The 57,671-nt window shown below is 63.9% G+C and carries 53 protein-coding genes and 2 pseudogenes (2 of these 55 cut by a window edge); 16 read left to right on the forward strand and 39 right to left on the reverse strand.

From position 1 onward, the window contains the following. A protein-coding gene (locus HV675_RS07855) for a hypothetical protein (protein WP_175110321.1) crosses the window boundary here: on the reverse strand, positions 1-482 show its 5' portion. The gene continues 181 nt to the left of window position 1, outside the view; only the first 482 of its 663 coding nucleotides appear in the window; its start codon is at positions 480-482; its stop codon lies off the left edge, out of view. Between the two features lie 251 nt (positions 483-733). Here HV675_RS07855 and HV675_RS07860 point away from each other — a divergent pair, with 251 nt between their 5' ends. Next, positions 734-949, forward strand: a complete 216-nt coding sequence (locus tag HV675_RS07860; protein ID WP_175110322.1) for a hypothetical protein — start codon at positions 734-736, stop codon at positions 947-949. On the opposite strand, the gene hutI is transcribed toward HV675_RS07860, so the two are convergent. From hutI to hutH, 5 genes and pseudogenes are all read right to left on the reverse strand, one after another. Beyond that, positions 922-2,139 (reverse strand): imidazolonepropionase, encoded by a 1,218-nt coding sequence (hutI, locus tag HV675_RS07865; RefSeq protein ID WP_175110323.1) that lies wholly within the window; start codon positions 2,137-2,139, stop codon positions 922-924. The two genes, HV675_RS07860 and hutI, sit on opposite strands and share 28 nt — an antisense overlap. A gap of 69 nt (positions 2,140-2,208) precedes the next feature. Beyond that, positions 2,209-2,840, reverse strand: a pseudogene (locus tag HV675_RS07870) (HutD/Ves family protein). A gap of 5 nt (positions 2,841-2,845) precedes the next feature. Then, positions 2,846-4,534 carry a urocanate hydratase gene (gene hutU, locus HV675_RS07875; protein WP_175110324.1) on the reverse strand — a complete coding sequence of 563 codons (1,689 nt, stop codon included), beginning with the start codon at positions 4,532-4,534 and terminating at the stop codon, positions 2,846-2,848. Between the two features lie 121 nt (positions 4,535-4,655). Continuing rightward, a complete protein-coding gene (gene hutC / locus HV675_RS07880; RefSeq protein WP_175110325.1) occupies positions 4,656-5,351 on the reverse strand; it encodes a histidine utilization transcriptional repressor HutC in 696 nt (231 codons plus the stop codon). Between the two features lies 1 nt (position 5,352). Beyond that, entirely contained in the window at positions 5,353-6,876 is a 1,524-nt protein-coding gene (hutH, locus tag HV675_RS07885) for a histidine ammonia-lyase (protein WP_175110326.1), read from the reverse strand. A gap of 258 nt (positions 6,877-7,134) precedes the next feature. Between hutH and HV675_RS07890 the strand changes: the two genes are divergently transcribed. The 7 genes from HV675_RS07890 (at position 7,135) to HV675_RS07920 (ending at position 12,061) form a co-directional block, all read left to right on the forward strand. Further along, entirely contained in the window at positions 7,135-9,525 is a 2,391-nt protein-coding gene (locus tag HV675_RS07890; protein ID WP_175110327.1) for a DUF6531 domain-containing protein, read from the forward strand. Further along, positions 9,497-9,988 carry a hypothetical protein gene (locus HV675_RS07895; protein WP_175110328.1) on the forward strand — a complete coding sequence of 164 codons (492 nt, stop codon included), beginning with the start codon at positions 9,497-9,499 and terminating at the stop codon, positions 9,986-9,988. Before HV675_RS07890 ends, HV675_RS07895 begins: the two co-directional genes overlap by 29 nt. Positions 9,989-10,174: 186 nt before the next feature. Further along, complete coding sequence (locus tag HV675_RS07900) at positions 10,175-10,696, forward strand: hypothetical protein (protein ID WP_175110329.1); 522 nt, start codon at positions 10,175-10,177, stop codon at positions 10,694-10,696. Positions 10,697-10,832: 136 nt separating this feature from the next. After that, the gene (locus tag HV675_RS07905; protein WP_175110330.1) at positions 10,833-11,093 is read left to right on the forward strand and encodes a hypothetical protein; all 261 of its coding nucleotides are present in this window, start codon (positions 10,833-10,835) and stop codon (positions 11,091-11,093) included. Positions 11,094-11,141: 48 nt separating this feature from the next. Next, positions 11,142-11,378, forward strand: a complete 237-nt coding sequence (locus tag HV675_RS07910; RefSeq protein WP_175110331.1) for a hypothetical protein — start codon at positions 11,142-11,144, stop codon at positions 11,376-11,378. A 7-nt stretch (positions 11,379-11,385) separates the two neighbouring features. Beyond that, positions 11,386-11,742, forward strand: coding sequence for a hypothetical protein (locus tag HV675_RS07915; protein WP_175110332.1), 357 nt, complete (start codon positions 11,386-11,388; stop codon positions 11,740-11,742). Next, on the forward strand, positions 11,726-12,061 hold the full coding sequence (locus tag HV675_RS07920) for a hypothetical protein (RefSeq protein WP_175110333.1): 336 nt from the start codon (positions 11,726-11,728) through the stop codon (positions 12,059-12,061). Before HV675_RS07915 ends, HV675_RS07920 begins: the two co-directional genes overlap by 17 nt. 3 nt (positions 12,062-12,064) lie before the next feature. Here HV675_RS07920 and HV675_RS07925 read toward each other — a convergent pair whose 3' ends face one another. Next, complete coding sequence (locus HV675_RS07925) at positions 12,065-12,952, reverse strand: LysR family transcriptional regulator (protein WP_175110334.1); 888 nt, start codon at positions 12,950-12,952, stop codon at positions 12,065-12,067. A gap of 100 nt (positions 12,953-13,052) precedes the next feature. On the opposite strand from HV675_RS07925, the gene HV675_RS07930 reads away from it, so the two are divergent. Both HV675_RS07930 and HV675_RS07935 read left to right on the forward strand, forming a co-directional pair. Further along, positions 13,053-13,967 (forward strand): NAD-dependent epimerase/dehydratase family protein, encoded by a 915-nt coding sequence (locus HV675_RS07930; protein WP_175110335.1) that lies wholly within the window; start codon positions 13,053-13,055, stop codon positions 13,965-13,967. 104 nt (positions 13,968-14,071) lie between these two features. Beyond that, positions 14,072-14,254, forward strand: coding sequence for a hypothetical protein (locus tag HV675_RS07935; protein ID WP_175110401.1), 183 nt, complete (start codon positions 14,072-14,074; stop codon positions 14,252-14,254). 39 nt (positions 14,255-14,293) lie between these two features. Here the strand turns inward: HV675_RS07935 and HV675_RS07940 are convergent, their stop codons facing one another. The 4 genes from HV675_RS07940 to HV675_RS07955 all read right to left on the reverse strand — a co-directional run bounded on the left by HV675_RS07940 (position 14,294) and on the right by HV675_RS07955 (position 17,594). Further along, positions 14,294-15,034, reverse strand: coding sequence for a DUF899 domain-containing protein (locus tag HV675_RS07940; RefSeq protein ID WP_377700634.1), 741 nt, complete (start codon positions 15,032-15,034; stop codon positions 14,294-14,296). 133 nt (positions 15,035-15,167) lie between these two features. Further along, positions 15,168-15,596: an SRPBCC family protein gene (locus HV675_RS07945; RefSeq protein ID WP_175110337.1), complete on the reverse strand. Its 429-nt coding sequence runs from the start codon at positions 15,594-15,596 to the stop codon at positions 15,168-15,170. Further along, complete coding sequence (locus tag HV675_RS07950) at positions 15,503-15,904, reverse strand: ArsR/SmtB family transcription factor (RefSeq protein WP_246270145.1); 402 nt, start codon at positions 15,902-15,904, stop codon at positions 15,503-15,505. Before HV675_RS07950 ends, HV675_RS07945 begins: the two co-directional genes overlap by 94 nt. 280 nt (positions 15,905-16,184) lie before the next feature. After that, complete coding sequence (locus HV675_RS07955; protein WP_175110339.1) at positions 16,185-17,594, reverse strand: NCS2 family permease; 1,410 nt, start codon at positions 17,592-17,594, stop codon at positions 16,185-16,187. A gap of 510 nt (positions 17,595-18,104) precedes the next feature. On the opposite strand from HV675_RS07955, the gene HV675_RS07960 reads away from it, so the two are divergent. Further along, positions 18,105-19,193, forward strand: a complete 1,089-nt coding sequence (locus HV675_RS07960; protein ID WP_175110340.1) for a PRC-barrel domain containing protein — start codon at positions 18,105-18,107, stop codon at positions 19,191-19,193. Next, positions 19,190-20,488, forward strand: a complete 1,299-nt coding sequence (locus HV675_RS07965) for an MFS transporter (RefSeq protein WP_175110341.1) — start codon at positions 19,190-19,192, stop codon at positions 20,486-20,488. Before HV675_RS07960 ends, HV675_RS07965 begins: the two co-directional genes overlap by 4 nt. 159 nt (positions 20,489-20,647) lie before the next feature. On the opposite strand, the gene HV675_RS07970 is transcribed toward HV675_RS07965, so the two are convergent. The 3 genes from HV675_RS07970 to HV675_RS07980 all read right to left on the reverse strand — a co-directional run bounded on the left by HV675_RS07970 (position 20,648) and on the right by HV675_RS07980 (position 23,356). Further along, positions 20,648-21,970: a type II toxin-antitoxin system HipA family toxin gene (locus HV675_RS07970; protein WP_175110342.1), complete on the reverse strand. Its 1,323-nt coding sequence runs from the start codon at positions 21,968-21,970 to the stop codon at positions 20,648-20,650. Then, a complete protein-coding gene (locus HV675_RS07975) occupies positions 21,954-22,295 on the reverse strand; it encodes a helix-turn-helix domain-containing protein (protein ID WP_175110343.1) in 342 nt (113 codons plus the stop codon). The genes HV675_RS07970 and HV675_RS07975 overlap by 17 nt, the downstream gene beginning before the upstream one ends. Before the next feature lie 167 nt (positions 22,296-22,462). Further along, positions 22,463-23,356 (reverse strand): LysR family transcriptional regulator ArgP, encoded by an 894-nt coding sequence (locus HV675_RS07980; RefSeq protein ID WP_175110344.1) that lies wholly within the window; start codon positions 23,354-23,356, stop codon positions 22,463-22,465. A 98-nt stretch (positions 23,357-23,454) separates the two neighbouring features. Between HV675_RS07980 and HV675_RS07985 the strand changes: the two genes are divergently transcribed. Then, positions 23,455-24,069: a LysE/ArgO family amino acid transporter gene (locus HV675_RS07985; protein ID WP_175110345.1), complete on the forward strand. Its 615-nt coding sequence runs from the start codon at positions 23,455-23,457 to the stop codon at positions 24,067-24,069. Between the two features lie 80 nt (positions 24,070-24,149). On the opposite strand, the gene HV675_RS07990 is transcribed toward HV675_RS07985, so the two are convergent. The 8 genes from HV675_RS07990 to HV675_RS08025 form a co-directional block, all read right to left on the reverse strand. Next, positions 24,150-25,133 carry an endo alpha-1,4 polygalactosaminidase gene (locus HV675_RS07990; RefSeq protein ID WP_246270146.1) on the reverse strand — a complete coding sequence of 328 codons (984 nt, stop codon included), beginning with the start codon at positions 25,131-25,133 and terminating at the stop codon, positions 24,150-24,152. A 2-nt stretch (positions 25,134-25,135) separates the two neighbouring features. Beyond that, positions 25,136-26,509, reverse strand: coding sequence for an exopolysaccharide Pel transporter PelG (gene pelG / locus HV675_RS07995; protein ID WP_175110346.1), 1,374 nt, complete (start codon positions 26,507-26,509; stop codon positions 25,136-25,138). After that, on the reverse strand, positions 26,509-28,176 hold the full coding sequence (gene pelF, locus HV675_RS08000) for a GT4 family glycosyltransferase PelF (RefSeq protein WP_175110347.1): 1,668 nt from the start codon (positions 28,174-28,176) through the stop codon (positions 26,509-26,511). Before pelF ends, pelG begins: the two co-directional genes overlap by 1 nt. Beyond that, positions 28,173-29,216 (reverse strand): tetratricopeptide repeat protein, encoded by a 1,044-nt coding sequence (locus tag HV675_RS08005; protein WP_175110348.1) that lies wholly within the window; start codon positions 29,214-29,216, stop codon positions 28,173-28,175. Before HV675_RS08005 ends, pelF begins: the two co-directional genes overlap by 4 nt. Next, positions 29,209-30,618, reverse strand: a complete 1,410-nt coding sequence (locus HV675_RS08010) for a PelD GGDEF domain-containing protein (RefSeq protein ID WP_175110349.1) — start codon at positions 30,616-30,618, stop codon at positions 29,209-29,211. The genes HV675_RS08005 and HV675_RS08010 overlap by 8 nt, the downstream gene beginning before the upstream one ends. 49 nt (positions 30,619-30,667) lie before the next feature. Then, positions 30,668-31,201: a penicillin-binding protein activator LpoB gene (locus HV675_RS08015; protein ID WP_175110403.1), complete on the reverse strand. Its 534-nt coding sequence runs from the start codon at positions 31,199-31,201 to the stop codon at positions 30,668-30,670. A 199-nt stretch (positions 31,202-31,400) separates the two neighbouring features. Then, the gene (locus HV675_RS08020; RefSeq protein ID WP_175110404.1) at positions 31,401-35,420 is read right to left on the reverse strand and encodes a tetratricopeptide repeat protein; all 4,020 of its coding nucleotides are present in this window, start codon (positions 35,418-35,420) and stop codon (positions 31,401-31,403) included. A 70-nt stretch (positions 35,421-35,490) separates the two neighbouring features. Further along, a complete protein-coding gene (locus HV675_RS08025; RefSeq protein ID WP_175110350.1) occupies positions 35,491-38,385 on the reverse strand; it encodes a bifunctional glycoside hydrolase/polysaccharide deacetylase family protein in 2,895 nt (964 codons plus the stop codon). A gap of 523 nt (positions 38,386-38,908) precedes the next feature. Between HV675_RS08025 and HV675_RS08030 the strand changes: the two genes are divergently transcribed. Then, complete coding sequence (locus tag HV675_RS08030; protein WP_133649474.1) at positions 38,909-39,070, forward strand: DUF1328 domain-containing protein; 162 nt, start codon at positions 38,909-38,911, stop codon at positions 39,068-39,070. Positions 39,071-39,247: 177 nt separating this feature from the next. Here the strand turns inward: HV675_RS08030 and HV675_RS08035 are convergent, their stop codons facing one another. After that, entirely contained in the window at positions 39,248-39,451 is a 204-nt protein-coding gene (locus tag HV675_RS08035; protein WP_175110351.1) for a hypothetical protein, read from the reverse strand. A gap of 253 nt (positions 39,452-39,704) precedes the next feature. After that, positions 39,705-40,349, reverse strand: a complete 645-nt coding sequence (locus tag HV675_RS08040; protein ID WP_175110352.1) for a TetR/AcrR family transcriptional regulator — start codon at positions 40,347-40,349, stop codon at positions 39,705-39,707. 555 nt (positions 40,350-40,904) lie between these two features. Here HV675_RS08040 and HV675_RS08045 point away from each other — a divergent pair. Further along, complete coding sequence (locus HV675_RS08045; RefSeq protein ID WP_175110353.1) at positions 40,905-41,579, forward strand: TetR/AcrR family transcriptional regulator; 675 nt, start codon at positions 40,905-40,907, stop codon at positions 41,577-41,579. Positions 41,580-41,904: 325 nt separating this feature from the next. Here the strand turns inward: HV675_RS08045 and HV675_RS08050 are convergent, their stop codons facing one another. From HV675_RS08050 to HV675_RS08060, 3 genes and pseudogenes are all read right to left on the reverse strand, one after another. Then, the gene (locus HV675_RS08050; RefSeq protein ID WP_075157521.1) at positions 41,905-42,399 is read right to left on the reverse strand and encodes an Lrp/AsnC family transcriptional regulator; all 495 of its coding nucleotides are present in this window, start codon (positions 42,397-42,399) and stop codon (positions 41,905-41,907) included. 194 nt (positions 42,400-42,593) lie between these two features. After that, entirely contained in the window at positions 42,594-44,282 is a 1,689-nt protein-coding gene (locus HV675_RS08055) for an acyl-CoA synthetase (protein ID WP_175110354.1), read from the reverse strand. Positions 44,283-44,498: 216 nt separating this feature from the next. Further along, positions 44,499-44,978: pseudogene (locus HV675_RS08060) on the reverse strand (MgtC/SapB family protein); the annotation flags it as partial. A gap of 81 nt (positions 44,979-45,059) precedes the next feature. On the opposite strand from HV675_RS08060, the gene HV675_RS32405 reads away from it, so the two are divergent. Continuing rightward, the gene (locus HV675_RS32405) at positions 45,060-45,500 is read left to right on the forward strand and encodes a hypothetical protein (RefSeq protein WP_246270147.1); all 441 of its coding nucleotides are present in this window, start codon (positions 45,060-45,062) and stop codon (positions 45,498-45,500) included. A gap of 108 nt (positions 45,501-45,608) precedes the next feature. On the opposite strand, the gene HV675_RS08070 is transcribed toward HV675_RS32405, so the two are convergent. The 12 genes from HV675_RS08070 to HV675_RS08125 all read right to left on the reverse strand — a co-directional run. Then, positions 45,609-46,166 (reverse strand): cupin domain-containing protein, encoded by a 558-nt coding sequence (locus tag HV675_RS08070; RefSeq protein ID WP_175110356.1) that lies wholly within the window; start codon positions 46,164-46,166, stop codon positions 45,609-45,611. Positions 46,167-46,185: 19 nt separating this feature from the next. Next, positions 46,186-46,500: a hypothetical protein gene (locus HV675_RS08075; RefSeq protein WP_175110406.1), complete on the reverse strand. Its 315-nt coding sequence runs from the start codon at positions 46,498-46,500 to the stop codon at positions 46,186-46,188. A 220-nt stretch (positions 46,501-46,720) separates the two neighbouring features. Then, a complete protein-coding gene (locus HV675_RS08080; protein ID WP_175110357.1) occupies positions 46,721-48,043 on the reverse strand; it encodes a chloride channel protein in 1,323 nt (440 codons plus the stop codon). A 277-nt stretch (positions 48,044-48,320) separates the two neighbouring features. Then, on the reverse strand, positions 48,321-48,953 hold the full coding sequence (locus HV675_RS08085) for a DAK2 domain-containing protein (protein WP_175110358.1): 633 nt from the start codon (positions 48,951-48,953) through the stop codon (positions 48,321-48,323). 34 nt (positions 48,954-48,987) lie between these two features. After that, positions 48,988-49,998 carry a dihydroxyacetone kinase subunit DhaK gene (locus HV675_RS08090; protein ID WP_175110359.1) on the reverse strand — a complete coding sequence of 337 codons (1,011 nt, stop codon included), beginning with the start codon at positions 49,996-49,998 and terminating at the stop codon, positions 48,988-48,990. 36 nt (positions 49,999-50,034) lie between these two features. Next, positions 50,035-51,036 carry an ABC transporter permease gene (locus tag HV675_RS08095; protein ID WP_175110360.1) on the reverse strand — a complete coding sequence of 334 codons (1,002 nt, stop codon included), beginning with the start codon at positions 51,034-51,036 and terminating at the stop codon, positions 50,035-50,037. Beyond that, a complete protein-coding gene (locus HV675_RS08100; protein WP_175110361.1) occupies positions 51,033-52,586 on the reverse strand; it encodes a sugar ABC transporter ATP-binding protein in 1,554 nt (517 codons plus the stop codon). Before HV675_RS08100 ends, HV675_RS08095 begins: the two co-directional genes overlap by 4 nt. 82 nt (positions 52,587-52,668) lie before the next feature. Next, positions 52,669-53,796, reverse strand: a complete 1,128-nt coding sequence (locus HV675_RS08105) for a sugar ABC transporter substrate-binding protein (RefSeq protein ID WP_175110362.1) — start codon at positions 53,794-53,796, stop codon at positions 52,669-52,671. Positions 53,797-53,949: 153 nt separating this feature from the next. Next, the gene (locus HV675_RS08110) at positions 53,950-54,666 is read right to left on the reverse strand and encodes a class II aldolase/adducin family protein (RefSeq protein ID WP_175110363.1); all 717 of its coding nucleotides are present in this window, start codon (positions 54,664-54,666) and stop codon (positions 53,950-53,952) included. Beyond that, complete coding sequence (gene mtnA / locus HV675_RS08115) at positions 54,663-55,733, reverse strand: S-methyl-5-thioribose-1-phosphate isomerase (RefSeq protein WP_175110364.1); 1,071 nt, start codon at positions 55,731-55,733, stop codon at positions 54,663-54,665. The genes HV675_RS08110 and mtnA overlap by 4 nt, the downstream gene beginning before the upstream one ends. A gap of 122 nt (positions 55,734-55,855) precedes the next feature. Continuing rightward, entirely contained in the window at positions 55,856-57,127 is a 1,272-nt protein-coding gene (gene mtnK, locus HV675_RS08120) for an S-methyl-5-thioribose kinase (RefSeq protein WP_175110365.1), read from the reverse strand. 75 nt (positions 57,128-57,202) lie between these two features. Then, a protein-coding gene (locus HV675_RS08125; protein WP_246270148.1) for a GntR family transcriptional regulator crosses the window boundary here: on the reverse strand, positions 57,203-57,671 show its 3' portion. Its footprint extends 227 nt past the window's final position; the window shows 469 of its 696 coding nt (coding positions 228-696); its start codon lies beyond the right edge, outside the window; its stop codon occupies positions 57,203-57,205.

A 57,671-nucleotide genomic window follows, 5' to 3' on the forward strand; every position in this document is an offset into this window, starting at 1 on the left:
GGCGGGTGCGTGAGGTTCCGCTCGAAGCGCCGCACCTCCTGCACCGCGAGATCGCGCACCTTGCGCAAATACGCGAGTTTGCGTAACGCGTCGAGGTCGTTCGCGTCTTCGTCGATCTTCTTCGCGGCGCTCTGCCCGAAGATCGGTTCAGGCGGCCGCAACACGGCCTTCTTGCGCACCGGGTGCGCGGTGCCGCGAAAACGCGCGAGCGGCGCTTCGTTGTCGATTGCAGCGCGCGCATTGTCGGGCACGTCGTGTGCTTCATGCGGCGCGTCCATCCACCCGGACGGCAGGCCCGTCACCGCTTCGACGCCGCGCACGAACTCCTCGCTGAAGTCACGCTGGCCCGTGAGCATCAGTTTCAGGTACGACGCGGAGAACGTCATCATCCGCGCGAGGCGCGTCGCCGCGCCGACCTCGTGCGTCAACACCAACAAATTGGCCCGCCAGACCGGCAGCAGGGTTTCGTCGGAATATTCCATCGCTGGGTCTTCCTTTCGCTGGTCCTTCGTCGGCAACACGGTGTGGCGCGTCCGACAGCGGCGCTGCCGCGCTCACCGGTTCCCGTCAGATTAGTCGCATCGTGACGCTGCGCGCAACCCGGCCCGCCCGGCTGACGCATTGCATCGGCCGCCTCCGTGCCGCGTTGCGCGGATTCAATGGGAATTGACTGCGGCAAGCGTGCCGCGTTCCGCAGCACGTCGCGTCGGCCCGTCGCCGCGCAGGACGGGCGATGCGTCGCGGGTCGACGGATTGCAAAAAGGAGCGTGCGCCGCACGGCCATCCGACGCCTGCCGCGTTGTTACCCGAGCAGCCCGGCGAGCGCGGCGCGGTACTGCGCGTAAGCGGTCTCTTCTTCGCGATGCGGACGGCGGTCGACTACCTGGGTTGCGCGGACATCGACGTCGCGCACCGTGTTCGTCAGGTGCGGCCCGCGTACACCGTCTGACCGGCCCGCACGACGCGCGCGCACAACGGCCGCCCGATCCAGTACGCCAGTTCCGCGAGCGATTCGACCGACCACACCGCAAAATCCGCATGGCGGCCGGTCTCGAGCACGCCGTGCACGTGCTGCTTGCCGAGTGCCGCAGCCGCATCACGCGTCACACCTTGCAGTATTTCAGGCACCGTCATGCGGAACAGCGTGGCCGCCATGTTCATCATCAGCAACAGCGATGTGGCGGGCGACGTGCCCGGATTGCTGTCGGTTGAAATCGCAATCGGCACTGCGTAGCGACGCAACAGATCGAGCGGCGGCAACTGCGTTTCGCGAATGAAGTAGTACGCCCCCGGCAGCAGCACCGCGACCGTGCCTGCTTCTTTCATCGCGGCGACGCCCGCTTCATCGAGAAATTCGAGGTGATCCGCGGACAACGCGCGGTAGCGTGCGGCGAGCGCCGCACCGCCGCTATTGGATAACTGCTCCGCGTGCATCTTGACCGGCAGATTGCGGCGCGCCGCGGCTTCGAATACGCGTTCGCTCTGCGCGATCGAAAAGCCGATGCGCTCGCAAAACACATCGACGGCATCGACCAGCCCTTCATCGGCGAGCGCCGGGAGCATCCGGTTGCACACCTCGTCGATATAGTCGTCCGCGCGGCCTGCGTAGTCGGGCGGCAACGCATGCGCACCGAGAAACGTCGTGTACACCGCGACCGGATAACGCTCGCCGAGCTGTCGCGCAACGCGCAGCATCTTGCGCTCGGTTTCGAGGTCGAGGCCGTAGCCGGATTTGATTTCGATCGCGGTGACGCCCTCGGCGATCAGCGGTTCGAGGCGCGCGGCGGCGGTGCGCAACAATGTGTTCTCGTCGGCCGCGCGCGTCGCGCGCACGGTCGACACGATACCGCCGCCGCGCCGCGCAATCTCCTCATAACTGACGCCCGCCAGACGCTGCGCGAATTCGTCGGCGCGCTGGCCGCCATAGACGAGATGCGTGTGGCACTCGACAAGCCCGGGCGTGACCCATGCACCAGCGAGGTCCTCGCGCGGCCAGCCGCGATACGCGGCGGGCAGTTCTTGCGCGGCGCCGAGCCATTCGATGCGGCCATCCTGCACGGCGATTGCGGCGTCGGCAATCGTGTCGTGCGGGTCGCCGTGCGCACAAAGCTGCAGGTGATGCCAGACGGTTTGCTTCATCGTAAGCTCGCTGATCGGGATGCGGGTTGCTGGGGTTTGCCTGGCTTTGCCCGGTTTTTTTCAGGTCGTTCAAGCACGCGTCATACGGTGCGCGTCACCGATCGCCAGAGCTACGGTCAGCACCGTCCCCGCGCCGCGCAGCGCGCATTGCAATGCTTGCGCACCGTCGATCCGCAACGTGTCGTTCGTTGCAAGCGCAACGGGTGTGCCGGCGCCGGGCATGACTTCCACCGGACCGGCCACGCAGAACAGCAACACCGTATCGCCGGACAACGTGCGCGCAGGCTCGCCGCCACGCCAGACGTCGACGTCGCCGGTCGCGGCGCCGCGCCGGACCATCAGGTTGAAATCGCGCGTCGCGCCGTCGATGAGTCGCGCGTCGATCGCGGTTTCGCCTGCAAAGCGCGCGATGTCGAACGGCTGTTTCAACGCATGCGCCCTTGCGTCTCATCGAGCAGCATGCCCGCGCCGGACAGCAGCACCAGCGTGCGGTCGACGCCCGCGAAGCGCGAAAACGGCCCGGCCTGTTCGACGTCGGCGAGACTCACGCGCCAGATGAACGTGTCGTATCCCGCTGCGTGCGGATACGCGGCAATTTCCCGCGTGACGCCGCCGCCATTCTTCCATGGCGCGGCCAGCAGATCGGCGGCGCGAATCAGCGTGATTCTCAGCTCAGCGGATGTCGATGCAGTGTCCGTCATCGCGGTCAACGGCCCAGCATCGGCAGCTTGAGACCCGCTTCGGCCGCGGTCTTGCGCGCGAGGTCATAGCCGGCATCCGCGTGACGCATCACGCCGCTTGCCGGGTCGTTGAACAGCACGCGGCCGAGGCGCACATGCGCGGCATCCGTACCGTCCGCGACGATCACAACACCCGCATGCTGGCTGAACCCCATGCCGACGCCGCCGCCATGATGCAGCGACACCCACGTCGCACCGCCCGCGGTGTTCAGCATCGCATTGAGCAGCGGCCAGTCGCTCACCGCATCGGAGCCGTCGAGCATTGCTTCGGTCTCGCGATTCGGGCTCGCGACCGAACCGGTGTCCAGATGGTCGCGGCCGATTACGATCGGCGCCTTCAGCTCGCCTTTGCGAACCATTTCGTTGAACGCCTGGCCGAGCCGGTAACGGTCATTCACGCCGACCCAGCAAATCCGTGCGGGCAGCCCCTGAAACGCGATCCGCTCGCGCGCCATATCGAGCCAGTTATGCAGATGCGCGTCATCCGGAATCAGCTCTTTCACTTTCGCATCGGTCTTGTAGATATCTTCCGGGTCGCCCGACAGCGCAACCCAGCGGAACGGCCCCTTGCCTTCGCAGAAAAGCGGACGTACGTAAGCGGGCACGAAGCCGGGGAAATCGAACGCATTGTCGACACCCATGTCGAGCGCCATCTGACGGATGTTGTTGCCATAATCGAGCGTCGCGGCGCCGCGTTGCTGCAGCGTCAGCATCGCGCGCACCTGGTTGGCCATCGACTGTTTCGCGGGCGTCACGATGCTTTGTGGGTCGGTCTTCTGACGCTCGCGCCAGTCCGCGACCTGCCAGCCTTGCGGCAGATAGCCGTGGATCGGATCGTGCGCGCTCGTCTGGTCGGTCACGCAGTCCGGCGTGATGTTGCGTTTGACAAGCTCGGCAAAGATATCCGCCGCGTTGCCGAGCAGGCCGATCGATACCGGCTTGCCGCTCGCCTTCGCAGCGTCGAGCATGGCCAGCGCTTCATCGAGGGTCCTGGCCTTTTTGTCGACGTAACGCGTCTTCAGTCGGAAATCGATGCGCGTCTCGTCGCACTCCACCGCGATCGTCGAAAAGCCCGCCATCGTCGCGGCAAGCGGCTGCGCGCCGCCCATGCCGCCCAGACCGCCGGTGAGAATCCAGCGGCCCTGCGGTTTGCCGTCGAAATGCTGGTTCGCGACCGAGAAAAACGTCTCGTAGGTGCCCTGCACGATGCCCTGGCTGCCGATGTAGATCCAGCTGCCCGCGGTCATTTGACCGTACATCATCAGGCCTTTGCGATCGAGCTCGTGAAAGTGGTCCCACGTCGCCCAGTGCGGCACGAGGTTCGAGTTCGCCAGCAGCACGCGCGGCGCATCAGCATGCGTGCGGAACACGCCGACCGGCTTGCCGGACTGGATCAGCAGCGTCTCGTCGTCGTTCAGGTCCTTCAGCGACGCGAGAATCTGGTCGAAGCAATCCCAGTTGCGCGCCGCGCGGCCGATGCCGCCATAGACGACGAGCGCGTGCGGATGCTCGGCGACCTCCGGATCGAGATTGTTCTGGATCATCCGGTACGCGGCTTCCGTGAGCCAGCTCTTGCAGGTCTTCTCGCTGCCGCGCGGGGCGCGAATCGTGCGCGACGGGTCGAGACGCGGATCGATATGTTTCGGGTTGTTCATGGTGATGAGCCTTGAAAGTGCGGATAACAGCGGCTGACGACCGCGGGAACCCCCGCAGAAAGCAACAGGAAGACAGCGAAAATTCGGCCGGCGAAAAAGCCAGCGTCAAACCAGCCGGAATTCAGAAATGCCCGGTGAAGCGATAGCGGCTGCCGGGGTGCCAGAGATTGGCCACCGACGCGACCGCGCCTTGCGACCACGTACGCCGATGCAGCACGAGACAAGGTTCGACCTCCTCCATCGACAGCAACGTGCGCGTGTCTTCATCCGGCGTGAGCGCTTCGATCCGGTACTCGACACGCTGCAGCGGCGCGACGCGCACGAGGTACTGGTTCGGCGTGGTGTTCGTAAAGTCCTGCAACGTGTAGTCGGGGGCGACCGCCGGGTTGACCCAGCGTTCCTCGAGCTGCACGGGTTCGTCGTTCTCGAAGTGCAGCACGCGCGAATGGAACAGCGCGCTGCCCGGTTTCAACTTCATCTCGTCGGCAAGCGCGGTATCCGCGATCTCGTCGCCGACGTGCAGCACGTTCGCGTGATAGCGATGACCGCGCGCGACGATTTCATCCGAGATGCTGCGAATCGCGACCAGCGTCGATTCATACTTCGGCCGCGCGACAAATGTGCCCGAACCCTGCACGCGCGTAAGCACCTGCTCGGAAGTCAGTTCGCGCAATGCGCGATTCACCGTCATGCGCGCGACGCTGAATTCGCGCGCGAGTTCATTCTCCGACGGCACCTGGTCGCCTTCCGCCCATTCGCCTGCATGAATACGGGCGAGGATAAAGTCCTTGATTCCCTGATATGCGGGCGCGTTCATGTCAGCGGCGCTCGGAAGCAAACTCGAACGGGCTATGAGCGGCAATCGTGCCGTTCTGCACGAGACGCGCCATCGCCGCGATGTCCGGCGCGAAGTAACGGTCGAGCTCGTAATGCGGGACTTCGTTGCGCACGACGCTCATCACGCGCTGCAGTGCGGGACTGGTGCGATGCGGCGTGCGCAGGTCGACGCCCTGCGCGGCGGCGAGCATTTCGATCGCGAGGATGTTCGCGGTGTTCTCCGCGATATCGGCAAGCTTGCGCGCGGCGAAGGTGGCCATCGACACGTGATCCTCCTGATTCGCGGAAGTGGGCAGCGAATCGACCGAGGCCGGATGCGCCAGCGTCTTGTTCTCCGACGCAAGCGCGGCAGCGGTGACGTGCGCGATCATGAAGCCGGAGTTGACGCCGCCATCCTTCACGAGAAACGGCGGCAGGCCGGACAGCGTCGCGTCGATCAGCAACGCGATGCGGCGCTCGGCAAGCGCGCCGATTTCGGCCGCGGCGAGCGCGAGATTATCTGCGGCGAATGCGACGGGCTCTGCATGAAAGTTGCCGCCGGACAGCACTTCGCCGGTGTCCGGGAAGATCAGCGGATTGTCCGAGACCGCATTTGCTTCGATCAGCAAAACATCTGCGGCGTGGCGCATCTGGTCGAGGCACGCGCCCATTACCTGCGGCTGGCAGCGCAGGCTGTACGGGTCCTGCACCTTGCCGCAGTCGCGATGCGACAGGTTGATCGCCGAGCCTTCGAGCAACGAACGATACGCGGCCGCCGCGTCGATCTGGCCTGGATGGCCGCGCAGTTCGTGAATGCGTGCGTCGAACGGCTTGACCGAACCGGCCGCCGCATCCACGGACAATGCGCCTGCGACGAGTCCGGTGCGATACAGGTCTTCGATCGCGAACAGGTTGTACAGCGCGAGCGCGGCGGACGCCTGCGTGCCGTTCAGCAGCGCGAGGCCTTCTTTCGCTTGCAGCGTGAGCGGCTTCAAACCGACCAGACGCAGACCGTCGACAGCCGACATGCGCTCGCCTTTGCTGAACACCTCGCCGACACCGAGCAGCACCGCCGACATATGCGCGAGCGGCGCGAGATCGCCGGATGCGCCGACTGATCCTTTGATGGGAATGACCGGCAGGACATCGGCATTGAATAGCGTGAGCAATGCGTTGATCACGTCGCGGCGGATGCCGGAGTGACCGCGGCCGAGGCTCGACAGCTTCAATGCCATCAACAGGCGCACCACCGGACGCGACATCGGCTCACCGACGCCAACCGCATGCGACAACACCAGATTGCGTTGCAGCAGTTCGAGTTGATCGTGCGGGATATGCGTGCTCGCGAGGCGGCCGAAGCCGGTGTTGATGCCATACGCGGGCTCGCCCTTCGCCGCGATGTCGTGGACCGCCTTTGCGCATGCGTCGATCGCGGCAAAGCTGGCGGGGTCCAGTTCGAGCGTGACCTGCTCGCGTGCGATCTGGCGGAGCTGCGGCAGAGTCAGGTGGCCGGGCGTAAGGATCATGGCGAATGCGTTCCTGTATAGACAAGTTTCCGTGGAGTCTAGCTTTGGCGGGTTGTATATACAAGTTGTTTTTCACCTGGATGGGTTAGGGAATTCCACTACGGCGCGGCTTGGCGGGTGGCCCCCGGAGGCGGTTTTGCGAAAGCGGAAATGACGCGGGAAGGTTCGGACTTTTCGGCGGTTTTTTTGTTGTGTGTGCATTTATCGTGACGGCTGTTGTCGCGGTAATAAACACATATACGAGAGAAAAAAATCCGAATGGGCCTGCGCTTTCTTCCACTGCACCAGTACCCGGCGCGCATGCTGGGACTGTTGCTTCTGCTGACTGCACTCCTTTTTGCATTCAACGCGCACGCTGAAAGCGGCGACGCGATCTGCTATTCCCTCTACGCGAAATCCCGAGGCATACCTGGAACAAAGGGATGTTCGATCAGTGTTGCCGGCGGAACGCCGGTCGGCATGGGAACGTACTTCTGTACGGCCAACCTCGATCGCATCGACCGTTATTGCAATGCGCCGGAACCGGTGGCGCCTGAAGCAAGTTGTCCGGTTGCGGATCCGGTCTATCCGGGCACGGGCGTCAACACGCTTGGCGAAGTCGACTTCGTCAGCGGAGGCGACACGCCGATGGCGTTTCGCCGCACGTATCGTTCGGCGCCTCATCTTCATCCCGATGCCAACGTGGGCGCGGGCTGGTTTCATAACTGGCAGCGTCAACTGGATCTCGCCAATGCGCGCGCCGGCTCTGCGCAAGTTATCGCGTGGCGCGAAGACGGCGAGCCCGTGACGTTCAGGAAGACGAACAGCGTGTGGCGCGCAGTCGGCACGGCCGCGCTGGCGTTGCGTGACGACACGGCGGGCTGGACGCTGACCGACCTGACTACCGACACAGCGGAGTCTTACTCAAATCAAGGTGTATTGCTGACGGTGACTACGCACGATGGCCACGTCACCACGCTGACCTACAGCGACGCTAGTACACCGTCGAACATCGCACCTGCGGCCGGTCTTCTGATCACGGTTACCGAGCACGCCGCCGACACCAGCACATATGTCGATCTCGTGCTGCGTTTTGCGTACGACGCCAAGTACCGCATCACACAGATGACGGACCCGACGGGCGCCATCACGCGCTATGGCTACGACGCGCAGAACAACCTCGTCTCCGTCACATGGCCCGATGGCTATGTACGGCGCTACCTGTTCGAAGATGCGCGATTTTGGTCTGCGATGACCGGCGTGATCGACGAAACGGGCTCGCGCGTTGCGACGTGGACGTATGACGCGAAGGGCCGCGCCATTGCCGCCAGCCATCCGGATACGACGCGCAACGTTCAGTTTGCGTACGGTACCAACAGCACGACGGTCACAGACAGTCGTCGAGCCACGACGTTGAACTTCTCTTCGGTCGCGGGCATGCAGCGGCCGGTGGGCAGCAGTTCACCGTCGGGCAATGCAACGTCGACGTGGGACGCGGGCGGCAATCTGTTGACCGACACCGCGGCGGACGGCAGCAGTACCGAATACAGCTATGACGATATCGGCCGGCCAGTACGCGTTGCACGCCGTGGGGCGACTGGCTTATCGATTACGTCAGTGCGTTACGCCGATGCAACGAGCCTGCATCCGGCACTGATCGCGATGCCTCGTATGATGCGCGGCTTCGCATATGACGATCGAGGCAACCTGATCGGGCTGAGTGAACTGACGACGGATGATGCGACCGGCGCAAGCGGCTTTGGCGCGAAGTCGACTGGAGAGCAACGCACGTACGGCTTCACGTATGACGGCCGGAACCGGCCGAAATCGACAGTGACGATGGTCAATGGTCAAAAGGTCGAAGATATCAATCAGACCTATGACGGGAGCGCGAACCGGCGCGTGGCGATTTCGTATGTGACCGGCCGGGCGGTCGGCGTGCTGTTGCGGGACGCGGCACATCGTCCACTGGAACTGACGGACAACGGCATGAATGCGTACGTCGTTTATGACGTGCGCGGACGGGTCACGCGATTCACTTATGTCGAAGATGCGGCGCCTGCGAATGGAAATCGCAGTCGCACGTTGACCGTCGACTACGGGTATTCGCCGGATGGGCGGGTTGTTTCGCGTACGGGTACGGTCAAGCCGGAAGGTGGCAGTGCTGCGGCGATTGGTAGCGAGGAGATTGATGAGTGGCTGGATAACTATGAATCTGGGATTGCACCGGCGGGACCACCGGTCGGGTTCGTCAGGTCGTTAAGGACGTTGTTGTTCGCGCAAGAACCGGGGTTGGAGCCTGTGTGCGTGGAATGTTTCGTCCCCGGCACAGGGGCAGCGGGAAGGATCGTCAACTGGATCATTACGTTCGTCCGCGACGTCGACCGTGCTTGCAAGTCGGCACTTACAGATTCATCAACTATTAATTTGGGCAAAAATCCCAATCAAATTTCACACACGTATCGTCATCTCGATGCCAAAGGAATTCCTCGCGAGCCCGTAACCCTGGCGATCCGCGAAGACATCGCTGCGAACGCGGGCGGTCAATTGGCGATCGGTGAAGGACGATCTTTTTATATTTCTGTCGACGGTGTCACAATTGAGTATTCTGCGCATAGGCTCTCAGCGAATGAGATTCGCGTTGGCTCAATCCGACCATTCCCTCGTTAAGGGCCCCACCATGACAACGTCTAGAAACCTGGCCCGGCATGAGCGAGAACTTCTCCTGTTTCTCATCGAGACCAATGCGCCCCTGTACGGTGCCCTGGCGGACCGATGGCTCGATCAGATCAATTCGTGCAAAGTGCGCGAGATCGACTCCTCACTTTTTCTTGCTGTGTGTCACGATCAGGCGACAGAAGACAGCGGCTGTGATGCCTATACACTCAGACGAGAGTTAATCGGAATCGACGAAGGCGTTGCAGTACTCGCATACGTCCAGATCATGAAGACCCCAACCGACGATCTGATCGATATTTTCTCAATCGATCGTCTCGACGGAAAGCCGCTTAAGCACTACCCGTCGCCCGGACCCGAATTGATGATCATGGAACTGGGCAAAAGGATCGGCGGCGCCGACTGGCGAAACGTCTATAAGGAGTCAGACTTTCCTTTCCCCAGTCAACGTCCGTGACATATGGACCGGAGTCTCGGCACGAAGCGTTTTCCTATCTGGCTTCTCGCCGTTAGATGCTCTCGCCCTGTCGGTTCGTAACCGCCTACAGTTTGCGCGATTCTGGATACCTGCAGAACTCCCAGCGCGGGCTATCGCCGGGAGCAGAACCCACTAGCGTCAAGATTGGTCTGAACCGACTCCCTTATGCCGATCATCAAAGACCATCCGACCTTCAGCCGTCTTCAGCAGCTGTGCGGAATGGTTGCCAACTGGACACAGCACGACTCCGATCCATATGGCAAAAATGTCAAATACTGCGATTGGCTTGAGTTCAAAGTCGCCGGATTCATAGATTTCGTCAGCGCGCTTTCATCCGGAAACGGTGACTCTGAGTATTACTTCGTCGACGTTCGCGCCATGGCGCGCCCCAAACTTGTACTCACGGCGGGTGACTTCCCTGCGATAAAGCTTCATTGTCACATCAACCAACGCGACTATCTTCGCGAACTCGACTGCCTGGTGAATTTCCTCGAAGGCGTCGAATACACGATGGGCTACACGAACGAATATGCCATCTTCCCCCTGTCAATGAACTGGCACATATACGGTCTTTACGATATTGAGCTGGCGCGCATCCAGAGCCGGGCTCCGTTTCCCGCCGCGCCTTTCCCTCACGAGTACATTCCGGCTGACGAGGCCCATCGACTCATTCGACTGCTCGATTGACACTGGATTCGTACGACTTCTGTCGCCCAAAAGTCGACTTCAGAAACCGGCTCCCGAACTGGCACGTGGGTCTGCATCGAACTCGATGGTATTGGAGGTTAACTGGTGACGTTCTTGAATCTCTTAAGGCCGGTAAATGAGCAAGCTCTATCTTGAAGACATTGTCGATGTGAATACTCCGTATCCGTATGTCTTCGTTTATATGCTCGAAGAGAATGAAATTTTCTCTCCGGGTCAATTTGCACCATTCATGGATCTCGCCGTCCAGCGAGATCGCAGCCTTCGTATGACTGTATTCGAATCAGCCAACCCCGTGTCGCTTACGCTGGAACAATGGAATGAGATTGCGCGCGTAGCGAGGGAATATCGGCAGGAAACGCTTGAGAACGATGACTGACGGTCTCGACAGTCCGCACAGTCGGGACCGCCATCGGAAATACGAATCGTGAGTGAATTGGAAATTGTGTGGTCATCCGCTATGGATGGGTATGAAAAATTGACTCTCGAAAGCTTGCTGGATGGTTACCCCGTCGTACAGGTGAACGAAGAACGAGGCCCTGACAATCTGGAGGCTGAACTCGGCTGCCCTAAACCTGATGCACGGATGGTTCGCAAGGCGCATCTGGATCAACTCATAGAAGCGCTCATCGAACTCCGCAAGTCGATGGCTACAGGGAGATAGGGGCGCCATGAACTACAAAACTGAAATTTACGAGCAGTACATGGCTCGTGCGGTAACCGTCGATGGCGGTGAAATCTTCCTGCATGCTTTTGATGCACAGAACTTCGTTGCCCATTGCGAAAGCCGAAACCTGGCGATACTTGGTTTCGATACTTTTAGGATCGACAAACGAGGCATTCTCCCCCTGCTTGACGGAATTGCGGACTTTTCCCCGCAAGAGAAGAGGCCGTGGTCAGAATATCGATCGACTTGCAATCTCGTGGCGGCCAAGATCATCGAACAACTCCTTGAGGACAAGGAGCCGGAAGAAACGTATTTTTCCTTCGTCCTCTGGGACGAGACGGAATATGGCCAAAGCACCTAAGCGCACGCACCGCGCAGGTCCTGCTGGTTTAGCACCGACTCGTTTCGTTGCATATCGATTGAATTACTCGCCGGGCATAATCGTGGATAAACTTGAAATCGTGTGGTCATCCGCCATGGATGAGTATGAAAAATTGACACTCGAAATTTTGCTGGATAGATACCCCGTCGTGCGGGTAAACGAAGAACGCGGCCCCGCCCATCTCGAAGCTGAACTCGGCGGCCCGGAGCCTGACGGACGGATGGCTCGCAAGGTGTCTCTGGATCAACTCATCGACGCGCTCATCGACATCCGGAAGACAATGACCTCCGGAAAATAGGCTTTAAAGCCTCACCCTCCCCTGAATAAAATCCAGAAAACACTTCACCCGCCCCGCAAGCGCAGCACTCTGGTAGTACACCGCATGAATCGGCTGCCGCCGGTCCAGCAGCACACTTTCCAGCACCGGCACAAGCCGCCCTTCGCGCATGTCGCGGGCAATCATGAAATCGGCGAGACACGCGATGCCCCAGCCATCGAGCGCCAGCCTGCGTAACGTCTCCCCACTCGACGCCGCCATCCCCGGCTCGATTTTCAGCGCGTCACGCTCGCCGTCCCGCAGCGGCCAGCGGTTCAAATGCTCCGGCGCGGTAAACCCGATCAGTCGATGCTCGCGCAACGATTCCACCGCGCGCGGCACACCACGCTCCGCCACATAAGCCGGGCTCGCCACTATCCTCAGTTGGCTGCTACCCAATGCGCGCGCATGCAGCGTCGAATCCTGCAGTTCGCCGATCCGGATCGCGATATCCACCCTCTGCTTCAGCAAATCGACCGTGCGCTCGTTGCTCGTCAGCTCAAGCCTGATGTCCGGATATAACGCGGAAAACGCCTTCATATGCGGCGCAATGCAATGCAGCATGAACGGCGATGCCGCATCCACGCGCAACGGCCCGGAAGGCCGCTTGCGCCGCCGCGCAACGGACTCTTCCGCCTCTTCCATCGCGGCGAGAATCGCGCGCGCTTTGGCGAGGTACAACTCCCCCTCCTCGGTCAGTTGCAAACGCCGTGTCGTACGCCGCACGAGCGTCGTGTCGAGCTTCTTTTCCAGACGCGACAGCGCGCGGCTCACGCCCGACACCGTCTGCTGCAACTTCTCGGCGGCCGCTGTGATCGAGCCACTGTCGATTACCGTGACGAACGCCAGCAATTCATCGGTCGAAGTCTTCATTGTTGATTTCAAATCAAGTTTGATTTGAGACTAACACGCTTTTTGCGAGAATCGCTGCGGCCCATACTGCGTTCATATCGTGCTTCGTCTGGAGAACATCTTGAACGTCTTTATCACCGGCGCAGGCGGCTTTATCGGCGGATCGATCGCGGCAGGCCTCGTGCGTGCGGGTCATCGCGTAACCGGCCTTGTCCGCCAACCTGAGCAGGCCGCCGAACTCGAACGTCTCGGCATCGTCCCGGTCATCGGTACGCTCGACGAGCGCGATCTGCTGATCGCGCAAGCACGAGCCGCCGACGCCGTGATCAACGCCGCAAGCAGCGATCATCGCGGCGCTGTCGAAGCGTTGATCGACGGTCTCGCCGGCTCGAACAAACCGTTCCTGCATACGAGCGGTTCGAGCATCGTCGGCGACGCATCCGGCGGTGAAGCCGGCGCGGCCCCGATCTATCACGAAGATGCGCTGCCCGAACCGACCGAAGACAAAGCCGCGCGCGTCGCGATCGATCGGCTCGTGCTCAGCGCCGCGCAACGCGGCATCCGCTCGGCAGTGCTGTGCAATACGCTGATCTACGGACACGGCGCGGTCAAAGGCAGCGCGAGCGTGCAACTGCCGCGCCTCGTCCGCCAGGCGCAAAAGAGCGGCATCGTGCGGCACGTCGGCAGCGGCGGCAATATCTGGTCGAACGTGCATATCGACGACGTCGTCGAACTCTATCGCCTCGCGCTCGAGAAAACGCCGGCCGGTACGTTCTATTTCGTCGAAAGCGGCGAAGCGTCGTTCAAGGACATGAGCCATGCGATCGCACAAGCGATGCGGCTCGGCGAACCGCAAGACTGGCCGCTCGAAGAAGCCAAAAATGAATGGGGCTACGAAATGACGTCCTACGGCCTCGGCTCGAACAGCCGGGTACGCGGCACCCGCGCGCGTGAACTGCTCGGCTGGAAGCCGCAACGCACGTCGGTGCTCGACTGGATCAGGCACGACCTGATGCGCACGGCATCGCCTGTATAAAGCCTTACGTCGCATCCGCGCGACGCGTTGCTTATCCGTAAGCTCACCTCGATAGAATCGCCTCCCTGGATAAACGATTCTTCCGGGTGAGCCCGGATTCGCCGATGTTGCTCGCGCTCAACTTCGACTGGCTAACCAATCTGCTTGCGATTCTCTTTCTTGTCGCTTGCGTATACGACATGCGCCACGACGAGTACGGCACGCTCACGCTCGCGGCCGCCGCGATGGGGTTGGTCGTGATGGCCATCCATCTCTTTCTCAAGCCTGCGTTCGAGATGTCGTTATAGCGCGGCAACGCGCAAACGCACGGTTGCCGCGCATGCCGCTCAGTGGCAGTTTCCGCCCGCATCGTGAAGTGCCGGCTGCGCATCGCCGTACCGGTCGTGGTGGTGCAGCCACTCCATCATCGCGTGCTTCTCGTCGCGTCCCTTCGGCACGATGTCCAGAAACGTATAGGTGCCGATAAACGGCTCTCCGCCACGGCCATACGCCGAGAACGTATGATAGATGGCGCCGGCCTCGTCCTTGTAGAAGACGCTCAGACCCGGCAGTTCATCCATGTTCGAGTCGATCGTCTCAAAGTTGTAGAACAGTTTGCCTTCGGTTTGCTGTGCGGGCGTGAACGACACGTAATGGTCGTAGTTGAAGTCGCTGTCCGCCGACGACACCCAGCGAAATTTCCATCCCATCCGTTTCCTGAACGCATCGATCTTCGCGAGCGGCGCACGCGACACGGCCACGTACGTCACATCGCGATGCGCGAGATGCACGAGTGCGCCATCGACATGATCGGAGAGAAACGAGCAACCGGTGCAGCCCTCGTCCCAGTCGGGGCCCATCATGAAGTGATAGATAATCAACTGGCTGCGCCCATCGAAGAGATCGGCGAGCGTTTGCCGCCCTCGATCCGTGTCGAACGTATAGGTCTTGTCTACCTTGACCCACGGCAACTCACGGCGCTTCCTGCTCAATGCGTCGCGCGCGTGGGTCAGCGCCTTCTCCTCGGCCAGATGCGCGCGATGCGCGGTGAGCCATTCCGCTTGCGAAACGATTTTGTGCGATTCCATCTGCTCCTCCATGACAATGCGGCAAGCGCCGCTGCATTGAATCGGTGCGGCCGGTATCGCGTGCTTGCATGCGCTTCACCCGCGTCGTGGACATCGCATGCATGCACCCACCCACACGCACGCCACACGCAGATCACGCGACATACCGTTCGAGCACGTCGAGCGCACTGCTCCAGCCATCGTGGTGACTGTCGCGTACAGCTTCATCGAAGAGCCGCTCATGCCTGAGCGTGAGCAGCGTGCCTCCGCCATCGGGCTGCAATGTCAGCGTCACGAGCGACTCCTGTTCCGGCGTCTCGCGCCACGCCCAGGTATAGACGAGCTTCACGTCCGGCTCCACTTCGCGAAATGTGCCGCTCACTTGCGGCTCTTCACCATTGGGTGTTCGCATGGCGATCCAGAAGCGCCCGCCGACGCGCACATCCATTTCGACGACGCTTACATCACACCCGTTCGGATGCATCCACTTCACGATGTGCGCCGGTTGCGTCCACGCGGCATAGACTTTCGCGGGCGCCGCGTCGATGCGGCGCCGGAGCGTGAGACTGGGTTGGTCGGCCATGCGTCCTCCTCCACATATGCGGCAAGCTGTTCGAGCTGTTCGGACCAGAAGCGCTGATATCGGCTTAGCCACTGCATCGCATCTTCCATCGGCCCCGCGGCCAGCCGGCACGCGACACTGCGGCCGGTCTTGGTGCGCGTGATGAGACCCGCGCCCGACAACACGTCCAGATGTTTCATCACCGCCGGCAACGACATCGCAAACGGCTGCGCGAGTTCGCTGACCGTCAGGTCGTGCTGGCTCGACAGGCGTGCGAGCAGCGCGCGGCGCGTCGGGTCGGCAAGCGCCGCGAAAGTGCGATCGAGCATCGCATCATCTTCAAACTTAACCATGAGGTTAAGTATAGAAACGCATCGGTCGATGTCAAGGTGGACTGAGGTTCGTGCGCTCGCGCGTCAGCATCCGGCATGCCCGATGCTTCGCACTCTTTTCTTTTGATGAAAAAAGCAACGGGTGGCGCGCAACATTCCGCGCGGCACCCGTGGAGGAAAACAGTCGGCCGGCAAGTCGTACTCGCCTTCAGCGAGCCGCTCCTTGCGTCCGCAACGAGTGCAGGGAGCGCAAGGAATGCAGCGATCAGCCCATGCGTCAGATCGCCCAGCCGCCCAGATAGAACGCTGCTAGAACGATTGCGATCGCAACAGTCCCGACGTTGAGCTTGCGATATTCGCCGCTCACCACGCGGCCGATCACGAGCGTGCAGAAGCCGAGCATGATGCCGGTCACGATATTCGCGGTGAGCACGATAAACACCGCGCAGACGAGGCCCGACATCGCGTCGACCAGATCGTCCATATGCAGCTTGCTGACGCTCGACAGCATCAGCAACCCGACATACATCAGCGCCGGCGCCGTCGCGTACGAAGGCACGAGCGCGGCAAGCGGCGAAAAGAACATCACGACGAGAAACAGCAATCCGACCACCGCGGCGGCAAGACCGGTTCTCGCGCCGGCCGCGACGCCGACCGTCGATTCGATATACGCGGCGGCCGGTGCGCCGCCCATAAAGCCCGAGAAAATCGAACTGAGCGAATCCGCGGTCAACGCGCGGCCGCCGTTCACGATGCGGCGTTGCTCGTCGAGCTGCCCGGCCTGGCCCGCAACCGCGCGAATCGTGCCGGTTGCGTCGAATACCGCGGTCATCACGAGCGCGAGCACGCTCGGCAACACCGCCAGCGACAGCGCGCCTTTCAGATCCATTGCATCGATCAGCGACGTATGCCCCGGCGCGCTCAGCGACGGCAGCGCGAATACGCCATGAAACGCGACAGCCGGGTCGAGCAGCAGCGCGAGCGCCGAAATTGCGACGATCACGATCAGAATCGCACCCGGCACGCGACGCCGCACGAGTCCGACAATCGCCGCGAGTCCGATCACCGACATCAGCGCCGGCAGCGACGTGATATGACCCAGCGATACCGGCAAGCCGGGCCCCGGATTTTTCATCACCAGCCCGACATCATTGGCCGCGATCAGCAAAAGAAAGAGGCCGATGCCGATGCCGGTGCCGTGCGCGACGCCGGTCGGCAGGTTGCGCAGAATCCACGAGCGCACGCCCGTCACCGAGATCGCGGTGAATACGACGCCCATCACGAACACCGCGCCCAACGCGACGGTCGGATGCAGGCCTTTGCCGAGTACGAGTCCGAATGCGGTAAACGCGGTCAGCGAGATCGCGCAACCGATCGCAATCGGCAAGCGCGCCCAGACGCCCATCAATAGCGAGCCGAAAGCCGTGGTCAGGCAAACGGCGACGAACACTGCGCTGGTGTCGAAACCCGCCTTGCCGAACATGCCGGGCACGACGAACACCGAATAGACCATCGCCAGAAAAGTCGTGATGCCCGCGACGATTTCGCGGCGCTGCGTGCTGCCGCGCACCGACACGTCGAAGTAGCGGTCGATGATGCCTTGTACGCCGAGCCTGTCGCGAGCGGCGTCGCCGCCGTCGAGTTCGGCCGCCGGCAGCGCTTGCGCCCGTGCCTGGGATTCCATCATGGTGAGTGCCTCCTTTATCAGCAAGCTGAAACGGCCATGCGGGAAGCCGTCATCAGGGTTCGTCTCGTTGAGCCTTGGGTTTGGTCGTGCGGATTGCGCGGACCACCGGGGAGCGCCGCCGCTCTTTTTCTGTAGTTGCGAAGGGTAGGTGAAGACAAATATGTCTCCCATCGCGGCGAAGGCATGCCCGGCATGTCGCGACGCGTATATCGCCGGGCACGTGGGAGACGCGGCGTAACGTGCGCGTGTTTACACCTACGCGCTGAACGTGCGTGAAAGCGCGCGACGTGGCGCGTGAACTCCGGGCAAACCCGAGACGGACTCCAGCCGGTCGCCCGCCTGGCCGAACCGCGCGATGAACGGCAAAGCCGGCTCCACGGGCGTCGCAGGTTACACTCTGTCCGCGGCGCGCTGTTCACCTTGCTTCCTGAGCGCGCGGCTTGCATCGATCACTGCACCGATCGCGGCGGCGCTCCCGGCGTCCCGCATCTCGCCATGGAGTCCTTGTTGATGAGCGGCGGTTTCCTGCGTCCGGCTTTCCGTCTTCTGCTTCTCGCCATTGTGGCGGTCCTCGGCCTCGCGCTCTCGGGCTGCGCGTTGTTCGGCCCGGCCCAGCAGGCGCCTGCGCCGATCACCGAAGCAGTGGCCAGCGCCGTCGAGGCGCCCGCCCCGCCGGTCGTCGAAACGGAGCCTGAGGAAAGCGAGCCCACCGAACCGGCGCAACCGAAGAAACCGAAGCGCGTGGTCGTCAAACCACACAAGGTGGAACCGCCGCCTGCGCCACCGCCGCCCCCCCCGCCTCCCGCGCCGCCTCCGCCGCCGCTTATCGTGACCCGCGCGATCGATCGCGGCGCCGTGCGCGGCCTGCTCGACAGCGAAGTGCAGAAAGCCGATAGCAAAGTGATCGGGCGCGCGGTCGATATGACCGTCGACGTGCACGGCGCGCCGCGCGAACTGGTGGTCAATCTGCAGGGCTTCATGGGCATCGGCGACCGCAAGGCGAGCTTTCCGTGGAGCGCCTTCCGCTTCAGCCCCGCGGCAAAGCCCGCGCCGATCACGATTACGATTCCGCCGAACCAGCTGGCGGCGGTCGGCCGCGCGAAGCCGTCGACTTCGCTCGCGACACCGCTGGCAGGCGTGCCGCCCGCGCCGCCGGTGCCGGACGGACAACTGCCGCTGCTCGACGCGACGGTCGAGCGGCCGAACGGCGCACAGGTCGGCCGCGTGATCGACGTGCTGATCGACGGCAACGCGCAACCGCAGGCGGTTGTGATCGACGTGAGCGGCATTATCAATCTCGACCGGCGCGCCATTGCCGCGAACTGGTCCGCGCTGCACTTCGCGCCGAAGGACAAGTCGCTGCGCGCGGTGATGGATCTGAACGAAGCGCAGATCAAGGCGTCGCCCTCCTATGAGGGCGGCAAGCCGATCGTCGCCGTCTCACCCGCGCCGCCGGCCTCCGCGACCACGGCTGCAGCGGCGCCTGCCGCGAGCAGCACGACGCCGGCGCCAGCCCCCACGCCAGCACCGGCTGCGGCGGCATCGGCCACCTCTTCGTCATCCGCCGCGCCGGCTTCCTCCGCGCGCACTTCCCGATGACGAGCCGGCTCATGGTCAACGCACGCAGTCTTCGCGCCCTCGACTGGCTCAACTTTTTCGTCGCCAACGTGCAGACGGGTTTCGGGCCGTTCATCGCGTCCTATCTTGCGACGCACAAGTGGACTCAGGGCGAGATCGGTCTCGCGCTGTCGGTCGGCACGATCAGCGCGATGGTGAGCCAGGTGCCGGGCGGCGCAGCCGTCGACGCGCTGCGCAACAAGAAGGCCGCCGCCGCATGGGCGATCATCGCGATTATCGCGAGCGCAGTGCTGCTCGCGGCGAGCCCGACCGTGCTGCCGGTGATGGCCGCCGAGGTCTTTCACGGCTTCGCCAGCTGCATGCTGGTGCCGGCCATGGCGGCGATCTCGTTCGCGCTCGTCGGGCGCTCGAATCTCGGCGACCGGCTCGGCCGCAACGCGCGCTGGGCGTCGATCGGCAGCGCGGTCGCCGCCGGCCTGATGGGACTCACCGGCGAGTACTTCTCCGCGCGTGCGGTGTTCTGGCTGACCGCGGCGCTCGCAATGCCCGCACTCGTCGCGCTGGTGATGATCCATCTGCCGAACGCATCGCCGGCATTGCCGCGTGTCCCCGCTGCGCCCAAGCCGCCACGCGACGAGGCGGCGCAAAGCGATACGCCGCTCGACGACGCGCCTGCCGAACCCGAGGATCGCGAGACGATTTTCAATCTGCTGCGCGACAAGCGGTTGCTGGTATTCGCCGCGTGCGTCGTGCTGTTCCATCTGTCGAATGCGGCGATGCTCAATCTCGCCGCCGGCGAAGTGACCGCGGGGATGGGCGACAACGTCCAGCTGGTGATTGCCGCGTGCATCATCGTGCCGCAGGCGATCGTCGCGCTGCTGTCGCCGTGGGTGGGACGCACCGCCGAGCGCTGGGGCCGGCGGCCGATCCTGCTGCTCGGTTTCTCCGCGCTGCCGGTGCGCGCGTTGCTGTTTGCGGGCGTCAGCAGCCCGTACCTGCTCGTCCCGGTGCAGATGCTCGACGGTCTGAGCGCCGCGGTGTTCGGCGTGATGCTGCCGTTGATCGCCGCGGACGTGGCCGGCGGAAAGGGCCGCTATAACCTGTGCATCGGGCTCTTCGGACTCGCGGCGGGTATCGGAGCGACGCTCAGCACATCGCTCGCGGGCTTTATCGCAGACCGCTTCGGCAATGCGGTCAGTTTCTTCGGGCTGGCGGGCGCAGGCGCGCTCGCGGTGCTGCTGGTGTGGGCCGCGATGCCGGAAACGCGCAATGCCGACGCGCAGGAGAAAACGGAAGCGCTGCCGGAAGCGCGCTGACGCGGGCGCGGCTGATGCGGGCGCGGTGGGCGCGGGCTCAGGCAAATGGCATGGGCGAAGCGGAGAACAGCAAACAGCAAGCGCCGCATTGAAGTGCCGCGCCGAAACGCGTTGATCAGGTATGCGACGAAAGCGTGGCGGCAGGCAAACGCCCCCCGGCTACGCTTTTTCCACTGCGCGCAAGCCGATGTCTTTCGGCTTGCGAAACGCGGACGCAACCTTCTCGCACTCGGCGACGGGCACGTTGAGCGCTTCGAAATGCATGCGCCATTCGCGCACGATGGCCGACAACTCCTTGATGATCTGCGCGGCCGCGTGCTTCATCAGACCGAACCGGCCGGCCGCCGACAATGCGTTGTCGAGTGTCGCGAGCCGCCCGGCCGCCGGCCCGACGCCCAGTACGAGAAAACGCTCCGAACCCACTTGCGGCTTCGGCACGACGTCGTACAGATCGCTCAACCGCCAGCCGCGTTGCGCGCCGTCCCAGACAAATGCGTGGTTGCGCAGATGATCGTCGTCATTCGTGACGAGGATGTTGAACACCATGCGTTTGAAGAGCTCGGTCTTGTCCGCGCCGACGGAGCCGCTCGCACCGAGTTCGCTGAGTGTGTCGGCAAGATGCGCGTATTCGGCCGAGCCGGTGCCGAATTCGTGCATTTTCAGCATGGTCAGCGCGCTCACGACGTGACGCTTGCCGAACCCGCCCTTTGGCAACGACACGCGATCGAAGCGCTCGATCAACATCACGTCGCGCCCGTCGGGCAGATGCACGAGCCGCGTCGCGGGTACGCGCAGCCCGCATTGACGTGCGAGTTCGAGCGTGGCGCGTTCGACGACGGGCACATTGAAGCCGTCGCGAAACGCAGGAAACTTCGCAACCCACTGCCGCCCTTCGTCGAGCAGCACCGCTTTGGGTCGCGCGCCACCCAGCGTCGCGCCGACGCTAAAGAGCGACTGCAGGTTGCGCGGCACCCGCCTGCCCTGCTGGATCAGCGCGGCGGCGTCGAGCAGATAGGACAGCGCCTTGACGTCCGGCAGCTTGCCGGGCTCGGCGCGCGCCGTTGGAGAATCGCGAAAATCGAGCGCGCCGGTGCGGTGCGGGCCCGCATGCGCGAGATACTCCGTTTCCGACAGGCTGTCCGGCGCCGCCTTCAGCATGTTTTCGATGACGCGCCGGCCCCACGAGTCGGGCGCCGCATCACGGATCGCGCCGAATAGCGCGAGCCCGGCCGGCGGCTGGAATACCGTCTCCTTGTGCTGTTTCGCTTCGTCGAGCGGCATGCTGACCGGGTCTACTGCGAGTGCATGGGCGCGCTGCAAATACTTGTTGCCGTACACGAAGGTCGCACCGACCGGCTTGATGCCGTCTTCGTAGACCGCGAGCGTGCCCGCCGGCACCGCTTCGGACGCGCCTTCGAGCGCGATAAATACGTATTTGCGCCAGACCGCCGGCGATGTTGTCGGGTTAGAAATCGTACTCACCTGTTTTCGATACGGCCTTGCGTGCGCGCTTGCGCGATTGTGCGTCGCGCTGCGCCTCGCCGACCACATCGTTCTGCCGGTTGGCGACCGGCTCGAGCAAACCGAGCAGGCCTGCACGTTCGAACGCATGCAGCCACGACGCAAAGCTCACCGACACATCGCCCTTTTCGATCCGCACGAGCGTGCTCGGACTGATGTTGGCGCGCTCTGAGAAATCTTGCCGCGTCATGTTGCGGGCGATACGGGCAGCGGCGACCGCACGCCCAAGGGCGGCCGAGCGCCGCTTCAGATCGACGGACGCAAAGTCCTTGTTGTTGCGTTTCATTTTGCCTTATCTGACATTTTATGGCAGATAAATAGTCAGTATAGACTAAAAAATGCGAATGTCAATTTGGTTGCGTGCCGCTTCATGTCATATTTGACAAATTAAGCATGATAATAATTCAAATATGACTAATTTTTCACCGCACCTCACGCGTGACCGGCTGGCCTTCAGTCCAGCAGCTGGGCCGCCTGTTTGCGCAACGCAAGGCCGAACTCGTCGAGCCAACCGATCGACAGGCGCCAGCTTTGCCAGTAGAGATCGACATCCAGATGCCTGCCCGGCAACATATCGATCAATTCTCCGCGCTCCAGGTGCGGCGCCACCATCCGCTCGGGACACATACCCCAGCCGAGCCCTGTCACGCACGCACGCAGGAAGCCCGCGACGTGCGGAATCCAGTGTTTCGGCGGATCGATATCCGCGCGCGTGATCTTGCGCATGAAGCGCTTCTGCAACTCGTCCTTCGGATTGAAATCGACGCACGGTGCGCGGCGCAGCGTTTCGCGCGACACGCCGTCGGCGAAATGCCGCGCGTGAAAGACAGGCGTGCAAACCGCGAGGTAGCGCATCCGGCCAAGCCTCGTGGAGCGGCATCCCTGCACTGGCTCGGCCTGCGTGGTGACCGCGCCCTGTACGCTGCCGTCGCGGATCAGCTGCGCGGTGTGGTCCTGATCGTCGATCACGAGATCGAGCCGCATCTCGCGCTGCGTGCAGAAGCCGGCGATCGCATCGATAAACCAGGTGCCGACGCTATCGTCATTCACCGCGACGCGCAGCGTCGGCCACGCCTGCAGCGACGCGCCGGGCAACGCGGGCAGCGGTCCTGCCAGTTCGGCCTCGAGCAATTGCACGCGCTCCGTATGCCGGCACAGCAGCGCACCGGAGGTAGTCGCGACGCACGGCGTACCGCGCTTCACCAGCACGCTGCCGACGCGCTCCTCGAGCAGCTTCACGCGCTGCGATATCGCCGATGGCGTCACGTTCAGCTCACGCGCCGCGCGCTCGAACGAGCCGTGCCGCACCACAGCCGCAAGTGCATCCAGCAATGCATAGTCCAGCATTAGCGTTCCTTAATCGGTGTTACGAGAATTAGGTTTTCTTACTACGCAGATTACCTCAGACTCGCCCGGTTCGCTTCTTCACATCGTTTTGAAATGCTATGAACTGGCCATCCTTTTCTCACGGCGCGGCGCTGTGCGCGTCACTGATCGTCACCATCGGCGCGCAAAACGCTTTCGCGCTGCGTCAAGGCATCATGCGCTCGCATGTCGGCAAAATCGTGCTGCTTTGCATACTGTCCGATTTTCTGCTGATCGGCGCAGGTGTCGGCGGCGCCTCGGTGCTGGTCGAACGCTATCCGGCATTGATTCATGCGCTGCTCTACGTCGGTCTCGCGTATCTTGCGTGGTTCGGCATCAGCGCCCTGCGCCGCGCGCTGCGGCCCGGTCACGCGGTGCTCGATCCCGCCGCGGACGGCGCGCCCGCGCAACGCACTGTCCCGATCGTCCTGATGACGCTCGCCTTCACGTGGCTGAACCCGCACGTATATCTGGATACCTTTCTGCTGATCGGCACCGCCGGCGCACGGGAGCCTGCAGGCGCGCGCACCGCGTTCGCGCTCGGCGCGATGGCGGTGAGCGCGGTATGGTTCGTTGCGATTGGTTACGGTGCGCGTGTGCTCGCGCCGCTATTCCGGCGCGCCGCCGCGTGGCGGATTCTGGATGGCGCGATTGGAGGTATGGTGCTATTGCTGGCGGTCACGCAGTTCCGCTGACAACGAATGCGGTGCGGCCCCGCGCCAAACGGGCGTGTGGGTGTGGCCTGCTTATCCGGTCCGCGGTCCGCGGTCCGCAGTCAGCGGTCAGGTCGCGCACCACTCGCACCCGCCGCCTCATCGAGCCGCGCGCGGCAAGCGGCATCCGCGCCGACCCCGACGGTGCGCAGCGCGCCGTCGGTCACATAGGGCTGAATACCTGCCGCACAGATCTGCGCGGCTATCTCGCGGCGGCAACGCGCGTCGTCCGGCGCGCAGTAGTCGATCGAAATCACCGGCAACCGGTAACGCTCGCGAATCGTGTGCGCCTGAGCGAGCAGCCATTCGCGGTCGTCGGCGGGTACGGCGTCGTAGCGTTGATTGCTCTGATCCCAGTTGCCGTAGAGCGATTCGAACGCGACCGCCGCGACGTCGCCGTGGATCTCCGGCAGCACCTCGAAGCCGCGGTTCAAAATCAGTTGCGCATCCGGGTAGCGCGCCTTCAGCGCGCGAATCGCAGCGATCAGCCCCGCCTGTTGCCGCGCCCGCGCGGCGTCCGTCTTCGCGATCAGTTGCCAGGAATCGAGCGTGTCGAGAAAAAAGCCGCGGTAGCCGCGCGCCCATAGCGGCGCGATCACATGCTCGACAAAAAACCGCGGCCAGCCGGGTGCGCCCTGATCGATCACGGCCGACGCCCACGTCGAATTGCGACCGACCAGCCATTGCTTCGGCATCGCCGCAAAGTAGTCGCGATCGTTCGTCACTTCGCCAACGCTCACATACGCGTACCAGTTCGTGCAGCGCTGCCCGTCCGCGTCTCGTGCGCTCGTCGCGGTGCGCGGGTCGAAGCCGCTATCCGCTTCGACCACGACCGTATCGAACCGCGACAATTGTTCGACCGGCACCTGCTCGCCATAAAACCACGCCACCCTACCGACGCCGTTTTTCTCCGCCGTACGCTGGCACGCGACGGCAAAGACGGGCCGCGCGCACACCGCCGATACCAGCACGAGCACCGCCGCCATGCACGACACCTGCACCCAGGGGGGGCCGAGCCGTGCAAACAGATTCGCGAGAGCGGTCATGATCAGTTGCGCAGCATGTACGTCTCGTATTCGAGGCGGCCAAGCTTGCGATCGAGCATCTGCACCGCCACCACGACCAGAATCAGCAGCGTCAACGCGAAACCGTAGCCGTACGTATCGGGCGAGAGCCGCAACGTGATGCCGGTGAGCACACCGTTCAGCGCGACAAACGCGACGCATAGTTTCAGCACGGAACGCCGCGCATCGAGATAGAAAAACACGTTCAGCAGGCCGAGCAGCAACACCTGCAGGCTTGCGGCGATCACGTCGAGGATCAATAGCGGCATATACAGCGTCGAGATATGCAGCGCATCGAGCACCCAGCGGCCGAACGCGAGGATAAGCAGCAGCACGACCGCCTGAATCTTGACGATTTCGTAGAGCCCCGCGCGGATGCTCACGACCATCATGTCGCGCATATCGTTGATATGCCGCAGCGTGGCGCCGGTACGCACCGCGTCGTAAAACGCGTCATAGTATTCGACGAAGTCCGCTTCGATACGCACGAGGAAAGTCGCCATGCCGGGCATCACGCATACGTACGCGATAAACACCGGAATGTCATAGATCACCGACGCATGCAGCGGCCCGATCACCGTCGACCCGGTAGCGGGCGCATACCAGAACATGAACTTGTCGAGCCACACACCGAGATTGAACAGCACGCCGGCGAGCGCGAGGCTCGGATACGCGAAGCGCTTTTGCAGCACTTCGAACGAAATGAAGCGCTCGCTGCGGTAGTTCCGGTAAATCAGCCCGGACAGCCCGGCGAGCAATATCACGTGCCCCGCCACGAAGCCGCCCAGCAGCCCGGCGATGCCATGCCGGTTCAGCAGCAGCGCGAAGGCGACCGTGCAGCCATAGCCGACGAAAAATACCGCGAGAATCTGCCGATACTGTTTGACACTCGACAGGAAGATCACCGCGATCCAGATATTGCTGATCACCACGAAGCCGGCGATCATCAGCAGCCGGTAGAGCAGCGGCTCGCCACCAAAACCGAGCCATACCGCGATGAGGCCGACGCATCCGGATGCCGCCGTCGAAATCAGCACGACGCCGTTGTAATTCGACAGCACGAGGTCATCGCGCTTTTCAAACAGACGGTCCGAAATAAAGCGCGTAAACGACAGTTGCAGCGGCCCGGTCAGAATCAGGCTGCACGCAATCAGATAGGTGACCGACACCTGGAACTGCACAATCGCGTACTTGGGGATGGTGAACGCGAGGCTCATCAGGCCGATCACCAGAATGCCGAAGATCGACATGATCAGTGGACCGGAGCTGATCAGCCCCGCATAAGCGTACGCACGCACAACGCCCGTCAGCGTATCGCGCCTCAGAATCTTGCGTAATTCAAAGCCAATGCCTGCCATCAGGGATTCTCCTGCGCCTGCGAAGGCGTCGACACCGCCGCGCTTTGCGCGCCCGCCGTGTGCCCATGCACCGGACATCCGCCGCCTGCCGCATCACCCGCACCACTGCGTGCGGCACGGCTCGGCGCGGCCGCGAGGCGCTCGTAGAGCGTCCGGTATTGATCGATCATCTGCGCCTTCGTATAAAACCGGCGCACGCGCGCCAGACCCGCTGCCTGCGCGGCGCGCCAGCGTGGCGGGTCGCCCAGCAGCTCGAGCACCGCCTGCGCGAACGCCGCCGGGTTCGCGATCGGCACGACGAGGCCCGCGACACCGAGTGCGCGGTCTTCGTCACCGTAGCCTTCAATCAGTTGCCGGCATGAGCCAACGTCGGTGGTGATCGACGGTACGCCTGCAGCAAAGCCTTCGAGCACGACAAGCGGCAGCGCCTCGCTGATCGACGTCAGCGCCAGCGCGTCGACTTGCGGCAGGATCGCATCGATGCGCTGGAAACCGAGAAACTTCACGTGCTGCGCGAGGCCGAGACTTTGCGCAAGCGCGCGGCATTCCCGCGCGTAAGCCGGATCCTCTTCCTCGGGCCCGACGATCCAGCCTTCGATATCCGGCATGGTGCGCGATGCGATAAAAATCGCGCGGATAAACGTCTTGATGTCCTTGATCGGCACGACGCGCCCGATCAGCGCAACCACCTTGCCGCGCCCTGCCCGTTCGGCCTGAGCCGCGGCGCGTTTTTCGACCAGCGGTGCAAGCCCGTCGACGTCCACGCCATTCGGGATGTTGCGCGTGCGCGCGGCTTGCGCGCCATCGGCGATCTGCCGCTGCCGGTTCATTTCATACAGCGCGACGATATCGTCGGCCGCGTCGTACGCGAGTTTGCCGAGCGCTTCGAAGAAGCGCACCCACAGTTCACGGAAATAGCTGATCTTCGAGATATCGCGCTCGAACGCACCGCGGTTATCGCGGATCCACTGGCTTTGCAGCAGATCGATCTTGCGTTCCTTCGTATAGATGCCATGCTCGGACACGAGCAGCGGCCGCCCGGTCCGATAGTGCAGCAGCGCGCCCAGAAAGCCCGCGTAACCGGTCGAGACAGTGTGATACACGCGCGCCGGCGGCAATTGCGCGGCGATCCGCGCAATCTGCCAGAGCGGTTTGTGCATGATCCGCACAGTCCAGAAATAGTCGGTGAACGACGGGTCCGTGCAATGCCGATGGTACTGATCGACGATAAAGTCCCACGCCGCACGGCTCGACACGAACTGCGCCTCGTTGAGCGGACCATCGTCGCCGATCAGATGCACCATGTCCGCCATCAGCGCAGCCGGGTTCGCACCGTGCCGGTTGCGCCACGCATCGTGCAGCTCGGCCGATTTCGCGAATGCCTGTGCGTCGCCGGGAATTTCGCGGGCGGTCTTCGTATCGGCCGCCATCGCTTCATACAGGTAGTGCGCTTCGAAATGCACGACGTTATCGGGCAGCGCATAGGCGGCGCCGTGATAGTCCTCTTCGCGGCTGCCGATAAAGGCGATGGCAAAACGCGTGTCCGGGTACGACTTGATCATCTGGTCGACCCACGCCGACACGCCGCCGCGTACGTACGGGAACGTGCCTTCGAGCAGCAGGCACACATCGGCATCGGCGGCGCGCCGCAATAGTGACGAGTTCATGTTGACCAGTAGCGCACGACAGGTTTGAGCATCGGCAAGGACGACGCATGACCGAGGGAAGCGAGCAATTCGGACACGCGAGCGTAGTCGCGTTGCAGGAAGGCGGCTTCGGCAAGCCAGGGCACAAGCCGCTCGCGCGGAAAGCCCAACGCCTGCGCACGCGTTATATGAGCGGCAGCCTCGCTCGCTTCGCCGTGCGCTAGCGCCAGCCGTCCACGGATCAGCCACAACGCCGCGTCGCTATCGTCGATTTCGAGCGCCGCGCGCGCATAGCGATCCGCCTGCTCGAGCGTGTGCGTATAGACGGCGCCCTGCACGAGGTTCTGATAGACGAGTTCGAAGTAGAGCTCGGCCAGTTGCCGGTTGATCGCGTGACGCTCGCTGTCGTTCTGCGCGAGTTCGAGCGTCTGCGCGGTCTGGAAAATCTTTTGCATCACATCGTTTTCCGCCTGATCCAGCGTGCCGTAGGCGATCAGCCGCACATCCTCGATCGGGTCGGCGAGCAAGTCGCGCAATAGCGTGCCGGTGGTACGGGTCGGCATGCTCTGGATTGCGACCAGCGCGGACAGCCGGTCGGACGCATTCACCTGCGTATTGACGAGGCGCGCCTGCAGCCGTGCGCCGCCGCCGTGCGACACGCGCGACATCAGGTACGTGACGAATTCGGGCGCGGGCACCTGTTGCAGATCGTCATCGCCGCGCCGCTTCGGAAAACACGCGGCCCATACACAGCTCGCGAGCAATACGAGTCCGCCGGCCACCGGCACGAAGGTGCAGACCAGCCAGAGAAACAGCAGCGTGAAACCGCGCGGCTCGCGATAACGCGGCGGCAGCAGCAGCCGGAACAGCACGGCCTGCAGCGCGCCGCACACCGCATCGAGCAGCACTGCGGGCAATAACGGCGCCAACGCGGTCGCACCAGGCGCGAGCTGCCAGATGGCGGCGCCCTGCGCGAGCGCGAGCACGGCGAGCGCGAGCAGTGCAACGACGCTCAACGCCGTGCGCCGCACGAGACTCGTGGAAGCAGACGGCTTATCCATCGATGCCGCTGCGCGTGAGCAGCCCTCGCAATGCCGTGCCCGGTGCGCCGCTGCCCAGATGCAGCGTGTGCACGCCAATGCGCGCGCCTTCGAGATCGACATTGAACTGCACGCGCAGGCTTGCTTCGATACGCGCGAGATAACCGTCCACGCCGGTTTCGTCGGTCGCGGGCATCAGGTTGATCAGCACCGAGCGGCCTTCGGTCCTGATCGGCCACAGCAGATCCAGCGAACGGCGCCTGCGCATCACATGCTCGAAGAACGAGTCGCCGGCATCGTCATGCGGGAACACCAGCGCGACCAGCGACGATGCAATGCCCGCCGAACGCGCGAGCCGTGTGAGCCGGCTCGTGTCGAGCGCGAAATCGTAGGGGCAATCGGGCACGGTCTGCAGGATCTCCTGCACCTGCCGCGAATGCTCGACGCCGTCCGCGTAGTAGCCGAGCAGCACGAGCAGCAATTGCAGATTGTCGAAGTTCAGCGACAGGAACGGCATGCGCCGGATCGCGAGCAGCGCGAGCACGTCGCCGTCCGCGGCAACCAGCGGCGCGCAGACGAGCAGCGACGTGTGCGCAACCGGCCGCTCGTCGCCGCGCAGATGCGCGACGCTCTTCGTCTCGAGCGCGCGCGCGACGAGTTCGTCGTGCGCATCGAGCTCGAACGCATCGCCCAGACGCGCGAGCGCCGTCATGCCCGGCTTGCCGCCGCGCACCGGATACAGCGCGGCGACTTCGATCTGGCACGCCTGCGCAACGAATTCGAGCAGCTCCGCGGTGCCGGGCATCTCGCTCGCGGCGCGCGTGCGCGGCGTCTCGAGACCATGCGCGACCGACAGCCGGCGCAATTCGGTAATCGAGTCGCGCAGCGTGGTCGGTTTCGACAGCAGATCTTTCTCGAGCCGCTCGTGCGACAGGCGCATCAGATAATGGCTGTTCGTGATCGCGACGAGGCGGTCGTTCAGGTAATCGTTCAGCGCGTTCGCGCGCTGCGCGCGGCTGCCCCAGATATCGCCGAAATGGCCGGCGATGATGGTCTGCAGCAGGCCGCCGGTGAAAAACGTCGTCGGCCATGCCGCGCTGCCGTGCGTGAAGAGCAGCCATGCGCCAACCAGAATCCCGCTGGCGAACAGACCCAGCAGCGTGCCATAGCGCAATGCGACCACCAGTGTCGCGAACCACAGCCACGGAAAGCCGGTGTTCAGCAGCAGCGGGTCGGACGGATCGAAACGCCAGCACAGCACGCAGACGACCAGCATGAATACGATCGTCTCGACGATCGAAAACGGCCGCGTCACGGCAGGCGCGATAAAGCGCCGCACGGCATTCAGATTGCCGAACGGATGCGCGTGCCGCGGCTTGACGGCGCTCGCGCCGGTGTCCGGTTGGGAAGTGGCGGTATTCACGGCCGGCTCCTGATGGCTTGTCGGATTCGCGATGACGGCTCGCGCCGCATCATGCGCCGGTGCGCAGCGGCGCGAGCAGCTTGCCGATCAGCGACGACGCGACATTTGCGAGGCTCGAACGGCTCCAGCCGTTGCGCGAACCGGTCGCGCTCCAGACCACCTGGCCGGACGCCACGTCGATCAGCTCGAACGTGACGCCCGCAACCGGTTCGCCGTCGACGCCCGCCTTGTAGCGCCACTCCTCGACCGCGCCGGTCAGCACATATTTCACGTGCTGCTCGCGCGCCCACGCGAGCTTCTTCTCGCCGATCTCGCGCTGCGCGGTGTCGAACATCGCGTTCGACGACGCGTCGGCCGGTGCGATGCGCACATCGGTCAGGCCGTTTTCACGCAGCACGTTCGCGGCGATCGCGGTCGCACTGCTGCCGGCCGCCGGCGTCTCGGTAAAGTTCGCGAGCGACACGACCGCGACCGGATCGGCGGCCGACAGCGTCGGCGCCGCCGTGCTTTGCCGGATCGACCCGCAAGCGGCAAGCAGCGATACGGTTGCCGCCGCGGCGGCGAGCCACTGAAGCGCACGCATGCGCGGTTGCGCCGGTCCTTCGGTCCGCCCTTGCGAGCGTGTTTGAGTCGCACGCATCTGTTTGACTTCGGTGTTCATCGAACCACTCCTTTTCATCACGTTTTCGTCCTGTCGCCCGGCCTGTTGCCGCCCTGTGCGTCATCGCCTCCGGCTGCCCGCATCGACATGAACCCGCGGCCTGCCGCCCCACCCTGATCCATCAGTAGTACCAGTTGTACCTCGCCCCCATCAGCGTCACGGGCGTGCCCAGACGCGACACGCGCTGATGCTGGAAGAACAGCGCCAGATGGTCGCCGCCGAACACGGTGCCCGCCACGCCGACGTTGAAGTCCGGCCCCCATCCCTGATTCGAGTCATGCACGATGCCGACGTCGAGAAACGGCCGCCAGCGATGTGTGTACTGTTCGAGCAGATCGTTGCCGAAGCCGAAGTACAGCCCGTATTGCGTGTACGTGTCCGGCAGGAAATCCCCTGCGACCGCGGGTTGATCGGCCGCGGGAATCAGCCGCGAGATCAGCGGATCCGCGCCGCCGCTTGCGCCATAGCCGCCATGCGTGCCGACCACGCGCACCGTGTAGTCCGGATATTCGGTGTGAAAGCGATAGCTGATTTCACCGTTCGACAGCACACCGCTGCCGATATAGTTGCGCGCCTGGCTGTAGAAGCGATCCGCTTCGACACTACCCGTCACCGTGATGCGCTCGGTCACGCGGTACGTGAAGTCGCCGATCACGTTGTCCTTCATGCCGCCGACCTGCAGCGTCTGCGTTTCGTCGGCCAGCTGATTGTGGCCCGCCCGGATGCCGAGCGTCAGCGGCGAATTGCGGCCGGTTTCCGCCGCGAGCGCGAACGTATAGAAGCTGTCGAGCGCATCGCGCCGGCCGCCGGTAATCTGAAACGCGGTATCGCGTGTCTGCCGGCGCGCATAGACGCTCAGCGACCGGTCCACCGACGGCACGTTGACGAGTTGCGTGATATCGGCCGAATGCTGGAAGTTCTGCACGCCGATCACGCCGACCAGGTAGCGTTCCGCAATCTTGCGGCTCGCCGCAAGCGTCTGCTCGATGTAATCGAGCGGGTGCTCGACGTGGCTCGTCACCGTCGCGTCGATCGACTGCGGCCAGTCCAGCGCCGTTTCGGTGACGCGCGTATGCAGCGCGGTGTCTTCGGGCGCGCCTTCGAGACCTTCGAATGCGATCTGCTGCGCGCGGTCCGGCTGATCGACGGCGATCGTCGCGTCGATCCGGTCGGCGATCGGCAGCCGCGAGCGTTCCTGCGCGAGCAGGCGCTCGAGTTGAGGAAGATCGTTGTCGGCAAGCGCGATCGTCAGTTGCGCGTCCGCGGGACGCGCGAGACGCGCCGCATATTGCTGCGCGAGCCAACGCTTCGCAAGCGGATTGCTTTCGCGCGACACCGCCCACGCAATCGCGACTTCCTTCGCCACGGCGTCGTGCAGCCGGCTGTTTTGCGGCAATTGCGCGCCGCTCGCGGGCGCCTCGCCCGGCACGCCCTTCGCGCTGCCGAGCAACGTGCGGCGCATATACGCAACATCGGCCGGCGCCGCCTGCGTCGACAGCAAATCGTTGAGCAGCGCCGCCGATTCGTCGGCCGTCGTGTAGTCGGCAGACAACGCGACGCGCCGTCCGCGCAAATCCGCCAGCGTTTCGGCATCCTGCGCGTTGCGTCCGCGCAGTGCGCCCCGCGCCGCGCCATGCAGTTTGGCAAGCGATTGGGCGTCCTGTTGTAACTGCAACCAGACCTTGTGACGGATCGACCAGGCGAGATCCGCGTGGCCCGCCATTTCCTGCGCATCGGCATAGGTGAGCAACCACAGCGGGTCGCGCGACAGCGAGCCGGCCTGGCGCCGCAAATATTCGAGCGCCGCGACCGGCCGGTTCAGGCGCATCTCGGCGGCCGCATAGGGTTCCCACAGCGAGGCGCTGCGATCCGCGCTGCCGCGCCAGCGATTCAGCACGCGCTTGAGATCCGCGTCGCTGCCGTAGTCGACCAGTGTCCACAGGTACGCCGCACGCATGTCCGAGGTCGCATCGGGCAGCTCGACCGCGCGCGCGAGGTCCGCCAGCGCGTCGAGCGGCCGATCGGTCAGGCGCGCGTACTCGGCCCGCACCGCGAGCACGCCCGGCGAGGCTTCAGCCGCGCGCTGCTCGTCGGGCGTGAGGCTCGCCAGCAACGTCGCGACGCGGTCGTATGCCTGCGCGTCGGTGTAGTAGAAGATCGCATCCTGCAACGCACGCGGCGTGTGGTCGCGCCGGTAACGCAATTCGGCCACGCGGCCGGCGTCGATCGGATACGGATCGTAGAAGTACGTCATTTCGCCGAGCTCTTCGGGCGTCGCGGCGCCGCTGGCCAGCAGATGCCGGTATGCATCGTTCGCGTCGTCGTCGAGCTGCAGCAGCCGCGCGAGTTCCGCGTAGTCGCGCCAGAAATCCTGGTCCGCGTCGCTTGCGCCGGCGCGCGCGCGCTTCAGTGCGGCGAACGACGCGCGATAGTCGCCCGCGCGGTACAGCACGCTCGCGGTGCGCAGCGCCGCATTCGCATCGTTCGGATGACGCGCCTGCACCGCGCGATAGGCGGCCAGCGCCTGATCGTCGTGGCCGGCGCGTTCCGCGAGCCCGCCGATGCGCTGGTCGAGCGCGTCCGCGTTCGCGCCGCGCGGCAAGGAACGCAGAAACGCGAGACCTTCCTCGGGCCGCCCAAGACGCTCGTATGTTGCGGTGACGTTGTCGATCAGCTTGAGGTCGTTCGGCGTCGCACGCGCCTGATGCACGAGCGCGGTCAGATACGCTTCGTCGTCGTCGAGCATCGGCGCGATGCGCAGCACGTTTTGCCAGCCGACCGGGTCATCCGACAGTTGCGCATAGTCAAGCCACGATTTCAGCGCGCGCGGCGCATCACGATTCCACTCGGCGGTCTGCGCCAGCCGCTTGACCCACAGCACGGAGCGCGGGTCGCGCTGCACCTGCTGCGCGGCAATTTTCTCCGCGCTTGCGAGATCGCCGGATTCGACGAACGCGTTGAAGACGACATCCGCGACATTCGGGTTGGCTTCGGATGCCGGCGCCGCGGGTTGTGCGGCTGGTTGCGCGGTTGGTTGTGCCGCCAGTTGCGTCGACGGTTCCGCCGCGGGTTGCGGCGACACGGGTGCCGCGGGTTGCGGCGACGCTGGCGCCGCGGGTTTTGCCGTCAGTTGTGCCGGCACGGCCGCCGCGACACGCATCAGACGCACGCCCCCGCGGTGGCCAGACGATAAAGCCGCCGCGGACCACGCCACAGGGCCGTCCCGATACGCAAATGGCGCATGCGACGCGGAGCGCGCGTACTTCGCATAGACGGCGGCGATATCGATGCCCGCTTTCGCATTCGCCCGCGCGTGCGCGACGTGCGGATCAGCCGGTTGCGCATCGGCATAGCGCGCCAGCATCTTCGCATAGCGATCGACGATATCCGGCCGGTCCGCCGCGCGCGCAAGATTGAGCAGCACGATCAGCGTGGCCGGGTCGTCGGCGAGCGCGCCGAGATGCGCGTCCGCCGCGGCCAGCGCATCGTCGAGCAGATTGCCCGACTGCAGCGTGCGAATGCCCGTGATGAAACAGCGGCGCTGCTCGTCGCGCGTCTGCGCGTCGGCCTGCCGGCGGAACCATGCGTTTGCCGCCGCGCGATAGTCGCCGACCTGCAGCGCGTAGCGCGTAATCTGCGTGTCCCACTCGTCGCGCCCTTTCGGATCGTGCGCCGACAACTGCGTGTAAAGGTCCATCGCGAGCCGCGGCAAGCCCGCTGCCGCCGCGCGTTGCGCGAGCCATTCGAGATCGTGCGGCGCCCAGTCGTCGCGTGCCGCCGCGCTCAATTGCTCGCGCAGGTCGGCGAGCGACGCGGCACGGCGCGGATCGTCCTCGGTCAGGGCGAAGGTGCGCTGTTCGGCGACCGCGAGGCGCAGCATTGTCGCGGCACGCCGCATGTCCTTCGTATGCAGCGCATCCATGCGCGCGGCGACGCGTTCCGCATCGTCGGCGCGACCGAGATACACGTATTGCGCGCCGAGCAGCGACAGAAATTCCTCGTTGTCCGGCTGCACGCGCGACCATGCTTCGAGATACGCGACAGAGAGATCGCTCGGCGCGCCGACCGAGGCGATACGCTCGCGCATCCCGCCGCGCGGCGACACCGCGTACATCGTCGCGAGCACCACCGCGGCCAGCATCAGCACGAGCCACGTCGAGACGATGCGCGGCCGCTTCGCGCCGGTTCCGGATGCCGCGTGAGCCGTTCGATCAGCCGCCACAGGCCACCTCGACCGGTTGATAGTCGATCGGCAAACCCGCTGCCGGTGCGGTATCGAAGCGCAGCCGGTCGCCGTCGCGCCGCGCGGCGACCGGACGGCCGGCTACGCTGACGCTGCAACGCTGCGCATTCGCGAGCTCGACAAAAGGCTGATAGTAGCCGCCGAATTCGAACGACAGGCGATTCCCGGTGCGCGTAAAGCGGCGCACGAAGCCGTTCGCCTGCGCGATATACGGCACGCCTGCATTCGATGTCGCCGCGGCGGTGCCGGCTGTCGCATCGAACGTCACGCGCGCGGCGCCGTCCGCGATATGGATATAGGTGCCGTCCGGCCCGGCCGCATAGCCGGTCACGCCGTGTGACGCGCGCAGATCCGGCGCATTCGCGCCCGGCCAGCGCAGCTCGCGCACCTCGCCGTTGCCGCGCACGATCCACGTGACGGCCGCCGCGGTCGATGCCGATGCTCCACTTACCGCACCTGCAGCGCTTGCGGAGCTTGTCGCCGCATCGGCAGGCGCGCTCGCGCCGCGCACTGCGCGCGCCACCGCGAAGCTGCGCCAGTCGAGCACCTTGCTGGTGTAGTCGGTAATCTGCACCGGCAGCACCGGCTGCTTGAGCACCGCGGCAAAGATCTGGTCGAGCGCGCGCAGCGACGCGACCTTGGTGCCGCTATACATGTGGTAGTAGATGTCGACCGGCTTGAAACGCAGCGGCCGGTCGGTCATGTCGAACGTCTCGAGCACGCGCGTGAAGCCGTAGAACGGCCCGAGCCAGTCGTTCGTATAGACGTTCTCGTCCTGGTTCGGCGCATACACCTGGTACGCGCCCGGCCCTTTCGAGACGCCGATCGGCGCAATGTTCGTCCAGCTGTTCGCGCTCTTCGTAATCACCGTGTCGCCGCCGTTGATGTTGGCCACACCGGCCGCGTACACCTTGCGCACGACGATCGCCGGCGGCTCGCAGTTGCCGGGCCATTGCAGCACGACGGTCTTCTTTCCCGGCGGCGCAAGACGCGAATTGATGTAGTCGATCGAGCCGGTAATCTCCCGGTCAATATTGAATTTGTAGTTCGGGATATTCAGCGAAAACGCGGTGTCGCCGCCGCCGCGGTCGATGCGCTCGCCGGTCTGTGCGTCGACGTTCTCCCATTCGAACGGATGCGAGTACGTATGCGTACCGATCGCGACGTAGGGCAGCGCGAACATCTTGCGCGCGATCTCTTCGAGGCGCGGCGAGATCTTCGGATACAGGCCTTGCGGACCGACCTCGCCCTCGATCACCGAGAGCGTCATCGGCACCTTGTAGCGCGTGAAAATCTGCTCGTACAGCGCTTCGCCGGAATAATCGGCGCCGGGAAACTCGGCGCGCGACGCGAAGCCGTCGCCGTCGACATGCGTCATGAAAAGACGCCGGCCGTTCTCGGTCGTCACGCTCGGCAACGGCATCGGCTGCAGGCGCAGCGCGGCTGCGAAAAATCGGATCGGCTGGATCGCCCAGCGCTCCTGGCCGATGCCGTTCAGCGAGACGACCGTGTACGGGCTCATTGCATAGCCGCCCCACGGCGTGATCGCGACCGGATCGAGCGTGGCCTCCCCCGACTTCACGCGCAACAGCGACTGGCTCGCCGCCCCCACGCGCACGCCGGTCAGATCGCGCGGCCCGAGCCGGGGTTCGGTCTCGAAGCCGATCATCGGGTCGCGCGACACGACGCTGACCGCGTCGGTAAACGGCCCCGCGACCGGCTGCAGATCGAGCGCCGGACCTTCGTCCTCGGCCGCGTCGAAACCGAACTGGCCGATGAACGCGACCGGCACGTGCGCGGCGATCCGCGCATCGACCCAGCGGCGCCATGCGGCGGTGTCTCGCGGCTCATCGCCTTCGATCCATACGACGACACCCGCGTAGCGATCCGGCGTCACGTCGTCGGGCAGCGGATCGTTCATGTCCGCGTACTGGACGTCGTAGCCGAGATAGTTGAGCGGCGTCGCGGCGGCGCGCACACCGGGCGTTTCGTCGAGCGGCAGATCGGGGGCGCGGTCCTGCACGATCAGGATGCGGCGCGGCATGACCTCGATCGCGCCGATGCCGACCACGTTATGCGCGGCGTTCGTCACATACGGCGTGACGCCGCTCGCGACGACCTGCGCCGCAGTGGCGCGCGCGCATGCGCGATCGTCACCTGGGCACAGTTCAATCGACACCACGGGCACGCCGGTGCGCTGCGTGAACGCATGGGCGGCGTCGCTGCGTGCGGCGCGCTCGGCCGGCGTGACATCGAGTGTGCGCGTGCCGCCGGGCGCCGCCCCGCGCACGAGCGACGGCCCGAGCACCGCGTACAGCGCCGTCGCGTGCGGCAGCGCGGCCTGCAATGCGTCGTCGCCGCCGGCGATCAGGCGCGCGTCGGGATGAGCCGCGCGAATCGCATCGATCGCGGCGATCGCCGCGGGCGTGTCGAGCAGGAAGCCGCGATAGCCGCGCTGCCACAGCGGCTCGATCTGCTGCGCGACGAACGATGCCGCGTCGCCGTTCGCGGCGGGTGCGCGCGCCATCCAGACTGTATGCGCGAGCGGATGGGCGGCCGGATCGAAAGCGTTCGCTGGGTCCATCACGACCGCGTCGAACGCCTGTAACAGGTCGACCGGAGGATGGGCGCCGTCGAAGAATGCGATGTTGGCCTGCGTCTGTCGCGCAGCCGCAGCAGCCTCGTGCGCATCCGCGGCGTGAGCCTGCGCAGGCACGCACGAGATCGCGCCTGCGGCGACCACGGCGCGCGCGAGCATCGACCCGGCCGACAGCGCCGCGCGCCGCAGCCGCGATACCGAAGAAACCCAGCGCCCGCCCGACGATCGAGGCGTCGCCCCCCCTCCCTGAATCTCCGTTGCCATGATGGCTATCCGTTCGCTTATTGCTTTTAACCGGTCCATCGAATTACCTGCTTATCGACGGTTTATGCGACTTCCTGAATCAGATTCCACCGCACCGGTTTTTTCTTTGCGATGCATGCATTTTCGCATCGAACCGCACACCAGCAACGAACGGACTTCACGAAGCGCTATTCCTTGAATCGGCGCGAATTTTAGCGCGTTCCGGCGTAAAGAAAAGACCTTTCACGAAAATAAAGCACCCCGAAGTGCTGAAATGAAACATGCCAATTCTCTTTAGCCCTTATCGATAAAGACGCGCAAACGTTAAACCTGATTTGCATAAAAAGATTTAGCCGCGCATAGCGACTTTCTTACCGGTAATATTTCCACCAGGAAAATCAGAAGAATCGCGATTGCATTCAGCCGCGTCGATGGGCACAGCAGTTGCTTCGCAGGAGGCGGCAGCGTCCCGCGCGAACCGAGGCGACGGTTGCCGCCACCCCTTTCATTCACTCATTCGAACTACGCTCGACCGGAGAACGCCATGCTTCGATACGCTGCCATCTTCTTTGTGATCGCCATCATCGCGGCCGTGTTCGGCTTTGGCGGCATAGCGGCCGGCGCGGCCGAGATCGCGAAGGTGCTGTTCTTCATCTTTATCGTGATCTTCCTCGTGACGCTGCTGATGGGCGTCGTGCGACGCTGACGCACCGGCGCGCGCGCACGATCCGGCGCGTCGCGCCGCAGCCATTGCAAGGGTTGCGAATGCAATTGAAATAGTTGCGCTGTGCGTCGGCCCGCTGCGATCGCGCATCGACAGCGCGCACAGCGGAGATGCCGCGCGAGCAGCGCGGCTGCGCTTCATCGCGTGAAGCGTGCGGCGTCAGCTTCGCGCGCGTGCTTCGAGCGCGAGCAATGCCTCGTTAAGCTTCTGGACGCGGCTGCGTTGCGATGGCACGGACGCGGCGGAGGTTACGCTATCCACACGCTTGCGCCAGTATGAAAGCGGAATTCGATCATTCGCGGAGATATGGGTAAGCACCTGTTCGAGGTGCTGGATATCCGTTTCCAGCTGATAGTGATTCATGGCCTTCCCCGTGACGGCCAAGCGTTTTTGACAGCTATTCGATCGCTAGGGCGTCCGACAAGCTTTGTTATATGAAGCGGAATGAACAGGCAGAAACACCTGGCTGCCCTCGGACCGACAATATGACATCGGCACAAAAGATCCGGCAAGCGGCTCGCACGGTATGCGAGGAATCCTCATAACTTGTCGTTCTACGCAAGCGGCGGATGTGAGTCGTGCACACATCGCATAACCGTTGCCGACCCTCACGACATCAGCTGTCCGCAATCGCGCCGGCAGGCAGATCGTGGCTGACGAAACCAAGAATGAGCCGCACCATTTCGTCTTCAAACGTACGCGTGCCGAGATACTCGGGCCGCTCGAGCGCGGTTGCGAGCAGCACGCCGGAAATCGCGCGGAACAGCACGAAGCGCGCTTCATGAGCGGCAATCCGCCGGCCAAGTTCAGGGCTTTCATGATGCAGCGTGTCAGAGATCAGCTTGAAATAGCGCTGCATGCCCTCGCCGATTGGCGAGTCGGGCGCGGCATCGCTCCATTGCGCACGGAGGATGCCGTAGAGGCGCGGCCGGTCGGCGATAAATGCGGCGACCGCGCGGATCATCCGGCGCGTGTTGATACCCATGCCGGACGGCGCGGGATCCGCGAGCGCATTCGTCATCAGTTCAGTGAGCCGCTCCAGCTCCCGTAACGCGAGCGCCTCGATCAAACCTTCCTTGTTCGGAAAGTACTGGTATAGCGCGCCGATGCTGAAGCCCGCGGTGTCGGCGACACGTTGGGTGGTGAGGCCTGATTTGCCATGTACTTCGAGTGTGCGCGCGGCGGCTTCGAGAATGCTGTCGAGTGCGAATGACGCCCTGGCCTGCTTCGGCCGTCGGCGTTCCGAAGACGAGTTGGACAAAGGGCCTCCGTGTGAAGGGACACGGCTATCTTAGTTGAGTTGGCAACGAGTTTCAGCAAGCGCTGTGTAATATCCGCAACGCATGTGGAGCGTGTTTTCCATCATCGTTCGGCGAGCTTCGCCGCCGTAACGACGCGTTGCAGTCGCTCGATGACGGAACGTCGTTACGCAACAACCGTGACGTGAAGATGACAGTGGGCGATTCAATACAAGCAATACGCTACGCCGACTTTCCGCTCATGATGCCGCGCAAAAAAAGACAGCTGCGTAATCGCCGCGCGCATACGCTCAGATACGCGCGGCGGATCGCTTCGGTAAGCGCATTGTCGGCGCCCATTCGTTGTCCCGTCGTAAGCCTGTGCTTCGCGTGCCGAAGACTGCGAAGCCCGCGCGCGGGGAACGAACGCTAATCAGCGAACTGGGTGCGGCACCCTATGCTGATTGCCTTATAACGTTTTGTTTTGGACTTGCAGCTTTCCGCGAACCTGAGTAATAATCAAATCTCGATCCTCAGGGGGTTTCGTGGTTCTATCGCCTAAATTCACCAGCCCCAAATTGGCTGCGAAGATTCTTGGCGCTCGTTCGGAACAACGCGTAGTTGACATACTGAATACGGCTCAAGTCGTATTCGGTGAACACGGTTTCGATCGCGGCACGACCGCCGAAATCGCGCGCCGGCTGAAGATCTCCGAGGCAACGATCTTCACGTACTTCGGCAGTAAGCGCGAGCTTTGCCAGGAGTTGCTGTATACGTGGTACACCACGATCACCGCGCAAATGGAAGAGAACTTTCCTCGCACCGAAGGCTTGCGCAGCAAGATCGAATACGTGGTCACGCGACACCTGAACTACCTGCTGCAGGACACCAAGGGCTTTTGCGCACTGATCCTCAGCGAGGGGCGCACGATGCACGGCGAGTTCGCCGAAGATCTCGCCGAATTGAAGCGCCGCTACCTGGCGAGCTTCATGGTCGCGTTGAACGACGCACAGGTGGCCGGCGAACTCGATCCGGACGTCCGGCTGTCGCTCGTTCGCGACATGCTGTTCGGCATGGTGGAGCACATCCTGTGGCGCAACCTCGAAGGCAATCGCGGGCCGGACATTCCCGCCATCGCAGCCGAAGTCACCCGGCTCATCATGAAGGCGATCGCGCCCAACGGGGACGAATTGCGGCGCCTCCAGCAATTCCGCAACGAAGTCGCCGCATCGATCAAACGCATCGATCAATAGCGCGCCACGCCGCTGTGGCGTGCGACGTCAATTCGCGTGTCCGCGTGTGAGCGGCAATATGGAATGCGCATGCCGGGCGATGCGCGTAAGCAAATAAAAAGAATGAGCGCGACTCAGGCGGACGCCTCATCAACCGCACGGCGCATTCGCGCAAGCAAGGCAATGCGCGAAAGAAAGCGTCAAATGCGGTGAAGACCCGTGGCGATGAAAAACCGCGCGGTAAAGACCCGTGGCGGCGAAGACCCCCGGCGGCAACGACCCGCGGCCGCGCAAGCAGATGGGCCGCCCGCACGCGAGGCGTGCGGTGCGGCGCACCCAACGACCCTTACACGCACGGGCTGGGGCCGCGTTCGAGATAAGTCGTCAACGCAATGTAACTGCGCGTTCCAGCAAAGCCTTCGATGGAATGAATTCGCTCAAGTAGACGTTCGAGACTTTGCGTGTCGCGCGTGCGTACTTTCAGGAGCATTGCGCTTTCGCCGGTGACCGTATGAATTTCTTCGATATCCGGCAGCTCTTCGAGTTGAAGCAGTTGGCGGGTCACCATCCAGCTGGTGGTATCGACGTGCACGAAAGCAAGCAGCGGCCGTCCAAGTTTTGCGGCATCCATCGTGACCACGGTGGCCTTGACGACGCCGTCCTGGCGCAGGCGCTTCGCCCGTTCATGTACCGCGGGCGCGGACAGATGCAGACGTTTGCCGAGTTCGGCGTACGTGAGGCGTGCGTCTTCCGATAACAACGCCAATAGTTTGCGGTCGGTAGCGTCCAGTGTCGTTCCCGCACACGATTTTTTGCGATCCTTATCGGTCCCAGAAGTCATCTAGCCTCACCCGAACAAATCAGAGGCTGGTTGAGCTTTAGTCAAGTTAAAAATGCAAACATCTACATCTTTTTAATGAACTCCGCCCAACAAGCCGAATTTACCAGCTGCGCGGGGTTGAGTATAGCTCAAGTGAAAAAATGATGCCCACAATATGTCGACACTTTGTATGGCTTCAATCAAGTATCCGCACTTCACAGAACAGTGTTGTCCGACGGCGTTGCGAATGACGCGCGCGCCGCGTATTCGCGCAGTTCGCGCCGGATTACTTTGCCTGTCGCTGTTAACGGCAGATCGCCAACAAAATGAATGATGCGCGGATACTCGTGCGCGGCAAGCCGCGTCTTCACGTGCTGTTGCAAGTCGGCGCGCAGCGTATCGCCCGGCGCATAGCCGCTATTCAGCACGACAAAGGCGGTCACCGTTTGCGTGCGCCGCGGGTCGGGCGTGCCGACCACCGCAGCCATGCGCACTGCCGGATGCCGCAGCAGGCAGTCTTCGATCGGCGCGGGCCCGATCCGGTATGAGGCGCTGGTAATAACGTCGTCGTCGCGGCCGACAAAGCGAATGAAACCTTCGTCGTCCGCAACGCCCGTGTCTCCGGTCACGAGCCATTCGCCGCGATACTTTGCACGGGTAGCCGCGTCATTGCCCCAATAACCGATGAACATCACGGGGTCGGGCACGCGCACCGCGATATCGCCGTGCGCGCCGGCGGGCAGCGGCTCGCCATGCGCATCGATGATCGCCACCTGATGGCCCGGCACGGCCTTGCCGATCGAGCCGGCGCGCGGCGCAAAGAGCGCCGCGCACGACGACAGCACGACGTTGCACTCGGTCTGCCCGTAAAACTCGTTGATCGTCACGCCCAGGACCCGTTCGCCCCATTCGATCAGCTCCGCGCCGAGCGACTCGCCGCCGCTCGCGACCGCGCGCAATGCGAAGCGCCAACGTTGCGGAGATTCGACGGCGCGCATCATTTTGAGTGCGGTGGGCGGCAGGAATGCGTGCGTGACGCCGTGACGTTGCATCAGGTCGAACGCGGCCCGCGGGTCGAACTTTTCGAAGCGCCGCGCGAGCACCGCGACGCCGTGATGCAACGACGGCAATAGCACGTCGAACAGGCCGCCGATCCATGCCCAGTCCGCCGGCGTCCACATCAGCTTCGCGCCGTCCGGAAAGAAATTTTGCGACATTTCCACGCCAGGCAGATGGCCGGGCAACACCCGATGCGCGAGCAGCGCGCCTTTCGGCTTGCCGGTAGTGCCGGACGTGTAGATGATCACGGCGGGATCGTCGGCCGAGGTCGGCGCCGCGTCGAACGCTTCGGAGGTCGAATTCAGCTCGGCCCAGAACGGCTTCGCGCCGGTCGCGGCAGCGATGTGCGCACCGGGCGCACCGGCGTGCTCGCCCGCTTCGACGCAATAGACGGTGCGCAAATCAGGCAGCGTGTCGCACAGCGGCGCGATCTTCAGCAAGCCGGCCGGATCGGTCACAAGCGCGACGGCGCCGCTGTCCGTCAGACGGTAATGCAGCGCATCCGGACCAAACAGCGCAAATAACGGCACAGCGATCGCACCGCACTTGTAGACCGCCAGATGCGCGACAGCCGTCTCGACCGACTGCGGCATAAAGATGCCGACGCGCCCTCCCTTTCGCACGCCGCTTCGCCGTAAGGCATGCGCAAACCTGTCGGACCAGCGTTTGAGATCGTCGAACGTATGGCGTACGACCCGGCCATCGTGCGACTCGCACACGAGTGCGAGACGGCCGCTGCCGTCCGCCCACCTGTCGCATGCATCGACGCCGATGTTGTACTGCCCGGGAATTCGCCAGGCGAAACATTTCGTCGTCTCCTCGTACGTGCCGGCCGCTGTCAGCATGAGATGCTCCGAATAATGTTCGCCTGAATTTTGATCGGATGCGTAGCGGGATATTATGCTGCGCATCCTTACGATAGGCTCACTTGTGCGTCGGTCTCACCGGTCGTGCGATGCGCCGCGCGGCTGCGCTTCGCCGGAGCGCGGCGGGCCGCGCCGCAACTCGCCGGACCGGTCGTCGCGACATGCTGTGCCGTCGGTTTCCCGTTTATCCGTCCCGTCGCTCGACGATGGTTTCAACGCGCGCACACCCGCGAGAATCAGGAGTGCAATCACTGTGCTGAGGATCGCGGTCGCCTCTCGCCCAAGCCCTGCCGCCACGCCGACGCCCGCCGCGAACCACAGGCTCGCCGCAGTGGTCAGCCCGCGCACTTCGCGCTCCGCGCTCAGCTTGATGATCGCGCCAGCGCCGAGAAAGCCGATGCCGGACACGAGTCCTTGCAGCACGCGGCTCATGTCGTCCTGCGAAAAGCCTGCTTGCAGCGGCACCAGCATGAAAAGCGCAGAGCCGGTTGCCACCAGCATATGCGTGCGCAGACCGGCGTCCCGTCCGGCCAGTTCACGCTCGAAGCCGAGTATGCCGCCGAGCACCAGCGCGACGCACAGCCGTATCACGAGCTGCGTGATGTTCGATGCGTCGTTCAGGTCGGAGAACTCGCGCTGTATCGTGATCCAGATCGGCTGCACCCAATCGTTCATCCTGGTTCTCCTGACGGTCGGCCGCGCAGTCCTCGCGGCTCGCGGCACGGTGCGCTGACATTGCCCGGCACCGCGCGCGCGATGGCCGAAACGGTGCACGGCCCGTGTCAGTATGATGACTTCGTCGAAGCACGCATTGCAATAGCACGCGGACGCTATTACGCCGATGTCAAACATTGTTGCTTGCGTCTTTGTCCCTATTGCCGCCGATTAACTGCGCCCTCACAATGCGCGAACTGTGAGAGGAATATGAAGAAACGCCTGCTGATCGCCGGAGTGAGCGTGTTGACCGCCTGCACGGCGGTATCGAATGTGGAGGTCAGGTCGAACGGCTCGTTGATGATCACGAGCCGGGCGCGCAACAGCTTTGCGTCGTGGAACAGCATCCGCAACGCCGGGTTGAAACATGCAAATGCGTATTGCCGCGACCAGAACAAACGCATGCATGCGATCGCGGTGCACACGAATGGCGTGCGGGGCGTCGACAACGAGTCGATCGAAATTACGTTCGAATGCTTCTGAGATGTGCTGCGCGCACGCGCACACACCCGCGCGCACCTTTTTGCGCGCCGCGGCATGGCACGCATGCGCACCTGCTGCGATCGGCCCGCGGCACGTCCATGCAGCGCGTCAAGCGGCACGCAGCCAGTAGTCGATCAGCGGCCCGCTGTCGCCGAGCACCGGGTCGAGCGGCGGAAACGGCAATGCCTGCATCGCCGCGCATTCCTCGCGTGTCAACGCGTCGCGACGAATGTCCCACTGCTGCCCTGCCGGATACGCGCCCACCACGCTGAATCTGCCGCTTGCCGATTGCCGGCAATGACCGGTGCCCGCCGGCAGCAATATCGCATCGCCAGCGCGCAAATGCACGACACGTCCGCGCGGTCCGCCGACGATCACATCCGCTTCACCCGACACCACCGCGATCACCTCGTGCGCGGTCGAATGGAAATGGTGATAGTCGAAGATGCTGTCGCGCCAGCGCGGCGGCCACTGATGCTCGTCGAACAGCGCTTCGAATGCGGCGGTCAGCTCATCGGCGTCACGCTGGGCGCCAACGGGTAACGCTTGCCGATAGAGCACAACCGGCAAGATTCGATTATTCGGCACCCAGTCATGCGCAGGCAGCTTGAACACCTCGACGTCGAGTCTGGCCGTATCGGGTCGGATTGCGGGGCCCGCATGCATGTTGGCTCCAGGGGAAGGATTACTCGGGCAGGATCGGGACCGGCCAGTTTCCGCTGACATCGCGCAGCGCGAAGTCGGACGGTCCGGGTGCGGGCACGCCCTTCGGCGGGTCGGACTCGCCGACCGCGGCAGCACGGGAGTCGGCGCTGTCATTCGGATCCGTGGAACCGTCTTGCGCAGGCTGTTCGCCCTTTTCGGGCAGCGGCTGATCGAGGCCGGGCTCGACCGGCGTCGGAATCGCGTCGCCGATCGGCTTCGACGTCTCGGTAGGCGATTGTTCGGAAGGGTCGCGCGGCGCTGCGTCGTCGCTGGTGTCACGCCTGATCGTGGCCATCGTGCACTCCTTGAAAGACGGCAGGAGCTTGGTGGTCAGCAACGGACGTACCCGGCAGTTGGCCGCGCGACCGCGCGACCGCGCGTGGGTGCGTGGGTGCGCGATGCACGTATGCACGTACAGGCGTAATGCCTATAGGCGCGAAAACGGCAGGCATCGCATATCACATCATGCGCCGCACGATCCGCAACAAGTAAGCGCCGCGCCGCCCCTCATACCGTCACGCAGACGCGCGTTGCGTCCGCACACCGGCCTGCTTGCGCGCAAACAGCGTGCACAGCCGGTTCGCGGCAAACGCGCCCGCCACCGCGAGCACGATCGGCACCAGCATGCCGTAGCCGATATGCGTGAATTCCGCGATCAGCACGACCGCGGTAATCGGCATGCTCATCGACGACGCGAGAAACGCGGTCGCGCCAATCAGCGCAAACGCGCTCGTGGGGAGGCTCAAACCGAGCAGACTGCACACGCCGCCCAGCACGATGCCGGCGAGCGCGCCGATCGCGAGACTCGGCGTCAGCACCCCGCCGTATGCGCCGACGCGCAGGCTGCTGGCCGTGACGACGACTTTCAACGCAAGCAGCGTGGCCGCGAGACCGACGCTCAGATGACTGTCGAAGCCGAGTTGCGCAGCGCTCTTGCCGTTGCCGAGCAATTGCGGGAAGTCGATCGCGAGCACGCCGATCGCCGTGAAGTTCAGCATGCTGAGCACCGGCAGGCGCCAGCCGTCGCGTGGCGCCGCGGCGGCGGCTTTTTTCGCGAGCCGGCTGAAGCCGTACCCCGCGACACCCAGCAACGGCCCCACCAGCACCGCCCACACCACAAGGCCCGTGCTCACGGTCAACATCGGTACGACATACTGCGATTCATCGCCCAGGCCGATGCGTGCAATCAGCGCGGCAATGACCGACGCGGCGAGCACCATCGCCATGGTCGACCTGTTCAACGTGCGCAGCAGCACTTCGAGCACGAACACGGCGCCCCCGAGCGGCACGTTATAGACGGCCGCGAGACCCGCGCCTGCGCCGCACGCGATCAGCAGACGCGCGTCGTCCGGCGTCAGCCTCGCGACCTTCGCGAGCCAGCCGGCGACGATCGCGCCGAGCTCGCGCGGCGCTGTTTCGCGACCGAGCGGCGAGCCCAGTGCGACCGTGACGATTTGCAGCAGCACATGCACGAGCGTGGTACGAGGCGGCATCGGCGCAGCGGGCGACGCGAGCGTCTTGGAGATGCTGACGAGCGGCCGCCCGAAGCGCCGCAACGCCCACCAGCCGAAGCCCGCGACCACGCCGCAAACGACCATCACGACCACGCGACGCAGCGGCGGCGCTTCGCTCACCCCTTGCAGAAAATGCTGCGTACTGACCAGCTTGTCGAGGCTGTAGCCGTACGCGACATGCTGAATACCGTGCAGCAGCAGCGCGAGCAGCATGCCGCCGAGGCCCGCGCCGATTCCGGTCGCAACGGTGACGAGCGCGAGGCGCACCACGGAACGGGCGGGACGCGGCTCACGCGAAGGTTCGTGAACAGTTTCGGAAGGCATGACGAACGTCTCCGAAAAGCTCGGCTATCGGTGCACTATAGGGCGATGACCGGATGAAGCAAATGCCTTTATTCGATCTACCCCTGTGCGTGCAGCATGGATCGACACGCGTGCGCCGTCCTCGTGGTGCGCGACATAGTTCGGACGCACACTACCCGCAACCGGCACCCCGCTATTTCATAGCCGCACTGCTGCACGGAATGCGGCACGGACGCACGCCACCATGCCGCTACCGTGCCGCAACCACAACCCGGCAGCGTACCTCGTCCGATACGCTTTACTGCCGCGAGGCCACCGCGTCACGCAACGTCTCGAGAAACCGCCAATAAGCAGTCGCGCCGGGATCGGGATGGCCGATGCTGCGCGCCTGCACCCATGCCGCGCGACCCTTCTGCGATTGCAGTGCGGCCGTCGCGTCGACCTGCTCCTTCGCCTTGTCGATCATCGCGGCGAGCAGTGCGAGCGCATCGCCATGCGACGCTTCGAGCACATCGAGGCTCGGCACCAATGCGTCGAGCACGGTCTTGTCGCCGAGCTGGCTCTTGCCGCGCTCGATGATGCGCGCGGCCACCGCGCGCCCGATCGCAAGCGCATCGTCGCGACCGAGCGCCTGTTTGCCGGTCGCGGTCTTTGCGGCCGCGAGCAGGCCGCCGCCGATCAGCGCGGCAAACGTCGACGGATTCGCGGTTGAAAACGCCTTACCCGCGGCGAGCAGCAGATCGCCCACCGACGCATCGGCGGGCAACGCCGCCCACGCCGCAACCACCGCTTTCGATCCCGCCTGCACGGTGATGCCGAGATCGCCGTCGCCGAGCGCCGCGTCGAGATCGCGCAATTCATCGGTATGCGCGGGCAGCGCCTCGAGCGCACGACTGACCACGTCGCGCAATTCGTTGCTGGAAACGCTCATGCGAACCTCCTCAATCAGGCTGGATCCGATGCGATCAGGCGAGCAGCCAGTCGCGAAAGAATGGCGAACGCGCGGGCGCCGCGAGCAACGCTTCGAGTTCGTCGTCGAGTTGCATCACGGTGATCGATGCGCCGGCCATCTCGAGGCTCGTCACATATTCGCCGACATATGAACGCGCGATCGTCAGGCCCTGATCGCCGATCACCTTCGCGGTGCGCCGATAGAGCAGATACAGTTCTTCGAGCGGCGTCGCGCCGAGTCCGTTGACGAGCACCGCCACGCGCGCGCCTTTCGGCGCCGCGAGGTCGCGCAGGATTTCGCCGCTCAACCGGTCCGCGATCGCATCGGCACTTTCCAGTGCGCCGCGGTGCGTGCCCGGCTCGCCGTGAATACCGATGCCGATTTCCATCTGCCCGTCGGGCAGCGTGAAGGTCGGTTTGCCGGCGGCCGGCAGAATGGTCGGCGACAGGCCCACGCCCATCGTCCGGCATGCGCCGTTCGCTTTCGCGGTGATGCGTGCGACGTCCTCGAGCAAATCGCCGCGCTCGGCCGCCGCGCCCGCGCATTTGAACGCGAACACCATCCCCGCGACGCCGCGCCGGTCGCTCGCGCGCGCCGGCGGCGCGGATGCGACGTCGTCGGTCAGCACGACTGTCTTCACGTCGATCCCTTCGGCTTCGGCGAGATCCGCGGCGAGATCGAAGTTCAGCACGTCGCCGCCATAATTGCCGTACACGTACAGCACGCCGGGGCCGCCGTTCACCGCCCTGGTCGCTGCGAAAATCTGCTCGGCCGACGGCGACGAAAACACGTTGCCCACCGCGACGCCGCTGCACAGACCCTGCCCGACATAGCCGAGAAAACCGGGTAGATGCCCGGAGCCGCCGCCCGTCACGATGCCGACGCGCCCCGCTTGCGGCGCATCGGCGCGCACCAGCGCGCGGTTGTCGGCGGTAGCGGGCTTGATCCAGCCAGGATGGGCGACGAACAGCGACTCGATGATTTCGTCGACGAACTGGTCCGGCTGATTGATGATCTTCTTCACGCGTTTCTCCTGAGATGATCTGCCTGAAAATCTGCGTCAGTTCTTGCGCCGCTGACTCAGCGCATCGAGCATGACGGCGGCGAAAATCACGCCACCTTGAATGAATTGCGTCCAGAACGGGTTCACGCCCAGCAGCGACAACCCGACATTGATCACGCCGATCAGCACGACGCCGATAAAGGTGCCGACAATCGAGCCGCGCCCGCCCGCGAGCGACGTACCGCCGATCACGATGCCGGCGATCACCTGCAATTCGAGCCCGTTCGCGGCGGACGGCAGCGCCGAATTCAACCGTCCGGCGAGCACGATGCCCGCGATCGCCGCTGTCACGCCGGCCAGCGTGTACGTGATGAACATCACGCGCTGCACCGGAATACCGGCAAGGCGCGCGGCTTCGCGATTGCCGCCGACCGCGAACACCTGATGGCCGAACGTGGTCTTGCGCAACAGCACGTGGCCGATCACGAATACGACGAGCATCACGATCATCGGCATCGGCAACCCGGCTATCGACTTCGCGCCGAACACGGTGAATGCGTTCGGAAAATCGAACTTCGTGCGGCCGTCGGAAATCGCGAGCGTGAGGCCGCGTCCCATCGCCATCATCGCGAGCGTGACGATAAACGGCACGAGCCGCAGCCATGCGACTGCGAAACCGTTCAGCGCGCCCACGCCCGCGCCGACTGCAAGCGCGATCGCGAGGCCGGCGAGTCCGAGCCCGAGATTGTCCGGCGTCGAACCGGCCATCAGCGTCGCCGCGACCATTCCGCTCAACGCGACGAGCGAGCCGACCGACAGGTCGATGCCCGACGTGATGATCACGAACGTGCCGCCGACCGCCGCGATGCCGACCACCGACACCTGCACCATGATGTTGGTGAGCGTGCTCGTCGTCAGAAACTCCGGCGACGCGAACGACAGCACGATGCAGATGATGATCAGCGCCGCGAGCAGCGGCCCGATGCCGCTGCGCAACTGCCGGATCACGCGGCTCGACCACGCTTGCGTGTCGGTCTCTTTGGCTGTCGTCGAATTCATGCCCCTACTCCTGTCGTCGCCCATTGGATCACCGTCTCCGAATCGGCCTTCTCGCGCGCGAGTTCGGTGACGATACGGCCGCGATACATCACCAGCACGCGGTCGGACATGCCAAGCAGTTCCGGCAACTCGGAACTCACCATCAGGACCGCGGCGCCCGCGCGCGCCATTGCGATCATGTGCGCGTAAATCTCGGTCTTCGCACCGACGTCGATGCCGCGCGTCGGTTCGTCGAGCATGATCACCGCGGGCCCGGTCGCCGTTGCGCGGCCGAGAATCACTTTCTGCTGATTGCCGCCGGACAGATTGCCGGTAATAGATAAAACCGATGGCGCACGTACCGCAAAGCGCGTGCTAGCCTCTTGCGCAAGCTTGCGTTTTCTCGTGCTGCTCACGAAGCCGCCGGTGGCAAGCGCCTTGAGGCTCGATAGCGCGACGTTTTCCTCGATGCTCGCATCGAGCACGAGCCCTTCGAGCTTGCGGTCTTCCGCGGTATAAACGAGGCCGGCGCGCACGCCTTGCGTCGGCGAGTGATTCGAGACCTTGCGTCCGCGCACGTGTATTTCGCCATGCGTGACCTTCTGCGCGCCGAAAATTGCTTTCAGCAATTCGGTGCGGCCGGCGCCGGCAATGCCCGCGATGCCGACAATTTCCCCGGCGCGCACGCTGAAGCTCGCGTGCCGGACGACCGGCGGGCTCGCGAGGTCGCGCACCTCGAGCACGACCGGGCCGTAGTCGCGCGGCTCCCACGGGTAGAACGACTCGAGGTTGCGCGCGACCATCGCCTGCACGAGTTCCTGCTCGGTCCATTGCGCCATCGGCCGCGCGTCGACGGTCGCGCCGTCGCGCATCACCACCGCCGAATCCGCGAGTTCAAACACTTCTTCCAGATGGTGCGAGATGAAGATGATGCCCATGCCCGCCTCGCGCAACCGCCGCACCACGCGATACAGATTCGCGATGTCGTCGTGTTGAAGCGCGGCGGTCGGCTCGTCCATCACGAGAATGCGCGCGTCGCGCGCGAGCGCCTTCGCGACTTCGACGAGTTGCCGCCGGTTCAGCGGCAGATCGCCGAGCCGCATGGACGGCGGCACGTCGTCGAGCCCGACTTGCGCGAGCGCTTCACGCGCGCGCCGCTCGGCGGTACGCCGGTTCACGAAGCCGCCGCTCGCCGGCATGCGGCCGAGGAACAGGTTCTCGGCCACTGTCATATCGTTGACGAGCGACAGTTCCTGATAGATCACCGCGACGCCTGCGTCGATGGCCGCATGCGTGCCGCGCGCGAGCGGCACACCGTTGATCTCGATCGTGCCTTCGTCCGGCTCGTACGCGCCCGACAAGGTTTTGATCAGCGACGATTTGCCCGCGCCGTTCTCGCCGACAATCGCCATCACATGCCCTGCATGCAGCGTGAGGCAGACGCCGCGCAGCGCCTTCACACCCGGAAAGCTCTTGACGATGCCTTCCATATGCAGCAACGGCGGCTTGCCGTCCGCGCCCGGCTGAGCGCGAACCGCGGCCGCATGCTGCGAATCCGTTCCGGCATTCATGACTGGTTCCGTCCTGCTTCAAGATAAGAAACAGCGGCGCGCGCGCTTTTTTCAAGCGCACGCGCTGTCGCTACATTGCCGCTTACTGGCTCACTTCGAGCGACCACAAACCGTACTTCTTCACTTCGTCCGAATCGATATTCGCCTTGTCGATCAGCAGTGTCGGCCACGCATAATTCGCCGGCACATCCTTCTTCGCGATGTAATCCGAAATAAAGCTCAGCGATTTCGCCGCCATCTGGATCGGGTTCTGCGAGATCGTCGCGTCCTGCTTGCCGGCGCGGATCGCGGAGAGCGCCTGCGCGGTGCCGTCCGCGCCGATCACCATGATGTGTTCCTTGTCGCCGAGCGGCTTGTAGCGGCCCGCGTTGTCGATCGCCTTTTCCGCGCCGACGGTGTTGTCGTCGTTTGCACCGAACACCGCGTCGATTTGCGGGAATTTCTGCAGGATATTGGTCATCGCATTCAGCGACTTCTCCTGATCGAAACCGCCCTCCTGGCGTGCGACGACCTTGATATCCGGATACTTCGCGATCTCGTCGCTAAAGCCCTTCTCACGGTCGGTGGCCGCCGTCGTGCCGACGAGGCCGATCAGGTCGACCACGTTGCCCTTCGGCGAGCCATAGCGCGCCTTCAGCTGATCGGCGATCCACTTCGCGCCGGTCGCGCCGAGCGCGACATTGTCCGATGCGACAAACGACGTCACCTTGCCGCCATCGGAGCCGCGGTCGAGCGTAAAGACCGGCACGCCCATCTGGTTCGCCTTCTGCACGGCGGGGATGATCGCCTTTGAATCGATCGGGTTGAGCACCAGCGCGCTCACGCCCTGGCTCAGCAGATTGATCGCGTCGTTGACCTGTTGCTGCGCATCGCCGTTCGCATTGGTTTGCACGAGCTCGAAGCCTTCCGTCTTCGCACCTTTCTCGACGCCGAGCTTCAGGCCGACGAAGAACGCGTTGTTCAGCGTCGATACCGAGAAGCCGATTTTGGTCTTGCCGCCGTTCGCGCCGCCTGCGCCACCCGATGCGGCGGGCGCCGCGCTTGCCATGGCCGAGCCGCTTGCGCCCGTATCGCTTGCCGCGCTACTGCCCGACGACGGCGACTCGCTTTTCGAACAGCCGCTCAACGCGGCAGCGGCGCACAGCAGCAGCGCGGCTGCCGACGGGCCGAAGGGGGTCCAGCGATCGAATCTTCCTGCGTTCCAGGCCATGAGTGTCTCCATTGTTCAAGTTGTGGCGCCTGCCGGCACGTCCGGTCTGGCGTTCTGAAGCAAATGAAACCCTGCTAAAACCGCGCAAAAACTGCGGCAAACGGAATTGCCATGCGAAACCCGAAACCTCACGCGCGGCGCGTGCGGCGCACGTCAGGTTCCGTCGCCGTCGCCGCTTGCGCGGCGCAAACCATAGTTGCTGAACTTCCTTACCACCTCCGCGATTGCTTCATCCGACAGCACCGGCGGCGGGCCGAGCTGACTGGCGAGCAGATACTGCTTCGCCAGCACTTCGACTTCGTTTGCGAGCCACAACGCCTGCGCCAGATCGCGGCCGAGTGCGATCACGCCGTGATGCGCGAGCAGGCACGCGGTACGGTCTTTCAATGCCTCGAGCGCATAGTCGGACAGCGCCTGGCTGCCGAACGTCGCATACGGCGCGCAGCGGATCGAGTTGCCGCCCGCGGCCGCCACCATGTAGTGATGCGCGGGAATGTCCCGGCCGTGAATCGCAATCGCGGTGGCCGCGTTCGAATGGGTGTGCACGACCGCGCCGATTTCGCTGCGGGCACGCAGGATGTCGCGGTGAAAACGCCATTCGGTCGATGGACGGTGGGGCTGCGCAAATACGGGCGCATCGGCTTCGACATCGAACGGCAGCCAGACCAGTGCATCGGGGCTCAGCGCGTTCGCAGGCACACCGCTCGGCGTAATCAGCAAGCCTGCGCCACAGCGCGCGCTGACATTGCCCGAGGTGCCCTGATTGACGCCAAGCCGTTCCATCTCGCAGGCCGTGTGCACGATATCGGCACGCAACGCGGCTTCGTGCGCGCTCTGCGTGCCGGACGCGTGCGTGCGCGTGCCGTTCATGCCGCCGCTCCGAAGAGCGCGGCCAGATTCGCGTCGAACGGCGTGCGCACGATGCCGCGTTCGGTGATATAGCCGGTCACGAGATCGTGCGGCGTCACGTCGAACGCCGGATTGCGCACCTTGATGCCGTCAGGCGCGATCGGTTTGCCGCCGAGCTGCGTCACCTCCTCGTCGCGGCGTTCTTCGATCACGATGCCGCGGCCATCCGGCGTCTGGAAATCCAGCGTCGACGACGGGCAGGCGACATAGAACGGCACATTGAAATGGCGCGATGCAATCGCGACGCTCAGCGTGCCGATCTTGTTCGCGAAGTCGCCGTTCGCAGCGACGCGGTCCGCGCCGACGATCACCACGTCGATCAATCGTTGCGCCATCAACGACGCGGCCATGCTGTCGGTGATCAGCGTGACGTCGACGCCAGCTTGCTGCAGTTCGTATGCGGTGAGCCGCGCGCCTTGCAATAGCGGCCGCGTTTCATCCGCATAGACACGAAATGCGATGCCTTCGCGTTGCGCGGTGTAAATCGGCGCGGTGGCGGTGCCCAGACCGGTGGTCGCAAGCGCGCCTGCATTGCAGTGAGTCAGCACGCCGCATCCGGCGGTGATGAGCGGCAAGCCGTGCCGGCCAATGCCTTCGCAAAGCGCTTCATCTTCGCGATGGATGCGTGTCGCTTCTTCGACCAGTGCGCGATAGAGCGCCAGCGTGTCGGTGACGCGCGCGCGTTCCGCTGCGCGCAGCATGCGCTTCAGGCTCCAGCTGAGATTGACCGCGGTCGGACGCGCGCCGTCGAGATAGGCGGCCTGCTCGTTCAATGCCGTACGAAATGCATCGAGCGGCAGATGTCGCACGCGCTGCACCGCGACGCACAAACCATAAGCGGCCGCGACGCCGATCGCCGGCGCGCCGCGCACGCGCAATTCGTGAATCGCGCGCCAGACATCCTGCGCGGTACGCAGTGTCTCGACGACGGTCTCGCGAGGCAGGCGCGTCTGGTCGAGAATCCGCAGACAGTCGTCGTCCCACGCGAGCGTGGCCGGCAAATTCGTGAAAGGCGACGGCGAAACCATGCGTGCTCCGATGCTAAATGACACGGTGTAATGAAAACCTTGTTACGGCCGGCGAGAAAACAGCCGGTTGTGGCTGCACGATGCGCTGACGAGCGGCGTGCTTGAGCGACTTCGCGACTTCGCTACGTCGATGCATAGTGCGTTGCCTGTATCTCGCGAGCCAGCGCGATAACGTCGTCGATGCCCGCAATCGCATGCCGCTCGACGAGCAGCCGCTCCGCGCAGCGCAGCGCGCGCACTTCGACCGTCGCCCGAAGCGCTTCATCGGCAATGCTGGTCACGTCCGCAACCTTTGCCATGCCGACAATGCGCCGAATCATCTTGCAGCCCGCAAAGCCGAGCGATGCCGCGAAAAGCCGTTGCATAAAGTGCGTGCGAAACGCTTCGGCGCACGCGCCGCGATGGTCGTCGCCGATAAAGCGGCTTTTGCGGCGGCTTTCGTGTTCACGCCATAACGCGACAAACTGGTCCGCAAAGCCGCTCCAGATGAGCGTCGCCTGGTCGAGCAGCCAGTCGCGATACGGCGCTTTAGCGTTCACTCGCGCATGCCGGTCATGCCAGTCGCGCGAGAAATACGCGAGCAGCAGATTGGCGAGCACCGCACCGATATCGAAGCCCATCGGCCCATAGAACGCGAACTCCGGGTCGATCACATAGGTCTCGTCCTGGTTGACCATGATCGAGCCGGTGTGCAGATCGCCGTGCAGCAGGGTTTCCGCATCGTTCATAAACGACCATTTCATTTCGCCCACCGCGACGCGCAACGCGGGCGACGCCCACAGCCGCTCGATCTCCGCGCGCGGAAACGCGGCGCTATAGGCATTGGACGGGTGATCTTCGAACGGATAGGTAAAGACAAGGTCTTCGGTGATCTTGCACAACTCGCTGTTGATCGCGGCACTGACCGCCTGCTTCTTCACATCGGGTGCGAGGTACAGGTCGGAGCCGAAGAACAGCGTGTGTGCAAGATAAGTGGACAGATGAGCAGCCAGCTTCGGGTAGACGACGCCCTCCATCAACCCTTGCCGCAGGATCCGATGCGACGACAGGCGCTGCATCACCATCAGGAAGCGCTCGCTGTCGGCGTGATACACGCGTGGCACATGCTGCGGACACAATGCGCCGAAGCGCCGCAGCGCGGCCACTTCGCGCTCCATCCGGTGCCGCGTCAACGGCCAGCTCTTGCCGACCAGACGCAGAAACGGCGGCGCCTGCTTGACGACGACACTCTTCTCCGGCGTCTTCGCATTGCTCGCGAAGTAGACGAAGTTCAGGTTGCCGTCGCCGACCTCGGCAATATCGAGTTCGCCGGGCTCGTTCAGCAGTGCATAGACGCAAGGCACACTGCGCAGATAAGCCGATAGCTCGTCACAACTCATTGCCTCAAATTCCATGGACTGTCTCCTCCACGGTTGAACCGCAATGCCTGGTTGGCCGGCGTGATGCCGAGGGGGTGACCCGCTACGGCTTTATCGCTTCTTGCGAACCAGATCGAACTTGAAGATGCTCGTGTTGTAGTAGTCGTTGCTGTAGCAAAGCGGCTCGCCGCTTTGATCGAAATCCACTTCATCCAGCAGCAGGAACAGGCCGAAGCCGTCGCCCAGCTCCGGCAGGTCGCGCGGCGTCAGGATGGTCGGCTGGATCGACGTATGCGTGTGCGACAGCCGGCGGCCCGTGCGCGCAAACATCGCAAACAGCGATTCACCAAGATCGCCGCCGGCCGCGTCGAAGACCGCCTTCGGCACGGTATCGATGCAATATGCGGCAATTGCGTCGTCGGCGCAGCGAACGCGTTCGATGCGCACGCATTCGTCGCCGACGTTCAGACGCAGTTTGCCGGCGAGACTCTCCGATGCCTTGATGTGCTCGAACTGGATCCGGCAGGTGGACGGAACGGCGCCGACGCTGCGAATCATGTCGGTGACAGACATCAGATCA

Source organism: Paraburkholderia solisilvae (genome assembly GCF_902859875.1).
In the GTDB taxonomy this organism is placed as follows: domain Bacteria; phylum Pseudomonadota; class Gammaproteobacteria; order Burkholderiales; family Burkholderiaceae; genus Paraburkholderia; species Paraburkholderia solisilvae.

Coding starts and splice junctions, on each gene's coding strand:
- HV675_RS08110 (WP_175110363.1), bottom strand. CDS start 54,666: ATGAACGGCACGCGCACGCACGCGTCCGGCACGCAGAGCGCGCACGAA.
- HV675_RS08100 (WP_175110361.1), bottom strand. CDS start 52,586: ATGAATGCCGGAACGGATTCGCAGCATGCGGCCGCGGTTCGCGCTCAG.
- HV675_RS07965 (WP_175110341.1), top strand. CDS start 19,190: ATGACGAGCCGGCTCATGGTCAACGCACGCAGTCTTCGCGCCCTCGAC.
- hutU (WP_175110324.1), bottom strand. CDS start 4,534: ATGAACAACCCGAAACATATCGATCCGCGTCTCGACCCGTCGCGCACG.
- HV675_RS07990 (WP_246270146.1), bottom strand. CDS start 25,133: ATGACCGCTCTCGCGAATCTGTTTGCACGGCTCGGCCCCCCCTGGGTG.
- HV675_RS07975 (WP_175110343.1), bottom strand. CDS start 22,295: ATGAAACGCAACAACAAGGACTTTGCGTCCGTCGATCTGAAGCGGCGC.
- HV675_RS08055 (WP_175110354.1), bottom strand. CDS start 44,282: ATGCTGACAGCGGCCGGCACGTACGAGGAGACGACGAAATGTTTCGCC.
- HV675_RS07955 (WP_175110339.1), bottom strand. CDS start 17,594: ATGATGGAATCCCAGGCACGGGCGCAAGCGCTGCCGGCGGCCGAACTC.
- HV675_RS08005 (WP_175110348.1), bottom strand. CDS start 29,216: ATGGATAAGCCGTCTGCTTCCACGAGTCTCGTGCGGCGCACGGCGTTG.
- pelG (WP_175110346.1), bottom strand. CDS start 26,509: ATGGCAGGCATTGGCTTTGAATTACGCAAGATTCTGAGGCGCGATACG.
- hutC (WP_175110325.1), bottom strand. CDS start 5,351: ATGAACGCGCCCGCATATCAGGGAATCAAGGACTTTATCCTCGCCCGT.
- HV675_RS07960 (WP_175110340.1), top strand. CDS start 18,105: ATGAGCGGCGGTTTCCTGCGTCCGGCTTTCCGTCTTCTGCTTCTCGCC.
- HV675_RS07985 (WP_175110345.1), top strand. CDS start 23,455: ATGAACTGGCCATCCTTTTCTCACGGCGCGGCGCTGTGCGCGTCACTG.
- HV675_RS08085 (WP_175110358.1), bottom strand. CDS start 48,953: ATGAGCGTTTCCAGCAACGAATTGCGCGACGTGGTCAGTCGTGCGCTC.
- HV675_RS07980 (WP_175110344.1), bottom strand. CDS start 23,356: ATGCTGGACTATGCATTGCTGGATGCACTTGCGGCTGTGGTGCGGCAC.
- HV675_RS07890 (WP_175110327.1), top strand. CDS start 7,135: ATGGGCCTGCGCTTTCTTCCACTGCACCAGTACCCGGCGCGCATGCTG.
- pelF (WP_175110347.1), bottom strand. CDS start 28,176: ATGAACTCGTCACTATTGCGGCGCGCCGCCGATGCCGATGTGTGCCTG.
- HV675_RS07900 (WP_175110329.1), top strand. CDS start 10,175: ATGCCGATCATCAAAGACCATCCGACCTTCAGCCGTCTTCAGCAGCTG.
- HV675_RS08015 (WP_175110403.1), bottom strand. CDS start 31,201: ATGCGTGCGCTTCAGTGGCTCGCCGCCGCGGCGGCAACCGTATCGCTG.
- HV675_RS08025 (WP_175110350.1), bottom strand. CDS start 38,385: ATGGCAACGGAGATTCAGGGAGGGGGGGCGACGCCTCGATCGTCGGGC.
- HV675_RS08070 (WP_175110356.1), bottom strand. CDS start 46,166: ATGCATGCGGGCCCCGCAATCCGACCCGATACGGCCAGACTCGACGTC.
- HV675_RS32405 (WP_246270147.1), top strand. CDS start 45,060: ATGGCCGAAACGGTGCACGGCCCGTGTCAGTATGATGACTTCGTCGAA.
- HV675_RS07920 (WP_175110333.1), top strand. CDS start 11,726: ATGGCCAAAGCACCTAAGCGCACGCACCGCGCAGGTCCTGCTGGTTTA.
- mtnK (WP_175110365.1), bottom strand. CDS start 57,127: ATGGAATTTGAGGCAATGAGTTGTGACGAGCTATCGGCTTATCTGCGC.
- HV675_RS07905 (WP_175110330.1), top strand. CDS start 10,833: ATGAGCAAGCTCTATCTTGAAGACATTGTCGATGTGAATACTCCGTAT.
- HV675_RS07860 (WP_175110322.1), top strand. CDS start 734: ATGCGTCGCGGGTCGACGGATTGCAAAAAGGAGCGTGCGCCGCACGGC.
- HV675_RS07915 (WP_175110332.1), top strand. CDS start 11,386: ATGAACTACAAAACTGAAATTTACGAGCAGTACATGGCTCGTGCGGTA.
- HV675_RS08050 (WP_075157521.1), bottom strand. CDS start 42,399: ATGACTTCTGGGACCGATAAGGATCGCAAAAAATCGTGTGCGGGAACG.
- HV675_RS08035 (WP_175110351.1), bottom strand. CDS start 39,451: ATGAATCACTATCAGCTGGAAACGGATATCCAGCACCTCGAACAGGTG.
- HV675_RS07925 (WP_175110334.1), bottom strand. CDS start 12,952: ATGAAGACTTCGACCGATGAATTGCTGGCGTTCGTCACGGTAATCGAC.
- HV675_RS07950 (WP_246270145.1), bottom strand. CDS start 15,904: ATGCTCGATCGCACTTTCGCGGCGCTTGCCGACCCGACGCGCCGCGCG.
- hutI (WP_175110323.1), bottom strand. CDS start 2,139: ATGAAGCAAACCGTCTGGCATCACCTGCAGCTTTGTGCGCACGGCGAC.
- HV675_RS07940 (WP_377700634.1), bottom strand. CDS start 15,034: ATGGAATCGCACAAAATCGTTTCGCAAGCGGAATGGCTCACCGCGCAT.
- mtnA (WP_175110364.1), bottom strand. CDS start 55,733: ATGGTTTCGCCGTCGCCTTTCACGAATTTGCCGGCCACGCTCGCGTGG.
- HV675_RS08020 (WP_175110404.1), bottom strand. CDS start 35,420: ATGCTGGCCGCGGTGGTGCTCGCGACGATGTACGCGGTGTCGCCGCGC.
- HV675_RS07945 (WP_175110337.1), bottom strand. CDS start 15,596: ATGGCCGACCAACCCAGTCTCACGCTCCGGCGCCGCATCGACGCGGCG.
- HV675_RS08075 (WP_175110406.1), bottom strand. CDS start 46,500: ATGGCCACGATCAGGCGTGACACCAGCGACGACGCAGCGCCGCGCGAC.
- HV675_RS08030 (WP_133649474.1), top strand. CDS start 38,909: ATGCTTCGATACGCTGCCATCTTCTTTGTGATCGCCATCATCGCGGCC.
- HV675_RS08105 (WP_175110362.1), bottom strand. CDS start 53,796: ATGGCCTGGAACGCAGGAAGATTCGATCGCTGGACCCCCTTCGGCCCG.
- HV675_RS08095 (WP_175110360.1), bottom strand. CDS start 51,036: ATGAATTCGACGACAGCCAAAGAGACCGACACGCAAGCGTGGTCGAGC.
- HV675_RS07935 (WP_175110401.1), top strand. CDS start 14,072: ATGTTGCTCGCGCTCAACTTCGACTGGCTAACCAATCTGCTTGCGATT.
- HV675_RS08080 (WP_175110357.1), bottom strand. CDS start 48,043: ATGCCTTCCGAAACTGTTCACGAACCTTCGCGTGAGCCGCGTCCCGCC.
- hutH (WP_175110326.1), bottom strand. CDS start 6,876: ATGATCCTTACGCCCGGCCACCTGACTCTGCCGCAGCTCCGCCAGATC.